Source organism: Streptomyces sp. NPDC006510, from assembly GCF_040611955.1.
GTDB lineage: Bacteria > Actinomycetota > Actinomycetes > Streptomycetales > Streptomycetaceae > Streptomyces.
In genome coordinates this window covers 56,385-113,855 of record NZ_JBEXPH010000004.1, presented here as the reverse complement: position 1 = coordinate 113,855, position 57,471 = coordinate 56,385, and the positions used below count along the sequence as shown (strand labels likewise).

The 57,471-nt window shown below is 70.7% G+C and carries 49 protein-coding genes and 2 pseudogenes (2 of these 51 running past the window's edge); 25 read left to right on the top strand and 26 right to left on the bottom strand.

Annotated elements, in window-relative coordinates; all coding sequences use genetic code 11:
• Positions 1-1,053, bottom strand: partial view of a HAMP domain-containing sensor histidine kinase gene (locus tag ABZY11_RS02975; protein ID WP_356477413.1) — the 5' portion only. Its footprint begins 177 nt before the window's first position; 1,053 of the gene's 1,230 nt are visible here — the first part of the coding sequence; the start codon lies at positions 1,051-1,053; the stop codon falls past the left edge of the window.
• Positions 1,050-1,703, bottom strand: a complete 654-nt coding sequence (locus ABZY11_RS02970) for a response regulator transcription factor (protein WP_356477423.1) — start codon at positions 1,701-1,703, stop codon at positions 1,050-1,052. The genes ABZY11_RS02975 and ABZY11_RS02970 overlap by 4 nt, the downstream gene beginning before the upstream one ends.
• A 148-nt stretch (positions 1,704-1,851) precedes the next feature.
• Between ABZY11_RS02970 and metG the strand changes: the two genes are divergently transcribed.
• Positions 1,852-3,465, top strand: coding sequence for a methionine--tRNA ligase (metG, locus tag ABZY11_RS02965; RefSeq protein ID WP_356477412.1), 1,614 nt, complete (start codon positions 1,852-1,854; stop codon positions 3,463-3,465).
• A 76-nt stretch (positions 3,466-3,541) separates the two neighbouring features.
• Here metG and ABZY11_RS02960 read toward each other — a convergent pair.
• The 5 genes and pseudogenes from ABZY11_RS02960 to ABZY11_RS02940 form a co-directional block, all read right to left on the bottom strand.
• Positions 3,542-4,123, bottom strand: a pseudogene (locus ABZY11_RS02960) (Uma2 family endonuclease).
• A 71-nt stretch (positions 4,124-4,194) separates the two neighbouring features.
• The gene (locus ABZY11_RS02955; protein WP_356477411.1) at positions 4,195-5,022 is read right to left on the bottom strand and encodes a L,D-transpeptidase family protein; all 828 of its coding nucleotides are present in this window, start codon (positions 5,020-5,022) and stop codon (positions 4,195-4,197) included.
• 281 nt (positions 5,023-5,303) lie between these two features.
• On the bottom strand, positions 5,304-5,801 hold the full coding sequence (locus ABZY11_RS02950) for a hypothetical protein (protein ID WP_356477410.1): 498 nt from the start codon (positions 5,799-5,801) through the stop codon (positions 5,304-5,306).
• Positions 5,798-7,285, bottom strand: a complete 1,488-nt coding sequence (locus tag ABZY11_RS02945) for a HAMP domain-containing sensor histidine kinase (RefSeq protein WP_356477409.1) — start codon at positions 7,283-7,285, stop codon at positions 5,798-5,800. The genes ABZY11_RS02950 and ABZY11_RS02945 overlap by 4 nt, the downstream gene beginning before the upstream one ends.
• Entirely contained in the window at positions 7,282-7,977 is a 696-nt protein-coding gene (locus ABZY11_RS02940) for a response regulator transcription factor (protein WP_356477408.1), read from the bottom strand. Before ABZY11_RS02940 ends, ABZY11_RS02945 begins: the two co-directional genes overlap by 4 nt.
• A 135-nt stretch (positions 7,978-8,112) precedes the next feature.
• Between ABZY11_RS02940 and ABZY11_RS02935 the strand changes: the two genes are divergently transcribed.
• The 4 genes from ABZY11_RS02935 to ABZY11_RS02920 are packed head-to-tail and all read left to right on the top strand — an operon-like array spanning position 8,113 to position 11,760.
• On the top strand, positions 8,113-8,778 hold the full coding sequence (locus ABZY11_RS02935; protein ID WP_356477407.1) for a hypothetical protein: 666 nt from the start codon (positions 8,113-8,115) through the stop codon (positions 8,776-8,778).
• Positions 8,775-9,854, top strand: coding sequence for a peptidoglycan-binding domain-containing protein (locus ABZY11_RS02930; protein ID WP_356477406.1), 1,080 nt, complete (start codon positions 8,775-8,777; stop codon positions 9,852-9,854). The genes ABZY11_RS02935 and ABZY11_RS02930 overlap by 4 nt, the downstream gene beginning before the upstream one ends.
• Positions 9,851-10,570, top strand: a complete 720-nt coding sequence (locus ABZY11_RS02925; protein ID WP_356477405.1) for an ABC transporter ATP-binding protein — start codon at positions 9,851-9,853, stop codon at positions 10,568-10,570. Before ABZY11_RS02930 ends, ABZY11_RS02925 begins: the two co-directional genes overlap by 4 nt.
• Entirely contained in the window at positions 10,567-11,760 is a 1,194-nt protein-coding gene (locus ABZY11_RS02920; protein ID WP_356477404.1) for an ABC transporter permease, read from the top strand. Before ABZY11_RS02925 ends, ABZY11_RS02920 begins: the two co-directional genes overlap by 4 nt.
• 82 nt (positions 11,761-11,842) lie before the next feature.
• Here ABZY11_RS02920 and aspS read toward each other — a convergent pair whose 3' ends face one another.
• Positions 11,843-13,660, bottom strand: coding sequence for an aspartate--tRNA ligase (gene aspS, locus ABZY11_RS02915; RefSeq protein WP_356477403.1), 1,818 nt, complete (start codon positions 13,658-13,660; stop codon positions 11,843-11,845).
• Positions 13,661-13,856: 196 nt separating this feature from the next.
• On the opposite strand from aspS, the gene ABZY11_RS02910 reads away from it, so the two are divergent.
• Positions 13,857-15,947, top strand: coding sequence for a SpoIIE family protein phosphatase (locus ABZY11_RS02910; protein WP_356477402.1), 2,091 nt, complete (start codon positions 13,857-13,859; stop codon positions 15,945-15,947).
• A gap of 9 nt (positions 15,948-15,956) precedes the next feature.
• On the opposite strand, the gene ABZY11_RS02905 is transcribed toward ABZY11_RS02910, so the two are convergent.
• From ABZY11_RS02905 to ABZY11_RS02895, 3 genes are all read right to left on the bottom strand, one after another.
• Positions 15,957-17,039, bottom strand: coding sequence for an AI-2E family transporter (locus ABZY11_RS02905; protein ID WP_356477401.1), 1,083 nt, complete (start codon positions 17,037-17,039; stop codon positions 15,957-15,959).
• A gap of 84 nt (positions 17,040-17,123) precedes the next feature.
• Positions 17,124-18,080: a pirin family protein gene (locus tag ABZY11_RS02900; RefSeq protein WP_356477400.1), complete on the bottom strand. Its 957-nt coding sequence runs from the start codon at positions 18,078-18,080 to the stop codon at positions 17,124-17,126.
• 161 nt (positions 18,081-18,241) lie between these two features.
• On the bottom strand, positions 18,242-18,682 hold the full coding sequence (locus tag ABZY11_RS02895) for an SseB family protein (protein WP_072487501.1): 441 nt from the start codon (positions 18,680-18,682) through the stop codon (positions 18,242-18,244).
• A 171-nt stretch (positions 18,683-18,853) separates the two neighbouring features.
• Between ABZY11_RS02895 and ABZY11_RS02890 the strand changes: the two genes are divergently transcribed.
• The 5 genes from ABZY11_RS02890 to ABZY11_RS02870 all read left to right on the top strand — a co-directional run bounded on the left by ABZY11_RS02890 (position 18,854) and on the right by ABZY11_RS02870 (position 26,708).
• Positions 18,854-20,680, top strand: coding sequence for an acyl-CoA dehydrogenase (locus ABZY11_RS02890; protein ID WP_356477399.1), 1,827 nt, complete (start codon positions 18,854-18,856; stop codon positions 20,678-20,680).
• A gap of 109 nt (positions 20,681-20,789) precedes the next feature.
• Positions 20,790-21,419: a Uma2 family endonuclease gene (locus ABZY11_RS02885; protein ID WP_356477398.1), complete on the top strand. Its 630-nt coding sequence runs from the start codon at positions 20,790-20,792 to the stop codon at positions 21,417-21,419.
• A gap of 71 nt (positions 21,420-21,490) precedes the next feature.
• The gene (locus tag ABZY11_RS02880) at positions 21,491-22,168 is read left to right on the top strand and encodes a hypothetical protein (RefSeq protein ID WP_356477397.1); all 678 of its coding nucleotides are present in this window, start codon (positions 21,491-21,493) and stop codon (positions 22,166-22,168) included.
• Positions 22,169-22,229: 61 nt separating this feature from the next.
• On the top strand, positions 22,230-23,528 hold the full coding sequence (locus ABZY11_RS02875; RefSeq protein ID WP_356477396.1) for a M18 family aminopeptidase: 1,299 nt from the start codon (positions 22,230-22,232) through the stop codon (positions 23,526-23,528).
• A gap of 234 nt (positions 23,529-23,762) precedes the next feature.
• A complete protein-coding gene (locus ABZY11_RS02870) occupies positions 23,763-26,708 on the top strand; it encodes a BTAD domain-containing putative transcriptional regulator (RefSeq protein WP_356477395.1) in 2,946 nt (981 codons plus the stop codon).
• A 31-nt stretch (positions 26,709-26,739) separates the two neighbouring features.
• Here the strand turns inward: ABZY11_RS02870 and ABZY11_RS02865 are convergent, their stop codons facing one another.
• Positions 26,740-28,590 carry an NHL domain-containing thioredoxin family protein gene (locus tag ABZY11_RS02865; RefSeq protein WP_356477394.1) on the bottom strand — a complete coding sequence of 617 codons (1,851 nt, stop codon included), beginning with the start codon at positions 28,588-28,590 and terminating at the stop codon, positions 26,740-26,742.
• A gap of 226 nt (positions 28,591-28,816) precedes the next feature.
• Positions 28,817-29,158 carry a hypothetical protein gene (locus ABZY11_RS02860; RefSeq protein ID WP_356477393.1) on the bottom strand — a complete coding sequence of 114 codons (342 nt, stop codon included), beginning with the start codon at positions 29,156-29,158 and terminating at the stop codon, positions 28,817-28,819.
• A 110-nt stretch (positions 29,159-29,268) separates the two neighbouring features.
• Between ABZY11_RS02860 and ABZY11_RS02855 the strand changes: the two are divergent.
• Positions 29,269-29,532, top strand: a pseudogene (locus ABZY11_RS02855) (LURP-one-related family protein); the annotation flags it as partial.
• 93 nt (positions 29,533-29,625) lie between these two features.
• Here ABZY11_RS02855 and ABZY11_RS02850 read toward each other — a convergent pair.
• Positions 29,626-30,420 carry a carbon-nitrogen family hydrolase gene (locus ABZY11_RS02850; protein WP_356477392.1) on the bottom strand — a complete coding sequence of 265 codons (795 nt, stop codon included), beginning with the start codon at positions 30,418-30,420 and terminating at the stop codon, positions 29,626-29,628.
• A gap of 170 nt (positions 30,421-30,590) precedes the next feature.
• Between ABZY11_RS02850 and ABZY11_RS02845 the strand changes: the two genes are divergently transcribed.
• Complete coding sequence (locus ABZY11_RS02845; RefSeq protein WP_356477391.1) at positions 30,591-31,415, top strand: maleylpyruvate isomerase family mycothiol-dependent enzyme; 825 nt, start codon at positions 30,591-30,593, stop codon at positions 31,413-31,415.
• Between the two features lie 143 nt (positions 31,416-31,558).
• Here the strand turns inward: ABZY11_RS02845 and ABZY11_RS02840 are convergent, their stop codons facing one another.
• On the bottom strand, positions 31,559-32,869 hold the full coding sequence (locus ABZY11_RS02840) for an MFS transporter (RefSeq protein WP_356477390.1): 1,311 nt from the start codon (positions 32,867-32,869) through the stop codon (positions 31,559-31,561).
• Complete coding sequence (locus ABZY11_RS02835) at positions 32,866-33,582, bottom strand: GntR family transcriptional regulator (protein WP_356477389.1); 717 nt, start codon at positions 33,580-33,582, stop codon at positions 32,866-32,868. Before ABZY11_RS02835 ends, ABZY11_RS02840 begins: the two co-directional genes overlap by 4 nt.
• Before the next feature lie 251 nt (positions 33,583-33,833).
• On the opposite strand from ABZY11_RS02835, the gene ABZY11_RS02830 reads away from it, so the two are divergent.
• On the top strand, positions 33,834-34,733 hold the full coding sequence (locus ABZY11_RS02830; RefSeq protein WP_356477388.1) for a D-alanyl-D-alanine carboxypeptidase: 900 nt from the start codon (positions 33,834-33,836) through the stop codon (positions 34,731-34,733).
• Positions 34,734-34,838: 105 nt separating this feature from the next.
• Here ABZY11_RS02830 and ABZY11_RS02825 read toward each other — a convergent pair whose 3' ends face one another.
• Positions 34,839-35,228 carry a VOC family protein gene (locus ABZY11_RS02825; protein ID WP_356477387.1) on the bottom strand — a complete coding sequence of 130 codons (390 nt, stop codon included), beginning with the start codon at positions 35,226-35,228 and terminating at the stop codon, positions 34,839-34,841.
• A 364-nt stretch (positions 35,229-35,592) separates the two neighbouring features.
• Between ABZY11_RS02825 and ABZY11_RS02820 the strand changes: the two genes are divergently transcribed.
• Positions 35,593-35,757, top strand: coding sequence for a hypothetical protein (locus tag ABZY11_RS02820; protein WP_356477386.1), 165 nt, complete (start codon positions 35,593-35,595; stop codon positions 35,755-35,757).
• A 14-nt stretch (positions 35,758-35,771) separates the two neighbouring features.
• Here ABZY11_RS02820 and ABZY11_RS02815 read toward each other — a convergent pair whose 3' ends face one another.
• A complete protein-coding gene (locus tag ABZY11_RS02815; protein WP_356477385.1) occupies positions 35,772-35,957 on the bottom strand; it encodes a DUF397 domain-containing protein in 186 nt (61 codons plus the stop codon).
• 2 nt (positions 35,958-35,959) lie between these two features.
• The gene (locus ABZY11_RS02810; RefSeq protein WP_356477384.1) at positions 35,960-36,838 is read right to left on the bottom strand and encodes a helix-turn-helix transcriptional regulator; all 879 of its coding nucleotides are present in this window, start codon (positions 36,836-36,838) and stop codon (positions 35,960-35,962) included.
• A 227-nt stretch (positions 36,839-37,065) separates the two neighbouring features.
• Between ABZY11_RS02810 and ABZY11_RS02805 the strand changes: the two genes are divergently transcribed.
• Positions 37,066-37,557, top strand: coding sequence for an ATP-binding protein (locus ABZY11_RS02805; RefSeq protein ID WP_356477383.1), 492 nt, complete (start codon positions 37,066-37,068; stop codon positions 37,555-37,557).
• On the opposite strand, the gene ABZY11_RS02800 is transcribed toward ABZY11_RS02805, so the two are convergent.
• Genes ABZY11_RS02800 through pdhA form a run of 3 tightly spaced genes read right to left on the bottom strand, consistent with a single transcriptional unit; the run spans position 37,544 to position 41,140 of the window.
• A complete protein-coding gene (locus ABZY11_RS02800; RefSeq protein WP_356477382.1) occupies positions 37,544-38,965 on the bottom strand; it encodes a dihydrolipoamide acetyltransferase family protein in 1,422 nt (473 codons plus the stop codon). The two genes, ABZY11_RS02805 and ABZY11_RS02800, sit on opposite strands and share 14 nt — an antisense overlap.
• 10 nt (positions 38,966-38,975) lie before the next feature.
• Entirely contained in the window at positions 38,976-39,956 is a 981-nt protein-coding gene (locus tag ABZY11_RS02795) for an alpha-ketoacid dehydrogenase subunit beta (protein WP_356477381.1), read from the bottom strand.
• Between the two features lie 2 nt (positions 39,957-39,958).
• On the bottom strand, positions 39,959-41,140 hold the full coding sequence (gene pdhA, locus ABZY11_RS02790; protein ID WP_356477380.1) for a pyruvate dehydrogenase (acetyl-transferring) E1 component subunit alpha: 1,182 nt from the start codon (positions 41,138-41,140) through the stop codon (positions 39,959-39,961).
• Positions 41,141-41,481: 341 nt separating this feature from the next.
• Here pdhA and ABZY11_RS02785 point away from each other — a divergent pair, with 341 nt between their 5' ends.
• The 3 genes from ABZY11_RS02785 to ABZY11_RS02775 all read left to right on the top strand — a co-directional run bounded on the left by ABZY11_RS02785 (position 41,482) and on the right by ABZY11_RS02775 (position 43,822).
• A complete protein-coding gene (locus ABZY11_RS02785) occupies positions 41,482-42,141 on the top strand; it encodes a response regulator transcription factor (protein ID WP_356477422.1) in 660 nt (219 codons plus the stop codon).
• 100 nt (positions 42,142-42,241) lie between these two features.
• Positions 42,242-42,670 (top strand): pyridoxamine 5'-phosphate oxidase family protein, encoded by a 429-nt coding sequence (locus ABZY11_RS02780; protein WP_356477379.1) that lies wholly within the window; start codon positions 42,242-42,244, stop codon positions 42,668-42,670.
• A gap of 159 nt (positions 42,671-42,829) precedes the next feature.
• The gene (locus ABZY11_RS02775) at positions 42,830-43,822 is read left to right on the top strand and encodes a phosphotransferase (RefSeq protein ID WP_356477421.1); all 993 of its coding nucleotides are present in this window, start codon (positions 42,830-42,832) and stop codon (positions 43,820-43,822) included.
• Between the two features lie 21 nt (positions 43,823-43,843).
• Here ABZY11_RS02775 and ABZY11_RS02770 read toward each other — a convergent pair whose 3' ends face one another.
• The gene (locus ABZY11_RS02770) at positions 43,844-45,472 is read right to left on the bottom strand and encodes a protein kinase (protein WP_356477378.1); all 1,629 of its coding nucleotides are present in this window, start codon (positions 45,470-45,472) and stop codon (positions 43,844-43,846) included.
• Between the two features lie 291 nt (positions 45,473-45,763).
• On the opposite strand from ABZY11_RS02770, the gene ABZY11_RS02765 reads away from it, so the two are divergent.
• The 6 genes from ABZY11_RS02765 to ABZY11_RS02740 all read left to right on the top strand — a co-directional run bounded on the left by ABZY11_RS02765 (position 45,764) and on the right by ABZY11_RS02740 (position 53,514).
• The gene (locus ABZY11_RS02765) at positions 45,764-47,401 is read left to right on the top strand and encodes a protein kinase (protein WP_356477377.1); all 1,638 of its coding nucleotides are present in this window, start codon (positions 45,764-45,766) and stop codon (positions 47,399-47,401) included.
• Positions 47,402-47,537: 136 nt separating this feature from the next.
• Positions 47,538-48,296 carry a hypothetical protein gene (locus tag ABZY11_RS02760; protein WP_356477376.1) on the top strand — a complete coding sequence of 253 codons (759 nt, stop codon included), beginning with the start codon at positions 47,538-47,540 and terminating at the stop codon, positions 48,294-48,296.
• Positions 48,297-48,380: 84 nt separating this feature from the next.
• Positions 48,381-48,995, top strand: coding sequence for a PadR family transcriptional regulator (locus ABZY11_RS02755; protein WP_356477375.1), 615 nt, complete (start codon positions 48,381-48,383; stop codon positions 48,993-48,995).
• Positions 48,996-49,177: 182 nt separating this feature from the next.
• On the top strand, positions 49,178-49,927 hold the full coding sequence (locus tag ABZY11_RS02750; protein ID WP_356477374.1) for an ABC transporter ATP-binding protein: 750 nt from the start codon (positions 49,178-49,180) through the stop codon (positions 49,925-49,927).
• Positions 49,924-52,770 carry an ABC transporter permease gene (locus ABZY11_RS02745; RefSeq protein ID WP_356477373.1) on the top strand — a complete coding sequence of 949 codons (2,847 nt, stop codon included), beginning with the start codon at positions 49,924-49,926 and terminating at the stop codon, positions 52,768-52,770. Before ABZY11_RS02750 ends, ABZY11_RS02745 begins: the two co-directional genes overlap by 4 nt.
• A gap of 192 nt (positions 52,771-52,962) precedes the next feature.
• The gene (locus ABZY11_RS02740; RefSeq protein WP_356477372.1) at positions 52,963-53,514 is read left to right on the top strand and encodes a bacterial proteasome activator family protein; all 552 of its coding nucleotides are present in this window, start codon (positions 52,963-52,965) and stop codon (positions 53,512-53,514) included.
• A 188-nt stretch (positions 53,515-53,702) separates the two neighbouring features.
• Here the strand turns inward: ABZY11_RS02740 and ABZY11_RS02735 are convergent, their stop codons facing one another.
• The 3 genes from ABZY11_RS02735 to ABZY11_RS02725 all read right to left on the bottom strand — a co-directional run.
• Entirely contained in the window at positions 53,703-54,689 is a 987-nt protein-coding gene (locus tag ABZY11_RS02735) for an NAD(P)H-quinone oxidoreductase (protein WP_356477371.1), read from the bottom strand.
• A 154-nt stretch (positions 54,690-54,843) separates the two neighbouring features.
• Complete coding sequence (locus tag ABZY11_RS02730) at positions 54,844-55,986, bottom strand: potassium channel family protein (protein ID WP_356477370.1); 1,143 nt, start codon at positions 55,984-55,986, stop codon at positions 54,844-54,846.
• Positions 55,944-57,471, bottom strand: the 3' portion of a protein-coding gene (locus tag ABZY11_RS02725; protein ID WP_356477369.1) for a molybdopterin molybdotransferase MoeA. 113 nt of this gene lie beyond the right edge of the window; the window shows 1,528 of its 1,641 coding nt (coding positions 114-1,641); the start codon falls outside the window, past its right edge; its stop codon occupies positions 55,944-55,946. Before ABZY11_RS02725 ends, ABZY11_RS02730 begins: the two co-directional genes overlap by 43 nt.

Here is a 57,471-nt window from a genome sequence, read left to right as displayed (position 1 = left end):
CGACCCGCGCCCCATCCGGTCCTTGCCCTCACCCCGCCGGAACGGCTCGAACAGCCCGGGAATGTCCGCCGCGTCCACCACCGGACCGGTATTGCGGACCTCCAGCAGCGCCCCGCCGCCGGCCGTCACCAGTGACACGTCCACCGTCCCGTCCGGCACGTTGTACGTGACGGCGTTGGCCAGCAGATTCGCCACCAGCCGCGTGAGCAGCAGCCGGCTCCCCCGCACCGTGCAGGGCCCGGTATCGGTCTTCGCGCCCGGGTGCCGGGCCGTCTCCTCCGCCACCACCTGCGCGAGATCCACCGCCTCCCGCTCGCCCTCGGCGAGCCCCCGCTCACTGCGCGCCAGGACCAGCAGGCCCTCGATGAGCCGCTCGCTGCGCCGGTTGTTGTCCAGGAGCGTCTGCCGGGTCCGTACGAGATCCTCCGGGGACGGGTCGTCCAGACCGATCTGGATCGCGGCCCGCTGGGTGGCGAGCGGGGTCCGCAGCTCGTGGGAGGCGTTGGCGATGAACCGCCGCTGGCTGTCGAACGCCTTCTCCAGCCGGGCCAGCAGCGCGTCGAGCGTGTCGCCGAGCTCCTTCAGCTCGTCGTCGGGGCCGCTGGACGCGATCCGCTCGTGCAGATTGTGCTCGGAGAGCCGACGCGCCTTCGCGGTCATGGCGTGGACGGGACGCAGCACCCGCCCCGCGGTCCACCAGCCCACGCCGACCGCGCAGGCCGTCATGACGAGCAGCGAGGCCGCGGACCACATGAGCAGCTGATGACCGGCCGCGTCGCTGACATGGTCGGTGAGGTCGTAGACGGTGGGCGGCCCGAGACTCCGCCGGGTGACGAGAGGACCGTTCACCGCGTAGCCGGGCTGGACGACCGCGGCCGTGCGGGCGATGTCGCGCGCCTGGGAGTCCGTACCGGCGCGGGAAGCGAGGTTGACGGTGGCGAGCAGCGCCGTACCGAGGATCAGGAACACCCCGCCGTACACGAGCGCGATCCGGGTCCGGATCCTGGAGTGCTGGACGTGCGGAACCCGGCGGAGGCGCGAGGGCCGCCTCACAGGGCATACCCCACGCCCTGCACCGTACGGATCAGCGCCGGTTCGCCGAGCTTCCCGCGCAGCTTGCTCATGCAGACCCGCACCGCGCCGGTGAAGGGATCGGCGTTGGCGTCCCAGGCCCGCTCCAGCAGCTCCTCGGCACTGACGGTCCCGCCGTCGGCCTCCAGCAGCAGCTGGAGCACCGAGAACTCCTTCGGCGAGAGGTCCAGCTCCCGCCCCTCCCGCGAGGCCGTGCGCCGTACGGTGTCGAGCCGGATGCCGTGCCGTTCCAGCTGCGGCGGTACGGGGCGGGCGCTGCGCCGCCGCAGCGCCCGGACCCGCGACACCAGCTCGGGGAACTCGAACGGCTTGCCCAGATAGTCGTCGGCGCCGAGGTCGAGCCCGGCGACCCGGTCCTCCATGGAACCCGCGGCGGTGAGCATCAGGATCCTGGTCCGGGAGCCGGAGGCGACGAGCCCGCGCGCCACGTCGTCGCCGTGCACCCGCGGCAGGTCGCGGTCCAGGACGACGACGTCGTAGTCGTGCAGCCCCAGGTATGCCTGGGCGGCATCACCGCTGTACACCGTGTCGACGGCGAACCCGGCCCGCCGCAGCCCGGTGGCGACCAGCTCCGCCAGGATCTCCTCGTCCTCGGCGACCAGTACCCGCATCGTGATGTCCCCTGCCTCGTGCATGCGTGTCCACTCCCTCCCAGGATGCGTCTTTGTTACGGGAAGGGATGTTTCGCAAAGGTCTCCGCGCCCGTGGCCGGGTTTATCGGTGTGAGTTGATCTCCCACAGGCCGTTAGGATTTCGACCATGGCGGCCACTGGATCCGAGAAGCAAGGGGGCGACGGCGTGAAGAGTTTCTACGTATCGACCCCCATCTACTACGTCAACGACGCTCCTCACCTGGGCCACGCCTACACGACCGTCGCAGGCGACGTGCTCACCCGCTGGCACCGCCAGCGCGGCGAGAAGGTGTGGTACCTCACCGGCACGGACGAGCACGGTCAGAAGATCATGCGCACTGCCGAGGCGAACGACGTCACCCCGCAGGAGTGGTGCGACAAGCTCGTGGAGGAGGCGTGGAAGCCCCTCTGGGAGCACCTGAACATCGCGAACGACGACTTCATCCGTACGACGGAGAAGCGCCACACCGACCGGGTGCAGGAGTTCGTGCAGGACCTGTACGACAAGGGTGAGATCTACAAGGGCGGCTACGAGGGCCCGTACTGCGTGGGCTGCGAGGAGTACAAGCTCCCCGGCGACCTCATCGAGGACGAGGCCGGCGTCAAGCTGTGCCCGATCCACAAGAAGCCGGTGGAGATCCTCAAGGAGGAGAACTACTTCTTCAAGCTGAGCGCCTACGGCCCGAAGCTGATGGAGTTCTACGCGAACAACCCGGGCTTCATCCAGCCCGAGTCCGCCCGCAACGAGGTCGTGAACTTCGTCAAGCAGGGCCTTCAGGACCTCTCCATCTCCCGCTCGACCTTCGACTGGGGCGTCCCGGTGCCGTGGGACGAGAAGCACGTCATCTACGTGTGGGTCGACGCCCTGCTGAACTACGCCACGGCGGTCGGCTACGGCGCCAACCAGGAGAAGTTCGACGGGACGTTCCCCGCCAATGTGCACCTGGTGGGCAAGGACATCCTGCGCTTCCACGCGGTGATCTGGCCCGCGATGCTGATGGCGCAGGGTCTGCCGCTGCCCGGAAAGGTCGCGGCCAACGGCTGGCTGATGGTCGGCGGCGAGAAGATGTCGAAGTCGAACCTGACGGGCATCAAGCCGCAGGACCTGACCTCGCACTTCGGCGTGGACGCGTACCGCTGGTACTTCCTGCGGGCGATCGCGTTCGGCAGCGACGGCTCGTTCTCCTGGGAGGACTTCTCCGCCCGCTACACCTCCGAGCTCGCCAACGACTACGGCAACCTCGCCTCGCGGGTCGCGGCCATGGTCGGCAAGTACTTCGGTGGGGCACTCCCGGAGGCCACCGCATCGGGTGACGCCGAGAAGGCGGTCCAGGAGGGTCTGGCCAAGGCCGTCGCCACGGCCGACGAGAAGATCGGCGAGGAGCTGGACTTCCAGGCCGGCATCCTGGCGATCTTCGACTTCGTGAAGCAGGTCAACGGCTACATCACGGAGCAGGAGCCCTGGAAGGTCGCCAAGGACACGTCCCCCGAGGGCCAGGCCCGCCTCGCGACGATCCTCTACACGGCCGCCGAGTCGCTGCGCGGTGTCGCGGTCCTGCTGAACGCCGTGATGCCGGAGACCTCGCAGAAGCTGTGGGAGTCGCTGGGCGCCGAGGCGTCCCTGGGCGCGCTGTCCGACCAGCGCGTGCGGGACGCGGGCAGCTGGGGCCGGCTCCCGGCGGGCACGACGGTGACGAAGGGCGCGGTGCTGTTCCCGCGTCTGGAGGAGAAGGCCGCGTAAGCGGACCTCACGTACACACGGCGAAGGGCGGTCCCGCACTGTGCGGTCCCGCCCTTCGCCGTGCTGCTGCGTGTGGTCAGCGGACCCAGTTCTTCAGCGGCTCGGTGTCCGGCTCGATGCCCACCGGGTCGGGCAGTTCGACGGTCTTCCCGTACGGCACCGTCACCACCTGCTCGTACCGCACACCGTCGGGCTGCGAATGCATCTTGACCTCACAGGTGTCACGGTCGATGAGCAGATAGACGGGAATGCCGGTCTCGGCGTACGCGCGCGGCTTCTCGACCCGGTCCCGGCGATCGGTGTCCTCGTCGTACGAGGTGACCTCGACGACCATCAGGACGCCGTCGGGTCGGCCCACTCGCCCTGGCCGACGAAGGCGCCACTGTGTGCGAGCGCGCCGTCGGGCCGGGCGTTCCCCTTTCGGTACGTCTCGATGCGCAGCCCCTGTTCGGCGTGGAGCCAGCGGCCGGGATCAGCCTGCATGCACTGCCGAGTGAGCCACTCGATGATCCGCCCGTGATCCCCGTCCGGCACAGCCTTGACCCCCCAGTTTCCCGTTCACGAATTCCAGACGCAGCGCTTCTTCCGCGCGTGTGGCGTGACGGGCAAGGTCCTCGAAGACCTCCTGTGTCAGCACACCCTCGTCAGTCACGGCCATCACTGCCTCCTGGACCGGAAACGGGCTTCCTTCAGCGTACGGGCCCGCATCCCGGCCCGCCCGTACCCGATTCACCGCTCCAGGGCCTCCGCGTCCCCCATGACGACCACCGGCTTCTTCGCCGGGTCGAGGGTGCTCAGGAGTTCCCGCATCCGGTCCAGGGGGAGCGAGACGCAGCCCTGGGTCGGGCCGCCGTGGTCGACGTGGATCCAGATGCCGCCGCCGCGCTCCTGGCCGAGCGGGCGTGCCCCGTCCAAGGGGGTGACGCCGGGGGTCCGGTTGTAGTCGATGGCGACGACGTAGTCGAAGGACCCTTCGAGCGGCTCCCCGTCGAAGCCCTCGCCGCTCACCGAGAACATCGGGTTCCGGTCGTAGGGGAACGCCGTTTCGGGAGGGTCGAACAGGCCGCCCGCGTGCGTCAGCCCGTAGACCCCGACCGGGGAGCGGAGGTCGCCCTCCAAGTGCTCGTCGGTCCAGCCGTTCAGCCCGTTGTGGGCCGGCCAGCGGGTCGTGACGGGCAGCCAGCCGAGGGCCGGGTTGTCGCGGGCGTAGAGGACCGCGGTGGACAGGCTGGAGTCGTAGGCGTCGCCGGTGATGACGAAGACCTGTTTGGCGTCCGCCGGGATCGCGGCCCGGGTCTTCGGTCCCAGCGCGGGGATCTCGCGCGGCCGGACGACCGGCGCGTACGGCCCGGGGGCGGCCCGTCTCCGTGCCCGTTCGGCCGGTGGACCCGCGACACCGGCGGAAGCCGAGGCCGTCGCCCGGACGGCGGCGCTCTTGGTGGCGGCGGTGTCGGAGGTGTTGCCGCAGGCGGTGAGCAGCAGCAGCGCGGCAGCACAGGTGCCGGTGTGGACGGCGTACGGGGGACGCCGGACGGCCGACGGACGGGACGCGTACACGGGAACTCCTCAGCAGTCGTGGGGTGACGGCAGCACTGGCGAGCTCCCCGTCACGCCTCTTACCGACGCCCCCAGTTAACGTCGCGTCGGGCGAGCGCGAATCCGCACGGGGGCCATACGGCTGTACCGCCCCCACGACACGCGCGCAGATGAGGCCCGAAACCCTTTGGTGCGTGTAGGTTCCGGCCCCTTCGCTCCGAGGGGGAACGGAGGTCCGAGTACGGGGCAGGGATCCGTGCCGGCCGCACGGGCGGTGAGGCCGCGGCCCACCCGCCGAGGGCTCACCCGTTGAGGAACTCCGCGCACCGGTAGGGGCCCAGCGCGTCGCCCTCGGACGGGCGCAGGGTGACCTCGACGTCGTCGGTCCTCACCTTCGGTTCGAGCACGGACCGGGCGCGCGCCATCGTGCACACCAGCTGGCCCGTGCCCTGGTCGCGTCCCGACTCCGGATAGCGGCCGTCCAGGCGCACCGTGACACGGTTGCCCGTGGCGGTCGCCGAGTAGCCGCTGAGCCGGGGAACGAGCGAGGTGAGCCCGCCCCGCTCCTCGGCGGGCGGCGGCTTCTGGGCGAGCAGCTTCAGCACCGAGGTGAGATCGTCGATCTCCGTGTCGATCAGGGGCACCGCACGCAGCCCGCCGGCCGAGGCGTAGTACAGCCGCATCCCGCGCGTCGGCCCGGACGCGGGCTCGCCCGCGCCTATCACTCCGGTCGGCTGGACGCCGCAGCCCATCAGGGCGAGGCCCAGTGCGGCGACCGCGATCCCCTGTCGGACCTTCATTCCGTGCCCTCTCCCCTACGTCGCAGGGGCAGCCGCAGTGTGAACACCGCGCCGCGCCCCGGTCCACCGGCCACGTCAGTCACATCGATCGTGCCGCCGTGCAGGCGGGCGTTCTCCAGTGCGATCGCCATGCCCAGGCCGCTGCCCTGTCCGCTGTCGTCGGCCGCGCCGCGCGTGCGGGCCGCGTCCGCCTTGTAGAAGCGGTCGAAGACCCGCTCCCGCGCCTCCGGCGGCAGCCCCGGTCCATGGTCGGCGACGGACAGAACCACCCAGTCGCCGTCCGCCGCTTCGGCCGTCCCGAGGGTCACGGTGACCGGCGGGGCCCCGTGCCGCAGCGCGTTGCCCACCAGGTTCGCGACGATCACGTCGATCCGGCGCCGGTCGACCACCGCCCGTACGCCCTCGTCGAGCTCCGTCCGCACCCGGTCCGTCCAGCCGCGCAGCGCCAGCGACGCCCGTACGGTGTCGGCGAGATCCACCTCGGCCGCGTTCAGCCGTACCGCCTTCGCGTCGAAGCGGGAGATCTCCATCAGGTCCTCGACCAGCCGGGACAGCCGTGCCGTCTCCGCGCCGACGGTACGGGCCGCCCGCGCCGCGTCCGGCGGCAGCTGGTCGGCGTCCTCCTCCAGGACCGTCGCCACCATCGTCATCGCCGCGAGGGGCGTGCGCAGTTCGTGCGACACGTCCGCCACGAAGCGGCGCGCCTTCGCCTCCTGCTCGCGCAGTTCCGTGTCGGAGGCCTGGAGCGCATCGGCGGTCTCGTTGAACGTCCGTGCCAGGTCGGCGAGTTCGTCGCGCCCGGAGACGGCGACCCGGCTGCCGAGGTCTCCGGTCGCGAGCTCGCGGGTGGCCCGGCCCAGCTTCCGTACCGGACGCAGGACCGTCCCCGCGGCCAGCAGCGCCAGGACGGCGGCCAGCAGCACCACCGGCACCATGCCCGTCCGTACGGAGTCCAGCAGGGCGGCGGTGTCGTCGCGCTCGGCCCGCAGATCGGTGATCGCGAAGACCTCCAGGCCGGAGGTGCGGTGGTCCCCGTCGGCGAACGTGACGGGCGTGCCGACGACCAGATAGGGCTCGCCCCGCCACCGCACCCGCTGGAACCGGGCTTCGGAACCGGTCATGACGGCGGTGCGCAGCTCGGTGGTGATCCGGGCCTCCGTGTCGGCCATGGAGTCGGAGACGGCGGACAGGTCCTGGTAGCGGGCGACCACGATGTCCCCGCCGATGCCGTCCGAAACCCGGGCCGCGAACCGGGACAGCGACTGCTGGTCGGGCGGTACGTCGAAGTCGGCGGCGACCGCGGTGACCCGCTCCCGGAGGTCGTTCACGGCGGCGTTCTGGGTGCGCTGGAGGACGGCGGTGCGGGCGTCCCGGTAGGCGAGGGCGGTCGCGGTCACCGCGCTGATGAGGGCGACGACGACGAAGGTGACGACGAGCCGGGTGCGCAGCCCGCCGACGAGGTGCCGGGCGCGCGTACGGCTCACAGCGGCCCGAAGCGGTAGCCGAAGCCCCGCACCGTCTGGACGTAGCGGGGCTTGGCCGGCACGTCCTCCAGCTTGGCCCGCAGCCGGCCGACCGCCGCGTCCACCAGCCGGGAGTCGCCCAGGAAGGTGTGGTCCCAGACGGATTCCAGGAGCTGTTCGCGGCTGAAGACCCGGCAGGGGGAGGCCGAGAGCTCCAGCAGCAGCCGCAGTTCGGTGGGCGGCAGCGGGACCGGGGTGCCGTGCTTGGTGACGGTCAGTCCGGCGCGGTCGATCACCAGCCCGGCGAGGTCGGCGCCGGCCCCCCGCACCTGCCCGGACGGTTCCGCGCGCCGCAGCGCGGCCCGGATGCGGGCCTCCAGGACGGGGGCGGTGACCGGCTTGACGACGTAGTCGTCGGCGCCCGCCTCCAGGCCCGTCACGATGTCCTGGTCGTCGCCGCGCGCGGTCAGCATGATGACCGGCAGGGTCGCCGAGCGGGCTCGGATGCGGCGGCACACCTCGAAGCCGTCCATGCCGGGCAGCATCAGGTCCAGCACGGCCAGTTCGACCCGGGCGCCGCTTTCCCCGGCCAGCAGGGCGAGGGCCTGCTCGCCTGTGGCGGCGGTGTCCACGCCGTACCCGTGCCGGCGCAGCACCAGCTCCATCCCGTCCCGTACGGACGCGTCGTCCTCGATCAGCAACACATGCGGCATGGGGCCGATTATGGGCACGTCCGGACCGTTCCCGTCCGCTGTGCACGGGGTCGGATGTGCAGGCCGGGGGCATTGTTACGTTCCCATCATGTGGCCATGGACGGGCCATCATCCGCGGCGGCGAGCGTGCGGCACATGACCTTCCCGAAGACGGAACACCGCACGAACCACCGCGCCACCGCCCGGCTGCGCCTGGCCGCCCTCGTGGCCCTGCCCGTACTCGCCCTCTCCGTCGGCTGCGGCGGCGGGGACGACGGCGCGGGCGGAGCCAAGAAGGACGACGCGATCGCCGACGTACCGGACGCGCCGAGCGCGAGCACCGCGAAGGACGGGGACAGGCCGAGCGCCCCGCCCGCGGGCAGGAGCGCCTTCTACGACGCCCAGATGAAGTACGTCCAGTGCATGCGCGTCAAGGGCGGCTACAAGGACTACCCCGACCCCAAGCTCAGCGGCTACCTCGACTGGGCGAAGATCGAGAAGATCGCCTCCAGGCCCGGCCAGAACGAGGCGTACAAGGGCGGGAAGGACGGTGTCTGCGTCCCCGAGTTGCAGGCCGTCATGGACGTCGAGCCCGAGCGCGACCAGCAGAAGGCCTACGAGTCGATGCTCGCGCACGCCAAGTGCATGCGGGACAACGGCGTCTCCCGGTTCACCAACCCGACCATGAGCGGCGGCAACGCCCAGCCGGGCGGCGACCCGAACCCGGCGTCCCCGTCCATCGACCTCGACTCGCCGACGTACAAGAAGGCCCGCGAGGCGTGCAAGTCGAAGCTGCTCGACGGTCTGGACGGCATGCAGTGAAGCGCCGTGCCACCTTCCTCGCGCTCGGCGCGGTGACCCTCGCCGCCGCCGTCACCGGGGGCGTCCTGTTCCTCGGCGACGGCGGCGACGCGGGCGCCTCCGACCGGACCGGCGACCTGCCGCCCGCCACCGCGACCGTCGTACGCACCGACCTCGTGCGGTCGAAGACGGTCGACGGCCGGCTCGACTTCGCGCAGCGCCGCGCCGTCAAGTCCGCTGTCGAGGGGACCGTCACGGTCGCCGCCCCCGAAGGGAAGACGCTGGCCATGGGGCAGGCGCTGTACGAGCTGAACGACAAGCCCGTCACCCTCCTCTACGGACCGGTCCCGATGTTCCGCGAGATGAAGACCGGCGACCGGGGCAGCGACGTACTCCAGCTGGAACGCAATCTGCGTGACCTGGGGTACGGGTCGCGGCTGTACGTCGACGTCCGGTACGACGAGGACACCGAGGCCGCCGTCAAGCAGTGGCAGAAGTCCCTGAACCGCGACCCCACCGGCAGGGTCGGCAGGGGCGACGTCGTCTTCCAGCCCGGCCCGGTCAAGGTGGTCTCAGCCGACGCGGCGCTCGCCGACCAGGTCGGCCCGGACGGGCCGGTCCTGACCGTCGCCTCCACCAAGCCCGTCGTACGGGCGCAGCTCGACCAGACCGACGGCGCGCTCACCTCACGGGGCACCAAGGTCGAGGTCACTCTGCCGAGCGGGAAGACCGCGGCCGGCCACGTCGCCGGGACGGTGCGCCCGGAGGCTTCCGAGGCCGGGGGCGACGCGGGCGCCGAGGAGGGCATCACCGTCGAGGTCGTCCTGGACGGCGGGGTGGGCGCCGCGTCCGGCGAGGACACCAGGGCACCGGCGAGCGTGAAGTTCGTCAGCGAGGCGCACAAGGGGGTCCTCGCGGTCCCCGTCGAGGCGGTCGTCGCGCTGCGCGGCGAGGACGGCGGCTACGGCCTCCAGGTCGTCGAGGGCGCCACGTCGAGGATGGTGCGGGTGGAGACGGGCATGGCCGCCGACGGGCAGATCGAGGTCTCCGGACCGGATGTGCGCGAGGGCCTGAAGGTCGGAGTAGCGAAGTCATGACCCCGGCCCCGGTGATCGAACTGCGGGACGCCGGTAAGTCGTACCCCGGCGGCGTCCACGCCCTGCGCGGAGTGAGCCTCACCGTCGAGGAGGGCGAACTCGTCGCCGTCGTCGGCCCGTCCGGCTCCGGCAAGTCCACGATGCTCAACATCATGGGCACCCTCGACAAGCCCACCACGGGCACCGTCCGGATCGCCGGGTACGACGTGTCCGGGCTCTCCGACTCCCGGCTCTCCGCACTGCGCGCCCGCCACATCGGCTTCGTCTTCCAGCACTTCCACCTGGCTGCGGGGCGTGACGCGGTGGACAACGTCGCCGACGGGCTGCTGTACGCGGGCGTCCCGCCGAAGGAGCGGCGTGCCCGTGCGCGGGAGACGCTCGCCAAGGTGCGGCTGGACCATCGCCGCTCGCACACGCCGAACGAGCTGTCCGGCGGCGAGAAGCAGCGCGTGGCCATCGCCCGCGCCCTGGCGGGGGACCCCCGGCTGCTGCTCGCCGATGAGCCGACCGGTGCGCTGGACACCGCGTCCGGCGAGATCGTCATGGAGCTGCTGCACGAGCTGAACGCGTCCGGCACCACCGTCTGCGTGATCACCCACGACAACGAGATCGCGGACTCACTGCCGCGCCGGATCCGCTTCCGGGACGGCGAGATCGTCTCGGACACGCGCTCCGGCGCACCCTTCGACCCGCGTACGGAAGAGGCCGGTTCATGAAGGACGACCTCAGGCCCGCCCGCCTCTCCCCCCGCGACGTCCTGCGCGTCGGCGCGGTCGGCCTCCGGGCACGTCGCGCGCGGGTAATGCTCTCGGCGCTCGGCATCGCCATCGGTATCGCGACCATGGTCGCGGTCGTCGGGCTGTCCGAGTCGAGCCGCGCGGACCTGATGGCCCGGCTCGACCGGCTCGGCACCAACCTCCTCTCCGCCGAGGCGGGCCAGGACGCCATGGTGCAGGAGATCAAGCTGCCCAGGAACGCGGTCGCGATGGTCGAGCGCATCGGTCCGGTGCGGCACGCCACGGCCACCGCCGACATCGACGCCCGCATCCGCCGCAGCGACGTGGTCCCCGAGGAGCGCACCGCGGGCGTAACCGCCCAGGCGGTCCGAACCGACCTGCTCCCCACGCTCGGTGGCGAGGTCGACAAGGGCACCTGGCTGACCCCGGCCGGAGAACGCCTGCCGACGACGGTGCTCGGAGCGGTGGCCGCGGAGCGCCTCGGCATCACCCGCACCGGCGAGACGATCATGATGAACGACACCCGTGTGGCCGTCGTCGGCATCCTCGCACCACTCGAACTGGTCCCCAACCTGGACCGGGTGGCCATGGTCGGATTCCCCGCCGCCGAGCGTTACTTCGGCTTCGACGGCCACCCCACCACCGTCTTCGAGCGCTCCACGGACGCCTCGGTGGCGGACGTACGGGCGGTCCTGGCCCGCACCATCAGCCCCGGCAGCGAGGCGGGCATCAGGGTCTCCCGGCCCTCGGACGCGCTGGCCGCCAAGGCCGCCACGGACGAGGGGCTGACGAATCTGATGCTCGGCCTGGGCGCGGTGGCCCTCCTGGTCGGCGGGGTGGGCGTCGCCAACACCATGGTCATCTCCGTGCTGGAGCGCCGCCAGGAGATCGGCCTGCGCCGCTCGCTGGGCGCGACCCGGGGCGCGATCCGGCTCCAGTTCCTGACCGAGTCGCTGCTGCTGTCGGCGCTGGGCGGGGCGACGGGCGCGCTGCTGGGCGCGGCGGCGACGTACGGCTTCGCGCGGGTCCAGGGGTGGACGGTGGTGGTCCCGCCCTGGTCCCTGGCGGGCGGACTGGCCGCCACCCTGCTGATCGGCGTGGTCGCGGGCCTCTATCCGGCGATCCGTGCCTCCCGTCTCCACCCGACGGTGGCTCTGAACGCGACGTGATACGGCGCCGGACGTGAAACATCCCCCGGCCGGGGTCGGCCGGGGGATGTTTCACGTGGAACCGAAGCGGAACCGGTGACGCTTACTTCGCGCCGGTGTCCCTCGCCACGGAATCCCTGGCGTCCGCCTTTTCCTTGACCGTCGCCGTCGGCTTGCGGAGCTGGATGTTCAGCTCGCGCAGACGGGTCTCGTCCAGCTCCGTCGGGGCGCCCATCATCAGGTCCTGGGCGTTGCCGTTGAGCGGGAAGGCGATCGTCTCGCGGATGTTGGGCTCGTCGGCCAGCAGCATCACGATGCGGTCGACGCCCGGGGCGATGCCGCCGTGCGGCGGGGCGCCGAGACGGAAGGCGCGGAGCATGCCCGCGAACTCGTGCTCGACGGTCTCGCGGTCGTAACCGGCGATCTCGAAGGCCTTGAGCATCAGCTCGGGCTCGTGGTTACGGATGGCGCCGGAGGACAGCTCGATGCCGTTGCAGACGATGTCGTACTGCCAGGCGAGGATGTCCAGCGGGTCCTTCTCCTCCAGGTCCTTCAGGCCGCCCTGGGGCATCGAGAAGGGGTTGTGCGAGAAGTCGATCCGGCCGGTGTCCTCGTCCTTCTCGTACATCGGGAAGTCGACGACCCAGCAGAACCGGAAGACGCCCTCCTCGAAGTGGCCGGCGCGCTTGGCGGCCTCGACGCGGACGGCGGACATGATCTTGGAGACCTCGTCGAACTCGCCCGCGCCGAAGAAGACCGCGTGGCCGGGGACGAGGGAGAGACGCTCGGTGAGGGTCTTGACGTCGGTCTCGGTGAGGAACTTGGCGATCGGTCCCGCCAGGGCGCCGTCCTCGCCGACCCGGACCCAGGCCAGGCCCTTGGCGCCGTGCTGGACGGCGTAGTCTCCGAGGCCGTCGAAGAACTTCCGGGACTGACCGGCGGTGTCCGGGACCGGGAGGGCACGGACGTGCTTGCCGGCGAACGCCTTGAACTCGGAGTCGGCGAAGACGTCGGAGATGTCGACCAGTTCCAGCTTGGCGCGCAGGTCGGGCTTGTCGTTGCCGTACTTCAGCATCGCCTCGCGGAACGGGATGCGCGGGAACGGCGAGGTGACGTGGCGGCCGTTGCCGAACTCCTCGAAGAGCTCGGTCATCAGCTTCTCGATCGGCCGGAAGACGTCCTCCTGCTCGACGAACGACATCTCGACGTCGAGCTGGTAGAACTCGCCGGGCGACCGGTCCGCGCGGGCGTCCTCGTCGCGGAAGCACGGCGCGATCTGGAAGTAGCGGTCGAAACCGGAGATCATCAGCAGCTGCTTGAACTGCTGCGGGGCCTGCGGCAGGGCGTAGAACTTGCCCGGGTTCAGACGCGACGGGACGACGAAGTCACGGGCGCCCTCGGGGGAGGTCGCGGTGAGGATCGGGGTCGCCATCTCGTTGAAGCCGAGGGCCACCATCTTGGCGCGGATGGAGGCGATGACCGCCGAGCGCAGCATGATGTTGCGGTGCATGCGCTCGCGGCGCAGGTCGAGGAAGCGGTACTCCAGGCGCCGCTCCTCGTTGACCCCGTCCTCGGCGTTGATCGTGAAGGGCAGCGGGGCGGCCTCGCCCAGCACCTCGACCTCGGTGACCTCGATCTCGATCTCGCCGGTCGGGAGCTCCGGGTTGACGTTGTCGGCGCCGCGCGCGGAGACCTTGCCGTCGATCCGTACGACGGTCTCCTTGGTGAGCTTCGCCAGCGCCTCGTTGCCGGGGGTGCCGGGGCGGGCGACGAGCTGCACCAGACCGTAGTGGTCGCGCAGATCGATGAAGAGGATGCCACCCAGGTCTCGGCGATTGTGCAGCCAGCCGCTCAGTCGGACGTCGGTGCCGACGTCAGAGGCGCGGAGCTCGCCGCAGGTGTGGGACCTGTACCGATGCATCGTCGTTCATCCAGTCTTCGCGGTTCGGGGTGGATTCAGCCACCCCAGGCTACCGCCCGCACCCGCGCCGATTCATTGACATTGACATTTCAAGATCATCCGAAGGCCGGTGGGCGCACCTACGGACCCCGCCCGGACCTCCCCGGGCGACCACCCTCGGTGGCGTTCGCGGAGCAGATCTTCTTAAAGTGGGGCAATGCGCACCGAGGACGTCCTGGCCGCGACCGCGACCGGTCTGTGGCACTGGGACAACGGAGCCGGGACCGTCACGCTCGATGCGGAGGCCGCCCGGCTGCTGGAGCTGCCCGCCGCGGCCGGTGTCTTCCGCGAGTCCGCGGTGCGTTCCCGCTTCCACCCCGTCGACTGGAACGAGATCTACGGGGTGGTGAATCTCGCGCTCGCCGAGGGCACCCTCGCCGAGGCCCGGCTGCGGATCATGGACGGCAGCGGCCGGGTGCTGCGCACGGTGCGCAGCCGCTCCAAGCCGCTCCCGTCCGGGAAGCCGGCCGGGGCGGGCTACATACTGGTCGGCACCCTTCAGGAGGTCGCCGAGCCACAGCCCGGCACCACCGGGGCGCACACCCCCATCACCGGGGACTGGCGCCGCTCCCGCGAGGCGTTCCTGCTGGACGCGGGCCGGGCGCTGGCCGAGGCCAGGTCGACCGAGGAGGTGCTTCGGGTCGCGGCCTCGCTCTCCATGCCGGGGTTCTCGCCGGACGGCCTGGCGGTCTTCGGCGTCGCGGGCGAGCGGCTGACGATCATCGGGCACCACGGGCACAGCGTGGGCGACGAGGACCCGTTCACCGACATGCCGCTGGAGACCGACTACCCGGCCGCCGAGGTCGTACGGACCGGGCGGGCGATCTATCTGCCGTCGCCCGAGGACTACGGCCGCCGCTACCCGGCCGCCTGGCCGCTCGCCAGCCGTTTCGGGCGCCGCTCCTGGGCCTTCCTGCCGCTGATCGTCGCGGGGCGCACCATGGGCGCCTGGATGGCGGGGTTCAAGCATCCGGTGTCGTTCTCGCCGGACGAGCGGTCCGTGCTGACGACGGTGGCGCGGATGCTCGCGCAGGCGCTGACCCGTGCCGGGGTCGCCGAGACCGAACGGGCGCTGTCGCTGGGGCTGCAGCGCTCGATGATGCCGACGCTCGGCCCCGACATCCCGGGGATGACCGTCGCCGCCCGCTACATCCCGACCGGCGGCGGGCTCCAGGTCGGCGGCGACTGGTACGACATGATCCCGCTCCCCAACGGCCGTGTCGCCCTCGTCATCGGTGACGTCCAGGGCCATGACGTGCGTGCCGCGGGGCTGATGGGGCAGTTGCGGATCGCCCTGCGCGCGTACGCCGCCGAGGGACACCGCCCGGACGCGGTGCTCTCGCGGGCCTCGCGCTTCCTCTCCGGGCTCACGGACGCGTACGAGGGCGGGGAGGCGACCGGGCCGCGCTTCGCCACCTGCCTGTACGCGGAGGTCGACCCGGAGACCGGCACGCTCGACATCGCACGGGCCGGCCATCCCGACCCCGTGGTGACCACCGCCGACGGGACCGCGATGATCCGTCAGACCGAGGGCGGGCTGCCGCTCGGCATCGAGGAGGACGCCGACTATCCGACGAGCCGGCTCACCCTGGAGCCCGGCGAAACGATCATGCTCTGCACGGACGGGCTGATCGAGACCGGCGGCCATGACATGTTCTCCGGCTGGGACCGGCTGCGGCCGGTCCTGGAGGGGCACACGACCGACCTGGAGAAGCTCGCCGACGCCCTCGTGCAGGCGGTGCACGGGCCGACGTCGCACTACACGACGGGCCCGCTGGCCGACCGCCGGGAGGACGACATCGCGCTGCTGCTGCTCCGGCGCGACGGGGAACCGCGGAAACAGCCGGCGCCGCGGCGCACCGCGCTGACCATCGCGCAGGCCGAGCCGGAGCGGATCGCGGCGGCCCGGCAGCAGCTGCGGGACCTGCTGCACGACTGGGCGGATCCGGAGCAGGTGGACGCGGCGGTCCTGATGATCTCCGAGATGGCCACCAATGTCCTCGTCCACACGGACGGGGACGCGCTGATGCTCGCGCAGGCGACGGGGGAGCACGGCGAGCGCCGGCTGCGCGTGGAGGTGTCCGACGGCAGCGACGAACTGCCGCACAAGCGGCGCCCCGGGGAGATGGCCTCCAGCGGCCGGGGGCTGGTGCTGATGGAGATGCTGGCCGATGCGTGGGGGGTGGATCCGCAGGGGGCGGGGAAGTCGATCTGGTTCGAGCTGTACGAGTCGGGCGCGGAGGGCTGAGCCGGGCGCTCAGGACCCGGCCGCACCCGCCGGATCGCCCCCGGACGGCGGCCCCGAGCGGTCTCCGCGCAGTTCGCCGAGGATGCCGAAGGCCGCCGCGCAGACCGGGACCGCGAGCAGCATGCCCAGCAGACCGGCCACACTGGCGCCCGCGGTGATCGCGATCATGATCATGGCGGGGTGCATCTGCACCGTACGGCTCTGGATCATCGGCTGCAGGACGTGGCCCTCCAGCACCTGCACGGCGAGCACCACCCCCAGCGCCCAGAGCGCGATCACGAGCCCCCGGTCGGCGAGTGCGACCAGCACCGCGACGGCGCCCGAGATGAAGGCCCCGAGGTAGGGGATGTAGGCACCGACGAAGACCAGCGCACCGAGCCCCACCGCACCGGGAACGCGCAGGATCAGCAGGCCGATGGTGATGCAGAGGGCGTCGATCAGCGCGATGAACGTGGTGCCGCGCATGAAGCCCTCGACGGCCTCGAAGGCCCGCCGCCCCATCGCCTCGACCAGGTCCCCGGTACCGCGCGGGGCGACCGTGTGGGCGAGGCTCACGGCCTTGTCGGAGTCACGCAGGAAGAAGAAGGTCAGCAGCAGGGCGAGGACGCTGGTCGCGATCAGCGAGCCGATCAGGCTGATCCCGGAGAGCAGCCCGCCCGCGGCGCTCGCCCCGAACTTCTCGACGAGCTTCCGGGCATTGGCGACGAGGTCGTCCACATTGGTGTTCTTGCCGATCCCGAAGTGGTCGACGACCCACTGGGTGGTGTCCTTCAGTGATCGGACGATCTGGTCACCGGTGTCGACGAGTGCGGTGACGACGATGTACCCGGCGCCGCTGACCACCGCGACGAGCAGTACGCAGGTGAGCCCCGCGGCGAGCGAGCGCTTCAGTCCGCGGGCGATCAGCCAGCGGTGCACCGGCCCGAGCAGCGCCGTGCCGAGCAGCGCGAGCAGCACGGGCGTGACCGCGGTCTTGAAGACGACGCACAGCCAGATGGCGACGGCGGCGACCCCGGTGACGAGGAGGACAACACCGCACCACGCTGCTGTGCGCCGCGCGGCATCGGGCAGGAGGGGCTTCTGATTCTGCACCCTCCCACCCAATCATGGCGCGGATGCGATGTCCCGCTTGTGCGGCCTTGTGAATGACGGACTGTCACACTCCGGCTGCGGGTGTCACATTCCGTGAACCGCGGGCACGGTGCCGAGGCGGCCGGCCTGGAAGTCCTCGAAGGCCTGCTTCAGTTCGGCCTGGCTGTTCATCACGAACGGCCCGTAGTGCGCCATCGGCTCACGGATCGGACGGCCGCCGAGCAGCACGACCTCCAGGTCCGGGGTGTTGCCGTCCTGCTTCTCGTCCGCGCGGACGGTCAGCGAGGAACCGGCACCGAAGACCGCGGTCTGCCCCATGTGGACGGGACGGCGCTCCGCACCGACGGTGCCGCGGCCGGCCAGCACGTACGCGAGTCCGTTGAAGTCCTCGCGCCACGGCAGGGTCACCTCGGCGCCGGGGCGCACGGTGGCGTGGATCATCGTGATCGGGGTGTGCGTGATGCCGGGGCCCTCGTGCCCGTCGAGCTCACCGGCGATGACGCGGAGCAGCGCGCCGCCGTCCGGGGAGGCGAGGAGCTGGACCTGGCCGCCGCGGATGTCCTGGTAGCGGGGGGCCATCATCTTGTCGGCCTTGGGCAGGTTCACCCAGAGCTGGAGGCCGTGGAAGAGGCCGCCCGACATCACCAGGGACTCCGGCGGGGCCTCGATGTGCAGCAGTCCCGAACCGGCGGTCATCCACTGGGTGTCGCCGTTCCGGATGGTGCCGCCGCCGCCGTTGGAGTCCTGGTGGACGAAGGTTCCGTCGATCAGGTACGTAACGGTCTCGAAGCCGCGGTGCGGGTGCCAGGGGGTGCCCTTCGGCTCGCCGGCCGCGTACTCCACCTCGCCCATCTGGTCCATCATGATGAACGGGTCGAGGTACTTGTAGTTGATCCCGGCGAACGCGCGGCGAACCGGGAAGCCCTCGCCCTCGAATCCGCTCGGCGCCGTGGTGACGGCGAGCACGGGACGGGCCGCCGCGTCGCCCGAGGCGGCGACCTTGGGCAGGGTCAGCGGGTTTTCGACAGTCACTGCGGGCATGGGAGCCACCTCCGAGATCGTTCTGCCATCAATTTAGTTGAATGGTGAACATCCCGCAAGGGGGCATCCATTCCCCCACCCGTCCGGAGCAACGGAACCGGGGCAACAGCAAGGGGCCCGCACCGAGCGAGCGGTGCGGGCCCCTTGCAGGGAATCGGATCTCAGCCGTACATGCGGCGCATCGCGAAGTCGACCATCTGCTCCACGGCCTTCGCGTCGAAGACCATCCGGTGCTCGCCCTCCATGTCGAGGACGAAGCCGTAGCCGGTCGGCAGCAGGTCGATCACCTCGGCCCCGGTGATCACGAAGTACTTGGACTCCTTGCCCGCGTACAGCCGCAGCTCCTTGAGCGTGGTGAACATCGGGATCACCGGCTGCTGGGTGTTGTGCAGCGCCAGGAATCCGGGGTTGTCGCCGCGCGGGCAGTAGACCTTCGACGTCGCGAAGATCTGCTGGAAGTCCTCGGCGGACAGCGAGCCGGTGGTGAAGGCCCGTACCGCGTCACCCAGGGACGGCGGCGAGGGTTCGGGATACAGCGGCTGCTCGCCGTAGCCGCCACCCATCTGCTGCTGTGCACCCGGGTTCTGGTCGTAGCCGTACATACCGCAAAGAGTAATCGGACACATCGGGGCCTTGAGGGGTTGCGTCTTATTACTGACGGGTAGCATCATCGTAGAGGTCAGCTGATATACGCACCGCCAGCTCGTCGCCCGCCCGGCCCACGCCCCTTCCCGGGGCGCCGCGCGCCACTGCTATTGATTACGGAGCCTTCCATGGGGCACTACAAGTCGAATCTCCGCGACATCGAGTTCAACCTCTTCGAGGTCCTCGGGCGCGACAAGACGTACGGCACCGGCCCGTTCGCCGAGATGGACGTCGAGACGGCGAAGAGCATCCTCGACGAGGTCAACCGCCTCGCGGAGAACGAGCTGGCCGACTCCTTCACCGACGCCGACCGCAACCCCCCGGTCTTCGACCCTGAGACCAACACCGCGCCGGTCCCGGAGAGCTTCAAGAAGTCGTACCAGGCGTTCATGGACTCCGAGTACTGGCGTCTGGGCCTGCCCGAGGAGATCGGCGGCACCACCTCGCCGCGCTCCCTGATCTGGGGCTACGCGGAGCTGCTGCTCGGCGCGAACCCGGCCATCTGGATGTACTGCTCGGGCCCGGCGTTCGCCGGCATCCTCTTCGAGGAGGGCAACGAGGCGCAGAAGAAGATCGCCGAGATCGCCGTCGAGAAGCAGTGGGGCTCGACGATGGTGCTGACCGAGCCGGACGCCGGCTCCGACGTCGGCGCCGGCCGCACGAAGGCCGTCGAGCAGGAGGACGGCTCCTGGCACATCGAGGGTGTGAAGCGCTTCATCACCTCGGGCGAGCACGACATGTCCGAGAACATCATCCACTACGTGCTGGCCCGCCCCGAGGGCGCCGGCCCCGGCACGAAGGGCCTCTCGCTCTTCATGGTCCCGAAGTTCCACTTCGACTGGACCACCGGCGAGTTGGGCGAGCGCAACGGCGTGTACGCGACGAACGTCGAGCACAAGATGGGCCTCAAGGCGTCCAACACCTGCGAGATGACCTTCGGCGACCAGCACCCCGCCAAGGGCTGGCTGATCGGCGACAAGCACGACGGCATCCGCCAGATGTTCCGCATCATCGAGTTCGCCCGCATGATGGTCGGCACGAAGGCCATCGCGACCCTGTCGACCGGCTACCTGAACGCGCTGGAGTACGCCAAGGAGCGCGTCCAGGGCACGGACCTGTCGCAGTTCATGGACAAGACCGCCCCCAAGGTCACCATCACGCACCACCCCGACGTGCGCCGCTCCCTCATGACGCAGAAGGCGTACGCGGAGGGCATGCGCTCCCTGGTGCTGTACACCGCCACCGTCCAGGACGCGATCCAGGAGAAGGAGGCCGCGGGCGAGGACGCGAAGGCGCTGCACGGCCTCAACGACCTGCTGCTCCCGATCGTGAAGGGCTACGGCTCCGAGAAGTCCTACGAGCAGCTGGCGCAGTCGCTCCAGACCTTCGGCGGCTCCGGGTACCTCCAGGAGTACCCGATCGAGCAGTACATCCGTGACGCCAAGATCGACACGCTGTACGAGGGCACGACGGCGATCCAGGGCCAGGACTTCTTCTTCCGGAAGATCGTCCGCGACCAGGGTGCCTCGCTGAACGCCCTCTCCGAGGAGATCAAGAAATTCCTCGCCGGCGCCCAGGGCAACGAGGAGCTGTCCGGTGCGCTGGACTCGCTCGCCAAGGCGGCCGTGGACCTGGAGGCGATCGTCGGCACGATGATCACCGACCTCACCGCGACCGGCGAGGACGTCAAGAACATCTACAAGGTGGGCCTCAACACCACCCGCCTGCTGATGGCCTCCGGCGATGTCGTCGTCGGCTACCTGCTCCTCAAGGGCGCGGCCGTCGCGGCCGAGAAGCTGCCGACCGCCGCCGCGAAGGACGTCGCCTTCTACCAGGGCAAGATCGCCGCCGCGAAGTTCTTCGCCGCGAACATCCTGCCGGGCGTCTCGGCCGAGCGCGCGCTGGCCGAGTCCGTCGACAACTCGCTGATGGAGCTGGACGAGGCCGCGTTCTAGCCCCATCCGCTCAAGATCGCCAACACGCACCGTCACCCGGACACGCTTTCGGGTGGCGGTGCTGTCGTATCAGCTGGGTACGCTGAGTGCACGGCCAAGAATCCCGTCCATGGGAGGAACCATGACCGCCGAGGCACTGCCCGACTCGCCGCACCGCCAGCCGGACGGCTCCAGGTGGCCGGTCCCGCCGCCGGACGGCTACACCGTGGACGACCTGTTCACGCTTCACGACCTCCCGCCGCACACAGAGCTGATCGACGGGAGTCTGGTTTTCGTGAGTCCGCAGCGGAAGTTCCACACGCTGGCGATGTATTTGCTGGAGCAGGGGCTGCGCAGCCACGTTCCCGACGATCTGCGCGTCCGCCGCGAAATGGCCGTCGTACTCGGCAGGCGCAACGCCCCGGAACCCGATCTCGTCGTCGTGACGGCAGAAGCGGACGGAGATCAGCGCCAGACCCGCTACCAGGCCGCCGATGTCCTGCTCGCCGTGGAGGTCGTCTCACCCGACTCCGAGGACCGCGACCGCGACCGCGACACCAAGCCGCACAAGTACGCCGGGGCCGGCATCCAGAACTTCTGGCTCGTCGAGATGTCCGAGAACGGTCGGCCCGTGGTCTGGACGTACGCGCTGGACCCGGTCACCACGAAGTACGTCTCCACCGGTGTCCACCACGACCGGCTGAAGCTCTCCGTCCCGTACGACATCGACATCGACCTGACCGCCATCGACCGGCTGTAGACCTGCTCCCACCCGGCGGCCCGGACCTCTCTAGGATCGGACGTCCGACAGCGGAGGGGGCGGGTTCACTCATGGGTGGCAAGGGTTTCGTGGGTACGCGAGGGGGCCAGGGGCTCCTGGCTGCCGGGGCGGCGGCGGTGCTGCTCGCGGGGTGCGGGGGCGGGGGCGGTGACGCCAAGGCGGCGGCGCTCGACAAGGGGAAGGTCGCCTCGGTGCTGCCGGACGCGAAGGCCGTGCCGGGCTGGCGGATGTACATGAAGCCGGAGGCCCAGAAGCCCGTCCCCGAGTACCCGCCGTCGGTCTGCGTGGCCAGGACGAAGGAGCAGCGGGAGACGGCCTGCAACAAGGTCACGTCCTGGGGCGCCTCGGCCTTCGTACGCAAGGCGGACGCGACCACGCTGAACTTCTGGACCCTCGCCTACAAGGACGAGAAGGCCGCGGACGCCGCGTACGACGTCCTGATCAAGTGGTACGGCGGGGACCGGGTCGGTGTGAACGCCGAAAAGGTGGACCTCGGCAGTCCGGGCGCCGAGCGCGAGGCCAACCGCGCAGCGGTCGGCACCATGGGCGGACCGGCCACGATCGCGCAGGTCCGGGTCGGGACGACCGTCCTGGGCATCAGCACCGGCACCGAGGGCAAATCGACTGTTCCCGACAAGGAGGTCAAGGCGTTCGCCGCCATGTTCGCCGAGCGTGCGCAGCAGGCCCAGAACGGCGAGAAGCCCTCGGCGGCGCTCCCGGGGAGCTGAGCGGGTACCCCGGCGCGACGGCGGTGAAGCCGCCCGGTCCGGTCTCGTTACAGTGAGGAACATGAGTTCCTCCCTCCGCTTCGACCGCGGGCACACCGACGATCTGATGGCCTTCCTGATGGCCTCGCCCTCCCCGTACCACGCCGTGGCCACCGCGGCCGCACGGCTGGAGAAGGCCGGGTTCCGGCAGGTCGAGGAGACCGCGGCCTGGGACGGGACCACCGGGGGGAAGTACGTCCTGCGCGGCGGTGCGATCGTGGCCTGGTACGTGCCGGAGGGCGCCGCGGCGCACACCCCGTTCCGGATCGTCGGGGCGCACACCGACTCGCCGAATCTACGGGTCAAGCCGCTGCCCGACACCGGGGCGTACGGCTGGCGGCAGGTCGCCGTGGAGATCTACGGCGGGACGCTCCTCAACACCTGGCTCGACCGGGACCTCGGCCTCGCCGGCCGGATCTCGCTGCGCGACGGCACCCACCGGCTGGTGAACATCGACCGGCCGCTGCTGCGCGTACCGCAGCTGGCCGTGCATCTGGACCGGTCGGCCAACCCGGACGGCCTCAAGCTCGACCGGCAGAAGCACATGCAGCCGATCTGGGGGCTCGGGGACGTCGAGGAGGGCGACCTGATCCGGTTCGTCGCCGCGGAAGCGGGCGTGGCCGCCGAGGACGTGACCGGCTGGGACCTGATGCCGCACGCCGTCGAGCCGCCCGCCTACCTGGGCCGGGACCGCGAACTGCTGGCCGGGCCCAGGATGGACAACCTGCTCTCCGTGCACGCGGCGACCGCCGCACTCGGCGCCGTCGCCGGGCAGCCGGACGAGGAACTCCCGTACATCCCGGTCATGGCCGCCTTCGACCACGAGGAGAACGGCTCGCAGTCCGACACCGGCGCCGACGGGCCGCTGCTCGGCACGGTCCTGGAGCGTTCCGTCTTCGCACGCGGCGGGACGTACGAGGACCGCGCGCGGGCCTTCGCCGGGACCGTCTGTCTCTCCTCGGACACCGGCCACGCGGTCCACCCCAACTACGCCGAGCGCCACGACCCGACCCACCACCCGGTGGCCAACGGCGGACCGATCCTCAAGGTCAACGTCAATATGCGGTACGCGACCGACGGCAGCGGCCGGGCCGTGTTCGCGGAGGCGTGCCGGAAGGCGGACGTGCCGTGGCAGACGTTCGTCTCCAACAACTCGATGCCGTGCGGCACCACGATCGGCCCGATCACCGCTGCCCGGCACGGGATCCAGACCGTGGACATCGGCGTCGCGATCCTGTCGATGCACAGCGCCCGTGAGTTGTGCGGAGCGGACGACCCGTATCTGCTGGCCAACGCGCTGCGGGCGTTCCTGGCGGGCTGAGGACGTCTTCGGCCGGCCGAGGGCGTTTTTGCGGCGCCTGCCGCGAGGCCGTCGACGGGCCGGTGCACGAGGCGCACCGGCCCGTCGGTCGCCGCGAGCCCCGGCCGACGGCCTCGTCCGGATCGCACCCCGCCGAACGGGCATGACCCCTCGTCGGTACCCCGGCACCCCCGATACCCTGGGGCTTTCCCGTGCCCGGCCCCGGGCGCATCCCGCCCGGAAGGGAAGCCGCTCGTGGAGTTCCGGCTGCTCGGCACCGTCTCCGTCGACACGTTCACCGGGCCGCTGCCGCTCGGACCCGCCAAGCGCCGCAGCCTGCTCGCCGCGCTGCTGCTGTCCGCCAACACCCCCGTCTCCATCGCCAGGCTGACGGACTCCCTGTGGGACGACGCACCGCCGCTGCACGCCCGCAGCGTCATCCAGGGCCATGTGTCCCGGCTGCGCGCCCTGCTGGTCGGTGCGGACGCGGAGGCGTACGGGGTGGAGCTGGTCACGCTCGGTGACGCGTATGTGCTGCGGCTGCCGGAGACCCTGCTGGACTCGCAGCGGTTCGAGGAGCTGCTGACGCTGGCGCGGGGACAGCGCAGCCCCGCCGACGCGGTACTGATGCTCAAGGAGGCCCTGTCCCTGTGGCAGGGCCCGGCGCTCAGCGGCGCGTTCACCGGAAGGCCGCTCCAGGCGGCCGCGCACTCCCTGGAGGAGTCACGGCTGGCGACGGTCGAGCAACTGGCGCGCGCCTACGCGGCACTGGGGGAGCACAACCGGGCGGCGGCGGTGCTGCGGGCGGAGGCCGTGGCGCATCCGATGCGGGAGTCGCTGGCGGCGGCCCTGATGACGGCGCTGTACCGGGCGGGGCGTCAGTCGGAGGCGCTGGACTGGTTCCATCGCACGAGGCGGCTGCTCGCCGACGAGCTGGGGATCGACCCGGGACACGAACTCGCCGACGCGTACGCGCTGATCCTGCGCGGCGACCCCGGGCCGGACGCCGGACGGGAGGGCGGCCGGAACGCGCCCGACGGGCAGGGGACGGCGGCACGCCGTCCGGTCCGGGCGGGCGGCGGCAACGACAACGGCGGCCGCGGCGGCTCCGGGAACGGGACCGTGCCCACGGCCCGTCCGGGAGCGGACCGGGGGGCCGGACCGGACGGCGCCGCCGCCGCGGAACCGGCCGACCGCCCGGACGACCTCCCCGGCGGTAAGGGCAGCGCCCCCAGCCCCACGCCGCCCCGCCCCCTCCCCGTGCCGTCCCTCGCCGGCGAGCCGCACCCCACCGATCTGCTGCCCCGCGCACCCCGCGGCTTCCAGGGGCGGACCGCCGAACTGGCCGCGCTCACCCGGGCCGCGGCGGGCGAGGCGCCGGTCTGCCTGGTCACCGGACCGGCCGGGGTGGGCAAGACCGCGCTGGCCCTGCAGTGGGCGCACCGCAACCCGGCCGCCTTCCCGGACGGACGGCTCTTCGCCGATCTGCGCGGCTTCAGCGACACCGGCGAGCCCGCACTCATCGAGGTGCTGCGCGAGTTCCTGCTGGCACTCGGCGTCGCGCCCCGCCGCGTCCCGGAGTCCGTAACGGCCGCGGCCGCGCTCTTCCGGTCGCTGACCGACCGGCGCCGACTGCTCGTCGTCCTCGACAACGCCCGCCACTCCGCCACCGTCCGGCCGCTGCTGCCCGGCGGCACCGACTGCGTCACGCTGGTCACCAGCCGCCACCGGCTGGAGGGCCTGATCGCCTCGGACGCGGCCCGTCCCGTACCGCTCGACATACTCGAACCGCCGGACGGCACGGCCCTGCTGGCCGGTGTGCTCGGTGAGGACCGGGTGCTGGCCGAACCGGTCGCGGCCCGCCGGCTCGCCGAACTCTGCGGCGGGCTGCCGCTCGCGCTGCGGGTCACCGCGGCCCGGCTGGCCGGGCGCCCGACGTGGACGCTGGCCGGTCTCGCCGACGAACTGGCCGACGAGCGCAGCCGGCTGACGTTTCTCGACGTGGACGACACCGGAGTCTCGGCCGCGCTGCGGCTGACCGTGCAGCAGCTGCCGCAGGACGCCGTCCACCAGCTCGCCCGGCTCGGCCACCACCCGGGCAGCCACTTCGACCCGTACACGGCCGCCGCGCTGGCCGGCACCGATCCGGTCGTCGCCGCGGCGGCGCTGGAACGGCTCGCCGCCGCCCATCTCGTCACCGAGACGGCCCCCGGACGCTGGGTGCTGCACGATCTGGTGCGCCTCTACGCCCGCGGCATGGACCCCGCGGGCGGGTCCGCGGCGCTCACCGGCGTCCTCGACCACTACATCGCCACCGCGCTCGCCGCCGCCGACACGGCCGAGCCCGGCGGTGAGCCCTGCTTCGTCCTGCCGGCGGACTACCACCGCCCCGCCGCCGTACGGGACTTCGTCGACCGGGCGGCGGCGATGCACTGGCTGGCGGCCGAGCGCGACGATCTGGCGCTGGCCGCCATCGCGGCCCGGACCGCCGGGATCCATGACCGGGCGTGGCGGATCATCCTGCTCCAGTGGCCCCAGGTGGTGTGGCGGGTGCGGGACAACTGGTCCCCACTGCTCGAACTGGCGCTGGACTCCGCCCGAGCCGACGACGACGCGTACGCCGAGTCGAGGGTGCTCAACCTGCTGGGCTGGGTGCTGACCGAGGAGGGCAGGACCGCCGAGGCCGTCACCCTGCTGGAGCGCTCGCCCGTTCTGGCCCGGCAGGCCGGCGACCGGCTCGGCGAGGCGACCGCGCTGATCAACCTCGCCGTCGTCCAGACCGAGCAGGGGGAGCTCGACACGGCCCTGGAGGGCTGCGGACGGGCCGTCGAACTGGCCCGCGAGGAGCAGGACGCGCACACCGAGATGCTGGCGCTGCAACACCTCGCCCGGATGCAGCTCACCGCGAACCGGCCGCACGAAGCCCTCGAATCCGTCCGGACGGCACTGGACCTGGGGCCCGAGCACGAGGAGGTCGCCCGCAGGGTACTGCTGCTGACCACCAGCGGCGAGGCCCGCCTGGCGCTCGGCGAGGAGGACGACGGGATCCGGCTGCTGGACGGGGCGGCCGGGGAGGCGGAGCGCGCCGGTTTCGACGAGGGCGCGGTGCGGGCCCTCCAGGCGCTGCTGCGGGTGACGGCGGAGCCGGAGTACCGCAAGCGGTACGAGGAGGCGGTCCGAAGGCTCACCGACAACGGGTGAGCCTTCCCGGCCATGATCCGCCGGACAGGCCCTATGCCTGCTCGTCCATTCCCGCCAGCACCAGCGGCAGCCGGGCCGTTCCCTCCGCGCTCACGCGGACGGGGACGCCCCAGTCCTGTTGGTGGACATGGCAGGCCGGGTACTCGTTCGCCGGGTCGTCGTCGCAGGACGCCGCCATCGCCGACACATGCAGGACGCCTTCGGTGACGCCCTCGGAGAGGACCAGGTCACGGACGAGGTCGGTACCGGGACCCGCACCGTCGGCCAGCAGCTCCGGCGGGGTCGCCGAGACCAGCAGCCGGGTCGAGGGCCCGTACCGGGTGTCCAGCTTCTGCCCGGCGGGCGCCTGGAAGACCACGTCCAGCCGGAGCGTGCCGGGCGCGATCTCGGTGGCCGCGCGCTGCGTGCGGTGGGCCCGGTCGGCGACGCGTACGGCCTCCTCGGGCAGCCGCAGCCGGGTCAGCCGGTGCCTGGCGGACTCGACGACGACGAGATCGCCGTCGACCAGCACGGCGTCGCTGGGCTCGCGCAGGTCCGTGGCCAGGGTGGTGACCTCACCGCTCGCGGGGTCGTAGCGCCGCAGCGCGTGGTTGTACGTGTCGCAGACGGCCACGGACCCGTCGGGCAGCGCGGTCACCCCCAGCGGATGCTGGAACAGGGCCTGCCCGGCGGGGCCGTCGCGGTGTCCGAAGTCGAAGAGTCCGGTGCCGACGGCCGTACGGACGGCGAAGCCGGTTCCGTCGCGCTCGATGTACCGCAGGGCGGACGTCTCCGAGTCGGCCACCCAGAGCCGCTCCCCGTCGGCGGACGTGGCGAGCCCGGACGGCTGGGCGAACCAGGCCTCGTCGGCCGGCCCGTCGACCAGGCCCTCGTTGGTGGTACCCGCGGCGACCCGCACGGTCTGCGTCGCGGGGTCGTACGACCACAGCTGATGCACGCCCGCCATGGCGATCCACAGCCGGTCCGCGAACCAGGCGACGTCCCAGGGGGAGGAGAGGTCGACCCCGCGGGCCGGTCCGGAGGTCGGCGAGCCCTGCCACCACTGGCGGCCGGTACCGGCGAGCGTCGTCGTCACCCCGGTACCGAGGTCGAGGGCGCGGATGGCGTGGTTGACCGTGTCGGCGACCGCGATCCGGCCGTCGGGCAGCACGGCGAGCCCCTGCGGCTCGGAGAACCGGGCCTCGTCGGGCCCGCCGTCGGCGAACCCCCGCTCGCCCGCACCGATGTGACGGCGCACCGTCTCGCCGTCGGGTCCGAGTTCGACCAGGCGGTGGCGGGTGGTGTCGGAGACGAGGAAACCGCCGTCGGGCAGCAACAGCGCCTTGCCGGGAAAGCGCAGATGCGTGGCGACCGGCTCGGGCGCGACATAGGGGCCGTCGCCGCGGCGCAGCGTGCCCTTCGCCTCGTGCTCGGCCTCCAACTCCTCGACCAGCTTCGCGATGGCGTGCGCATGGCCCTCGCCGGCGTGCTGGGCGACGACATAGCCCTCGGGGTCGATGACGACGAGCGTGGGCCAGGCCCGTACGGCGTACTGCTTCCAGGTCGCCAGTTCCGGATCGTCGAGGACCGGGTGGTGGACCTCGTACCGCTCGACGGCGTCGACGACGGCCTGGTGCTCTGCCTCGTGGACGAACTTCGGTGAGTGCACCCCGATGATCACCAGGGTGTCGCGGTGCTTCTCCTCCAGCTCGCGCAGCTCATCGAGGACATGCAGACAGTTCACACAGCAGAAGGTCCAGAAATCTACAACGGCACACTTGCCTCGTAGATCCGCGAGCGTCAGCTCCTTCCCACCAGTGTTGAGCCAACCGCCCTTCCCGACCAGCTCGGGGGCACGGACGCGGGCTCGGCGCGGAGCGGGGGTGGGAGTCGCATCGTTCATGGTTCAAGAGTGCCACCACAGAGGAAACGCACGTTCATGGGTGACACCAGCAAGGCGGAAGCATCAGCGGCATCGCGGGCATCGTTTCTGAGGACACCCGCCCGTGCGCTGGAGGGGCCGACGGGTGGTCGGGAAGGCGTGCAGGAGCTGCACACGCTCTCAAGGCAGGCGAACGGCCCGTCACCAAGATTCTCAGCGACGGGCCGTGAAAGTCTCCAAGCCGGGGCTACAGGACTTCCGCCTCCGTCAGGCCGGCCCAGCGGATCCGGATACGCTGCTCCGGAATGAGCCGAGCCCCACGCTTGCCCTTGCTGACTTCCACGCGATCGATGGCGAGCGACAGACAATCGCGGCGGTCATCGACTGTGGAGTCACCCCACGCCTCACGGAGCTGGACAGCATCAAGCATCGGCCTTACGTCCATCGACGGCATCGGCAGCTTGCCGAGATCATCACGCAAGCCGTCGATGCGGCCACGCAGCCGCTCGGTCAGCCGGTTGTAGCGGTCAATCGCCGCAGGGCCGGTGAACTCGCCGCGCACGTAGCGTGCGTCTTCGAGGTCCGCCAACCGGGCCTCTTCGTCCTGGACTTCGACTGCGATGGCGTCACGCTTCGCGAACGTCTCCGGATCGACACGATGAACCCAGCGATCCGCAATCGCGATCAGGAGAGGGTCGTCGGCGCAAGCGGCTGTCGCTGCTGCGCAACCACTACCGGGTCACGCTGACCGACGGCACCGAACTCGATGTCAGCGGCAAGATCCTGGACCGCGAGTTCGCCATCGACTACGACGGGGAACTGCTGGCCCAGATCTCCCGGCGCCGGCTGACCGTCCGGGACACCTACGGCATCGACGTCGTACGGGAGGACGCCGACGCAGCGCTGCTCATCGCCGTATCGGTCTGCGTCATCGTGCTCGCGGACAAGGAGCACAACAACTGAACCGAGCCGGTTTCACGTGAAACGGCGCTGCCGCACCACGGTCTTTCGTTTGGATCAGGCCGGATCCATCAGGCCGGATCCAAACGAGAGTCCCTAGGCCGTGGGCGGGGCCAGTCCCAGGCGGCGGTCCTTGAGGGCCGGGAACTGCTCACGGGTTGTCGCCACCTTCGCCGGGTCGAACTCCACGTCGAGCACCTCCTCGCCCGCGCCCGCCTCCGCGAGCACCTCGCCCCACGGGTCGACGACGATGCTGTGCCCGGACTGCTCGACCCCGGCGTGGGTGCCCGCGGTGGCGACGGCCAGGACGTACGACTGGTTCTCGACCGCACGGGCCCGGGTCAGCAGCGTCCAGTGGGCGCGGCGCCGCTCGGGCCAGCCCGCCGCGACGATCAGCGTCTCGGCGCCCGCGTCGACCAGGCCGCGGAACATCTCCGGGAAGCGCAGGTCGTAACAGGTGGCGAGGCCGAGCGTGGTCTGCGGCAGGGCGACCGTGACCAGCTCCTCGCCGGCGCCCATCATGACCGCCTCGCCCTTGTCGAAGCCGAAGCGGTGGATCTTGCGGTACGCGGCGGCCCGCTCGCCCTCGGGCGTGAAGACGAGCGAGGTGTTGTAGAGGGTGCCGTCGGCGGCGCGCTCGACGAAGGAGCCCGCGTGCAGCCAGACCCCGGCGTCGGCCGCGGCCTTCGCCATGATGTCGTGGGTGGGCCCCTGGAGCGGTTCGGCCTCGTCCTCGAAGACGGTGTACGCGAAGGCGCCGACCGGCCAGAGCTCGGGAAGAACCACCAGATCCGCACCGCGCCGGGCCGCGATCAGCGAAGCCGCGCGCTGCCTGCGGGAATTGACGGATTCGTCCGGGTCTACTGCGATCTGGATGAGGGAGGCGCGCACACTACCACCGTCCTGGCATTCGAGCCGTCAACACGGGCCTACGATCGTCACACGAAAGCACTGCCGGGGTGCCTGCTCGCAGCGTAACTTAGCGAACGAACCTCCCACGCAGCCCGCCACCCGCGCCCAGATCTTCAGCCCATGCACCGCAGAACCGCACGAGGGGTCCCGTGACCGTCCATCCCAGCCTCCAGACCTACGCCGATGCCTGGACCCACTCCATCGAGTCGATAGCCGAGCTGGTGAAGCCGCTCGCCGAGGGAGAGTGGAACCGCCGTACGCCGTGCCCCGCCTGGTCGGTGCGTGACATCGTCTCGCACGTCATCGGCATGGAGTGCGAGCAGCTCGGCGACCCGCGCCCGATCCACTCCCTGCCCCGCGACCTCTACCACGTACAGAGCGACTTCGCCCGCTACATGGAGATGCAGGTCGATGTGCGGCGGCACCACACCGCACCGGAGATGACCTCCGAACTGGAGTACACGATCATCCGCCGGGCGCGTCAGCTGCGCAATGAGACACGTGACCCCGAGACCATGGTCCGCGCCCCGCTCGGCGCCGAGCAGACCCTCGAACTGGCGCTGCGGATGCGCGTCTTCGACGTCTGGGTCCATGAGCAGGACCTGCGCGCGACGCTGGGCCGGCCCGGCAATCTGGACTCCCCCGGCGCGACCGTCGTCCGGGACACCCTGCTGGAGGCGCTGCCGAAGGTGGTCGCCAAGGACGCGGGAGCGCCGGCCAATTCGGCGGTCGTGCTCGATGTGCACGGTCCGCTGGAGTTCCTGCGCACCGTCAGGGTCGACGCGGAGGGCCGTGGTTCGGTGGACGGTTCGCCGTCGCTCGGGCCCGTGGTGACGCTGGCGATGGACTGGGAGACGTACTTCCTGCTCGCCTGCGGGCGGGTGCGCGCGGGTGCGGTCGCGGACCGGGTCAAGGTCGAGGGCGACCAGGAGCTGGCGACGGCGATCCTGCAGAACTTCGCCGTGACGCCGTGAACCGTGACGCCGTGAACTGTGACGCCCTGAGCCGTGACGGTATGAAGCCGTGACGGCGTAGCACCGCAGCGCCGTGACGCCATGATCGGCGGCGCCCGTCGTACCGAAGGACGGGCGCGCCGCCGGTCCGGCGCGAGCAGCGGTCACACGGGGACGTGCACGGCCTCCACCCGGCTGACCACGTGGTGGTCCCGCTCGCGGTGCGTGGCCCTGGGGTGCAACCGCAGAATCTGCACGACGCCGAGCGCCTCCAGCACGAAGACCGAGGCGAACGCGATCCGGTAGTTGTCGCCGGTCGCGTCCAGCAGCACACCGACGGCGAACAGCGTGGTCATCGAGGCGATGAAGCCGCCCATGTTGACGATGCCCGACGCGGTGCCCTGCCGTTCTGGCGGGTTGGCTGGGCGCGCGAAGTCGAAGCCGATCATCGAGGCCGGGCCGCACGCGCCGAGCACCACGCACAGCACGATCAGCAGCCACATCGGCGCATGGTCGCCCGGGTAGAAGATGGCCGACGCCCAGAGCAGCGCCGTCACCGTGACCGTGCCGAGGGCCAGCGGGGCGCGGGCCGCGTGGTGGCGGGCGATGATCTGCCCGTAGACCAGCCCGAAGGCCATGTTGGAGAGCACCACCAGGGTGAGCAGCTCACCGGCGGTGGACCGGCTGAGCCCCTGCGCCTCCACCAGGAACGGCAGCCCCCACAGCAGCAGGAACACCATGGCCGGGAACTGCGTGGTGAAGTGCACCCACATACCGAGCCGGGTGCCGGGCTCCCGCCAGGAAGCGGCGATCTGCTTGCGCACATAGGCGGCGCCCGCGTGCTCCGCGGGCGGCGGCTCATGGCCCTCGGGGTGGTCCTTCAGGAACAGCAGCAGCGGGACGAGGACGACAACCCCGGCGACGGAGCTGCCGACGAACGTGGTGGTCCAGCCGAATCCGTGCAGGGCCCGTGCGATGAAGAGCGTCGAGACGAGGTTGCCCGCCATCCCGAAGAGCGCCGCGACCTGCCCGATCAGCGGGCCGCGCCGGGCCGGGAACCAGCGGGCACCGAGCCGCAGCACGCTGATGAACGTCATCGCGTCGCCGCAGCCGAGCAGCGCCCTGGACGCCAGCGCCATGCCGTACGAGGGGGAGAGCGCGAAGCCGAGCTGCCCCAGGGTGAACAGGACGGCCCCGAGGGTGAGGACCTTCTTGGTGCCGAGCCGGTCGACCATCAGGCCGACGGGTATCTGCATGCCCGCGTAGACGAGCAGCTGAAGGATGGAGAACGTGGAGAGCGCGGAGGCGTTGACGTGGAACCGGTCGGCGGCGTCGAGTCCGGCGACGCCCAGGCTGGTACGGAAAATGATGGCGACGAAGTAGACGGCGACGCCGATGCCCCAGACCCACGCGGCACGCCGGCCGCCGGGTGGATCGCCGGGCAGGGACAGGGTGGGAGCGGCGGCGGAACTCACCGGTCCTCACCCCTGACCAGCACCTTGACGCGGCTGACATGGCGCCGCACGACCTGCGCGGCACCGTCCGCGTCACCGGCCCTGATCGCCTCCAGCAGCTCACCGTGCTCGGTGATGTTGGCGGCGATCCTCCCCGGGTGCGCCTCCATCACGGCGACGCCCATCCGCAACTGACGGTCGCGCAGCTGGTCGTAGAGGCGCGAGAGGATGTCGTTGCCCGCGTTGCGCACGATCTCGGCATGGAAGCAGCGGTCCTTCACGGACACCGCCGCCAGGTCCCCGGCCTCGGCCAGCTGCCGCTGCTCCGCCAGGAGTTCTTCGAGCCGGCCGATGAGCTGCGCGGAGGCGGGCACGGCCTTGCGGGCCGCGAACTCCTCGACCAGCAGCCGGGTCTCCACGACATCCGCGATCTCCTGCGCGGAGACGGCGAGTACGAGGGCGCCCTTCTTCGGGTACAGCTTGATCAGCCCCTCCACCTCCAGCCGCAGCAGCGCCTCGCGCACGGGCGTGCGGGACACCCCGACGGCCTCCGCGAGATCGCCTTCGGTGAGCAGCGTGCCGCCCTCGTAACGGCGGTCCAGGACCGCCTCCTTGATGTGGGCGTACACGCGCTCGGCGGCGGGAGGCTGCTTCACACCGGACTTCACGGACGGCTTCGGGGACGATTTCACGGCGGACTTCGCGGGCTTCACGGCAGGGGGTGCGGCAGGCATGTACACAGAATAGATACAAGATGCGTGCATGGCGGAACAGTCCGCGATACGGACGGACACCCACCGCCCCCGGACGGACTCCGGCCACCCCCGGGCGGACCCGCACCGCTTCACCGCCGATCATGGCCGGAATCACCCGTAGCCCCGAAATTGCCCCAGGAATCAGCACATCCATCCCCCGCCTTCATGAGTCTCATCAGCGAGCGTCACCCACATGTGGCCGCATTCCAGGGGCATTTGGAGCATTCAAGTTGAAAATCGGCATTAAGGGCATAAGCCGCGCCACCGCCACTGCCACCGTGGCGCTGACAGCAGGCGCCGTCATCGCAGGCAGCGCGTTCGCCTCCACCGCGCAGGCCGCCACGCTGCCCAACCCCAAGATCACCGCCGCGGGCGGTTACACGATGAACAACGGCACGGCGAAGTCCCTGTTCGCCAAGGCCGCGGACACCCGCCGTTCCACCGGTTCCACCACCAAGATCATGACGGCGAAGGTGGTGCTGTCGCAGAAGAACCTGAACCTGGATTCCAAGGTCACGATCCAGAAGGCGTACAGCGACTACATCGTCTCCAAGGGCGCCTCCTCGGCCCGCCTCATCGTGGGCGACAAGGTCACCGTCCGCCAGCTGCTGTACGGCCTGATGCTGCCGTCCGGCTGCGACGCCGCCTACGCGCTGGCCGACAAGTTCGGCTCCGGCACCACCCGCGCGGCCCGCGTGAAGTCGTTCATCGGCAAGATGAACGCCCAGGCCAAGTCCCTCGGCCTGAAGAACACCCACTTCGACTCGTTCGACGGCATAGGGAACGGCTCGAACTACTCGACACCGCGCGACCTGACGAAGATCGCCAGCAGCGCGATGAAGCACTCCACCTTCCGCACGGTCGTCAAGACCAAGTCGACCAAGCAGAAGGTCACCACGAAATCCGGCGGTTACCGCTACATGTCGTGGTCCAACACCAACACCATGCTCAGCAGCTACAGCGGTGCCATCGGCATCAAGACCGGCTCCGGCCCGACGGCCAAGTACTGCCTGGTCTTCGCCGCGACCCGCGGCAGCAAGACGATCGTCGGCACGGTGCTCGCCTCCACGAGCGCGGCCAACCGCACCGCGGACATGAAGAAGATCATGGACTACTCCTTCAAGAAGTAGTCCCGCCGGCCACGGCAGCACACACAGCAGAGGGGCCCCGCACCACGCGGGGCCCCTCTCGCGTCACGCGGCCTCTCCGGCCTGCTGAAAGTCCGTCCTGGATGCTCAGTCGAGACAGAACTCGTTGCCCTCGACGTCCTGCATGTTGATGCACGACTCGTTCTCCTCGTCGGCATACAGCACCTTCGTGCACACCGCGCCGAGCGCCACCAGCCGATCGCGTTCGGCCTCCAGCACGGCCAGCCGCTCCGCACCCACGAGCCCGGTACCGGCCCGCACGTCGAGATGCACCCGGTTCTTGGCGACCTTGCCCTCGGGAACCTGCTGGAAATACATGCGCGGGCCCTCACCCGTGGGATCGGAGCACACAGCCCATGACCCCTGTCCCTCAGAAGGCAGCGTTACGACGTACCCCAACACCTCGCACCAAAAACGAGCGACGCGCTCGGTATCCGCGCAGTCGAAGGTGACCTGGAACTTCTTGACCGATGACATCCGGTCACCCTAACAGCGGGCCTTCATCAGACAATTCCCGGTGAGAATCCGCCCGTTCGGGCCTGCGGCCGGACAGCCCTTCGCCGCGTTCTTCAGCAGCTCCACGGGTGACGAACAGTGCGCGTGGTCACGTGGACCTACTCGCCGGATCGGTGTCCACCCCGAACGGCAGTTGGCCAGGGACTGCGAGACCTGCGGCTTCAAGCAGTGTGCAGCGTCGCATCGGCTCCTCCTCGGCGTGACGTGAACCATCGGCCGCAAGAAGGGAGTTGACGGCGTCCGTACGATGGAGGGGAAACGCATCAACGCCCGTCCCTGGCAGTGAGCCGGGCGGGCCGAGCGGGGGAAGAAAGGTGCGTGCCCGATGCCGATCGGGCTCCTCTCCACGATTGCCGCCGTGTTCTACGGGGGCACGGTCTCCGTTCTCGCCCTCACCGCGACCTTCGCCCGGCGTCGCGCGCTGCGGCGTGAGGCGCGCAGCACCCTCGCCCTGCTGGTACCGGGGAGGGCGGTGGAGTCAGAGCGCTAGCCGGCCCGGCCGGGTCAGTCCGACGACCGGACCAGCCCGGCCCGGAAGGCCTCCCACGCGGCGGGGCCGAGGACGATGACAGGACCGTCGGTCCGCTTGGAGTCACGGACGGCGACGGTGCGGGGGATGTTGCGGGCCACTTCGACGCACTCGCCGTTGCCGCTGCTGTAGCTGGACTTGACGAACTCGAAGTGTGGCACGACTACAACTCCTTGCGAATACGCCCTATCAGAGCGATGGAATCGCGGGGAGCGAGTCCGCTTCTGGCGATTCGACCGAACGTGACGTTGTGACGCGCGGCATCCGACTCGCTCTCAAGCCACAGAGTAGACGACGTGGTGTCCATGTAAACCACGTCCATCGCACCGGGTTCCGCAAACGACACGATGCTAAAAGCGCTGGTCATGCCCGGGTGCGAGCCCGCGAGGAAGGGGACAACCTGCACTGTGACATTTGGCTCGGCGGCAGCCTCCGCCAGACGTTCCAGTTGAGCACGCATCACGTCGCGGCCACCGACCAATTGCCGCAGCGCACCTTCCGCGACGATCGCCCACAGCGCGAGAGGGCTGCCGTCCGCGAGGCGCGCTTGGCGTGCGATCTTCGCTTCGACAAACCGCTCGATCTCGTCGGGGTCGTCCCAGTCCGCGTTGCCGACGGCGAGCGCCCTCGCATAGTCCGGCGTCTGGAGCAGGCCCGGTACGAACGCCCCTTGCCAGGTCCTGACTCCCTTGGCGATGTCTTCGAGCGCAACGTACTCGACCAGCGAACGCAGCTCCGGATACTGGTTCCACCAGCCCTTCGCCTTGCGGCGCTCCCGATCCATCCGGGCCACCTCCAGCAGCCGGCCGACGAGCTGCGCGTCGTCGAGACCGTAGAACTCGCAGAGGGCCCGGATGTCCGGATCTCTCATCGGAACCCATCCCTGCTCCATCTTCACGATCTTCGAGTTGGTCGCGCTGATGACCTGAGCTGCCTGCTGCTGCGTCTTCCCCGACGCGTCTCGCAGGCGCAGCAACTCGCTGCCGAGCCTGCGCCCCAGGACAGTTGACGACCGATTGCCTTGCCGAGTCGCTCGATTCACCGCACCAGTGTGGCCCCCCACAGCGCAGACGGTCGACCACCGTCGCCCGTTGGAGACAATTGGCTCCGTTTCACTTGCCTCTAACTTGTCGGGGTCGCTACGTTCAGCTCGCAGCCGCTCGCACAGCGGAATCAGTCGGCGGAAGTGCACCGCCCTGCCCCGCGCCCAAAATCGGCGCCCCGCAGGTACGGCATCGCCACCGCCCACACTCACGGAGGCACGCGTCCATGACCGCAGCCGAACAGATCTCCGTCCCCGACCCCGTCCTCCGCGAGGACCGGCTCGACTACACCCCCACCGCGCGCAGCATCTCCCTGTGCCGTCATCGCGCCGCCCGGCTCGTCCTCCAGTGGGGCCACCCGGAGCTGGCCGGCGACGCGGCCTTGCTGGTCAGCGAGTTGGCGACCAACGCGTTACTTCACGGCGTCATCCGGGGTCGTCTCTTCCGCGTCCACCTCACCCTCACCGCGACCACGCTCCGCATCGCGGTCAGCGATCCGCGCGGCGAACGGCTTCCGGACCCGCGCGAGGCGACGGCCGACGAGTGCTACGGGCGGGGGCTCCTGATCGTCGCGCGGATCGCGGACCACTGGGGCGTCGAGCCGCGTACCGTCGGCAAGACCGTGTTCGCCGAACTCGCCCTGGGGCAAAGGCCGGACATGCCGATGGGCCCGCGCGAACTTCGCGCGGGCCCATCTCGTACAGCTACGCCCAGGTGATCAGCCGCTTCGGCTGCTCCAGGATCGCGGCGACGTCCGCCAGGACCTTGGAGCCGAGCTCGCCGTCGACCAGGCGGTGGTCGAACGACAGGGCCAGCGTGGTTACCTGACGGGGCTTCACCTTGCCCTTGTGGACCCACGGCTGGAGCTTGATCGCACCGACCGCGAGGATCGCGGACTCGCCCGGGTTCAGGATCGGCGTGCCCGTGTCGACGCCGAAGACGCCGACGTTGGTGATGGTCACCGTGCCGCCCGCCATCGCGGCCGGGGACGTCTTGCCCTCGCGGGCCGTGGAGACCAGTTCGCCCAGGGACGCGGCCAGTTGCGGGAGCGTCTGCTCGTGCGCGTCCTTGATGTTCGGGACGATCAGTCCGCGCGGGGTCGCGGCGGCGATACCGAGGTTCACGTAGTGCTTCTGCACGATCTCCTGGTTCGCCTCGTCCCAGGCGGCGTTGACGTCCGGGTTCCGCTTGATCGCGACCAGGAGGGCCTTGGCGATGATCAGGAGCGGGTTGACCCGCACCCCCGCCATCTCCTTGTCCTCCTTGAGCTCCGCCACCAGCTTCATCGTGCGCGTCACGTCGACGGTCACGAACTCGGTGACGTGCGGGGCCGTGAAGGCACTGCCGACCATCGCCTGGGCGATGGCCTTCCGTACGCCCTTGACCGGGATACGGGTCTCCCGCGCGCCCGCCGGAGCGACGACGGCCGGAGCCGGGGCCTCGACCTCGGCCGCCACCGCGGCGGCGACGGGCGCCGGGGCCTGTGCCGGTACGGGCGTGGCCGCCGCGTGCACGTCCTCGCGGGTGATGATCCCGCCCTCGCCGGTCGGGACGACCGTCGCCAGGTCGATGCCCAGGTCCTTGGCCAGCTTGCGGACCGGCGGCTTGGCCAGCGGCCGGCTCTCCGGGACCACCGCGCCGTGGCCGTTCATCTCGCTCTGGATCGCCGCCGCGGCGGCCGGTACGGAGGCGGTCGTACCCTTGCGGGCCCGTCGCTTGGTCGAGCTCTCGGAGACGCCGTACCCCACCAGGACGGGCTGACGGCCCTTGGGAGCCTCGGGCTCCGGTTCGGCCGCGGCAACCGGCTCCGCGACCGGCGCGGGAGCGGCGGCCGGGGCCGCGTCACCACTGCCCGGTGCCACGTCCACCGCGATGATCACCTGGCCGACGTCGACGGTCGTGCCCTCGGGGAAGCGCAGCTCGTGCACCACCCCGTCGAACGGGATCGGCAGTTCCACGGCCGCCTTCGCCGTCTCGACCTCGCACACGACCTGGCCGTCGGTGACGGCGTCGCCGGGCTGGACGTACCACTTGAGGATCTCGGCCTCGGTCAGTCCCTCGCCCACGTCGGGCATCTTGAACTCACGGAAGCGAGCAGCGTTGGAAGTGTCGGTCATCGTTGTCACGTCCCAGTCCTCAGTACGCCAGCGAGCGGTCGACGGCGTCGAGCACACGGTCGAGACCCGGCAGGTACTCGTCCTCCAGACGCGCCGGCGGGTACGGGGCGTGATAGCCGCCGACCCTCAGCACCGGTGCTTCCAGGTGGTAGAAGCAGCGCTCGGTGATCCGGGCGGCGATCTCCGCACCCGAGCCGTAGAACACCGGCGCCTCGTGGACCACGACGAGCCGGCCGGTCTTCTCGACCGAGTTCTGGATGGCGTCGAAGTCGATCGGGGACATCGAGCGCAGGTCCAGGACCTCGATCGACTTGCCCTCCTCCTGGGCGGCCGCGGCCGCTTCCAGGCAGACCTTCACCATCGGGCCGTACGCGACGAGCGTGAGGTCAGTGCCGGTGCGGGCCACCGAGGCCTTGTGCAGCGGGCCGGGGATGGAGTCGGTCTCGACCTCGCCCTTGTCCCAGTAGCGGCGCTTCGGCTCGAAGAAGATGACCGGGTCGTCGCTCTGGACCGCCTGCTGCATCATCCAGTAGGCGTCGCTCGCGTTCGACGGCGAGACCACCTTGAGGCCCGCTACGTGCGCGAACAGGGCCTCGGGCGACTCGCTGTGGTGCTCGACGGCACCGATGCCGCCACCGTACGGAATCCGCACGACGACCGGCAGCTTGATCTTGCCGAGCGCGCGGGCGTGCATCTTGGCGAGCTGCGTGACGATCTGGTCGTAGGCCGGGAAGACGAAGCCGTCGAACTGGATCTCCACGACGGGCCGGTAGCCGCGCAGGGCCAGGCCGATCGCCGTACCGACGATGCCGGACTCGGCGAGCGGGGTGTCGATCACCCGGTCCTCGCCGAAGTCCTTCTGGAGCCCGTCGGTGATCCGGAAGACCCCGCCCAGCTTGCCGACGTCCTCACCCATGATGAGGACCTTGGGGTCGGTGTCGAGGGCCTTGCGCAGCGACTCGTTGAGAGCCTTCGCAATGGACATCTTTTCCATGGCCATGGCTACTTGCCCTCCTCGGCAGAGTCTGCGAACGATGCCTGGTAGGCGGCGAACTGGGCGCGCTCCTCGTCGACGAGCGGGTTGCCGTCGGCGTAGACGTGGTCGAAGATCGCCATCGGGTCCGGGTCGGGCATCGCCCGTACCGTCTCGCGCACCCGCTTGCCGAGGGCTTCGCTCTCCGCGTCCAGCTCGGTGAAGAACGCCTCGTCGGCGGCGCCCTCCTTCTCCAGGTACGTGCGCAGCCGCAGGATCGGGTCCTTGGCCTCCCAGGAGGCCCGCTCCTCGTCCGCCCGGTACTTCGTCGGGTCGTCGGAGGTGGTGTGCGCGCCCATCCGGTAGGTGAACGCCTCGACGAGGGTGGGCCCCTCACCCCGGCGGGCCCGCTCCAGTGCCGACCTGGTGACGGCCAGGCAGGCGAGTACGTCGTTCCCGTCGACCCGGACACCGGGGAAGCCGAAGCCCTGCGCGCGCTGGTAGAGCGGCACGCGGGTCTGCTTCTCGGTCGGCTCGGAGATCGCCCACTGGTTGTTCTGGCAGAAGAAGACGACCGGGGCGTTGTAGACCGCGGAGAAGGTGAAGGACTCGGCGACGTCTCCCTGGCTGGAGGCGCCGTCGCCGAAGTACGCGATCACGGCCGAGTCCGCGCCGTCCTTGGCGACGCCCATGGCGTAGCCGGTGGCGTGCAGGGTCTGCGAGCCGATGACGATCGTGTACAGGTGGAAGTTGTTGCTGTTCGGGTCCCAGCCGCCGTGGTTCACGCCACGGAACATCCCGAGCAGATTGGTCGGATCGACCCCCCGGCACCAGGCGACGCCGTGCTCGCGGTACGTCGGGAAGACGTAGTCGTCGTCGCGCAGGGCCCGGCCGGAGCCGATCTGGGCGGCCTCCTGGCCGAGCAGCGACGCCCACAGGCCCAGCTCGCCCTGGCGCTGGAGCGCGGTGGCCTCGGCGTCGAAGCGGCGGGTCAGGACCATGTCCCGGTACAGACCGCGCAGCTCTTCGGCGGTCAGGTCGATCGAGTAGTCCGGATGCTCCAGGCGCTCGCCCTCGGGCGTCAGCAGCTGTACGAGCTCGGGCTCGGAACTCTGTGGCGTCTTCGCGGACGTCTTCGCGGTCGTTTTCACGGCGCTGGTCCGCTTGCTGCTGCGTCGCGGTTTGCGCGCGGCAGTGCTCTCCACGGTCACGTGCGTGCTCCTCCGTCGGTCCGGCCCCCGGGGTCTGCCGGGAAAGCCAGTGCGGCTCGCCTGTGTCCGTACCCGTGCACGGGGTGGGTGCCGCTCGGTCCGGGAACAGGCGTGACAGGTGCCCCGGCGAGCGCCCTGCCGAAAGCACGTTACCCAGTACGCCGCATAACTGCGAAACCCTATCTGACCTGCGATTTTGCTTGGATTTCCAAGTAAATCGAAAAAGTCGGGAACTCTCGCTGGTCACAGCACTGGTAACAGCCTCGCAGGCCGCCGGAACAACGGCACGTTATCCCGCCGTTCGGCGGCAGGGAAGGGGTGAGTGTGTGAGACTGCGTTTTGTGCGCGAACAAGGAAAAATCACCGTTTTTCTGTTGGACGACCATGAAGTCGTCCGACGCGGAGTCCATGAATTGCTCTCGTCCGAGGCCGACATCGAGGTCGTCGGCGAGGCCGGCACCGCGGCGGACGCGCTGGTCCGTATCCCCGCGACCCGGCCCGATGTGGCGGTGCTCGACGTACGGCTGCCGGACGGCAGCGGGGTGGAGGTCTGCCGGGAGGTCCGCTCCCAGGACGAGAACATCAACTGCCTGATGCTCACCTCGTACGCCGACGACGAGGCGCTTTTCGACGCGATCATGGCGGGTGCGTCGGGGTACGTCCTGAAGGCGATCCGGGGCGACGAACTGCTGAACGCGGTACGTGACGTGGCGGCCGGGAAGTCGCTGCTGGACCCGGTGGCGACCGCCCGGGTGCTGGAGCGGCTGCGCGACGGCGAGAAGGGCCGGGGCGAGGACAAGCTCGCCGGTCTCACCGACCAGGAGCGCAAGATCCTCGACCTGATCGGCGAGGGCCTGACGAACCGGGTGATCGGCGAGCGGCTGCACCTCGCCGAGAAGACGATCAAGAATTACGTCTCCAGCCTGCTCTCCAAGCTGGGCATGGAACGGCGCTCGCAGGCCGCCGCGTACGTGGCGAGGCTTCAGGCGGAGAAGCGCTGAGCGCCGCGCCGCCCCCTGGTGATCTTCGGGACTTTGGTCCCGGAGCAACCGGGGCCGCGGCCTCTGTCCGCGGCCTTGCGGGTGGCGGAGAGTGGAGGTCATGTCCTCCGAGGAACTCCAGGCGATCGAACTGCTCGGCCGCGTCCGGTACGGCCGGCTGGCGACGAGCATGCGGGCCCTTCCCTTCCTGTCGGTGGCCCGCCACGTCGTGATCGACGGTCGCGTGATCCTGCGGATGCACAGCGGCTTCGGCTACCACAACGCGTGCGACGGCACGGTCGTGGCGTACGGCGCGGACAACTTCGGCACCGCGGTCCCGGGAGCCGGCGGCGACCTGTGGGCCGTGCAGTTCACCGGCACCGCCGAGGTCGTGCATCCGGCGACCGGCCAGTGCGAGCTCTTCGGCGACGTTCCCGCCCGGGTGAATGGGGAGCCCTTCGACCCGGCGTACCTCAGAATCGAGCCGCACTTCGTCTCCGTGCACACTCTGGACTTCCACGCAAGTCAGCCGATCGGCCACACAGCGTGATCTAACATCTGGGGAGTGCCGCGCTCATTTGTCACCCTTCCGTCCGCTCCGCCGGCCGGCGAGGTGCTGGTTCCGTCCGCGCCCCCTCCGCCCGTTTCCCCGGTGGACCAGGTGCGTTTCCCGTCCGTGCCACGGCCGCCCGTGCCTCCGGTGAACGAGGTGCTGCGCCGCTATCCGGACGCCGGTGAACCCCTGACCTGCAAGCCCGTCACCCAGGGCCTGCTCAACCACGGCTACCGCGTCTCCACCACCCGTGGCTCCTACTTCCTCAAGCACCATCTCGACGACTCCACGGGTGACCGCGCCACGATCGTCCGCCAGCACCGTGCCACCCAGCGGCTGCAGTCGCTGGGCGTGCCGGTCGCCCCGCCCGTACAGGACACCGAGGGCGACACGGTCACGGAGATCGGCGGCCGGTGCTATGCCCTGCACCCCTGGGTGGACGGGCTGCACCGGGCGGGCGCCCAGCTCAGCACCGCCCAGTCGGAGCGGCTCGGGGCGCTGCTCGGGGCCGTGCACACCGGGCTCGAACAGGTCATAGGGGCGGGCACGGGGCTCGCGCACCGGTCCGGCGGGTACCGGAGCCCCGACCCCGCCGACACCTTCGCGCTCATCGACGACCTGCTGACGGCCGCGCGCGGGCGCCGCCCCCGGGACGCCTTCGACGAGCTGGCCGAGCACCGCCTGCTGGAGCGGCGCACCCTGCTGGAACAGCACGCCGACCGCAGGCCCCCCACGCCCGGCGTCCCGGCCACCGGCTGGGTGCACGGCGACTTCCACCCGCTGAACGTCCTGTACCGGGGTTCGGACCCGGTCGCGATCCTCGACTGGGACCGGCTGGGGGTCCAGCCGCGGGCGGAGGAGGCGGTGCGGGCCGCGGCGATCTTCTTCGTCCTGCCGGCCGGGAAGCTGGAGCTGGAGAAGGTACGGGCGTACGCGCGGGCCTACCGGGGGGCAGCCGGGGCGGGGGCGGCGGAACTGGCCGCCGCGGTGCACCGGGTGTGGTGGGAGCGGCTCAACGACTTCTGGATACTGCGCTGGCGGTACTGCCTGCACGACCGGAGGGCCGACCCGCAGTTCCCTGCGGTGTCGGCCCTGGCGGTCTGGTGGACGCGCGAGTACGAGAGAGTGCGCGAGGCGTTCACGGGCTGAATCCGCCCGTGAACGGCCGGGTCACGGGGTGGAGCCCGCCACGGTTCCGGCCGCCGCGGACGTACCGGTGTTGGTCCCGGCGGTCTCGCCGCCGGCGCCACCGTTGTCCGTGCCCGTACCGCCGTCGTCCGTGCCCGTACCGCCGTTGTCCGTACCGGTACCGCCGTTGTCCGTGCCCGTACCGCCGTTGTCCGTACCGGTGCCACCGTTGTCCGTACCGGTACCGCCGTCGGCCGGGCCTCCGGTGGACGGGGTGGACGGCTGGGTCGACGGCGGCTCGGACGGCTGGGTCGGGGTGGTCGACGGGGAGTAGGTCCGCGTCGGCGGCGTGTCCTGCTGGTTGCCGGTGGAGTTCTCCGGCACCTGGGTCTGATCGCTCTCCTCGTCGCTCGGCCCGGACGGACTCTTCGACGGGGACGGCGAACTGGAGGTCTTGTCGGGCTTCTTCTCGTGCGTCGAGCCGGTGTCCTTCGCGGCGTTGACCGCGATGGCGACACCCGCCCCGATCGCGATCAGCGCGAGCACGACGAACAGCCACAGCTTGCCGCGGCCGCCACCGCCGTGGTGTCCACCCTCGTAACCGCCGTCGTCGGGGTTCATCGGCGGCAGGATCGGCCCCTGCGAGGTGTCCCCGTGCTGCGGGTGCCCCATCGCCATCGTGCCCCCGGGGACGCCCATGGCCGGGGTGTGCCCGCCTTCGTGCATCGCGACCGGGCCGGTGTTCCACGTACCCGTGTGGCCGCCCTGCACCTGAAGCATCTGAAGGCCGTACTGGATCAGGCCGCGCATCTCCTCGGCGCTCTGGAACCGGTCGTCCGGGTCCTTCGCGAGGGAGCGCATGACCAGCCCGTCCAACTCCGGCGGCACCGCGTCCAGGACCTCGGACGGCGGGACCGGAATGTCCTGGACGTGCTGGTACACCACGGACAGCGGCGTCTCGCCGGTGAACGGGGGCCGCAGCGCCAGGAGTTCGTACAGCAGGCAGCCGGTGGCGTAGAGGTCGGAGCGGTGATCGACGGCCTTGCCCAGCGCCTGCTCGGGAGAGAGGTACTGCGGCGTGCCCATGACCATGCCGGTCTGGGTCATCGTCGACTGCGCACCGTGCAGCGCACGGGCGATGCCGAAGTCCATCACCTTGACCGCACCGGAATTGGTGATGATCACGTTGGCCGGCTTGATGTCGCGGTGCACGATGCCGTGCTGGTGCGAGTACGCGAGTGCTTCCAGCACGCCCGAGACGATGATCAGCGCCTGCTCGGGCGGCGGGGCCTCGGCGTTGAGCAGCAGATCGCGGATGGTGCGGCCCTCGACCAGCTCCATCACGATGTAGGGGACGGTCTGCCCGCCCACGACGTCCTCGCCGGAGTCGTACACGGCGACGATCGCGTGGTGGTTGAGCCCGGCGACCGACTGCGCCTCGCGCGTGAACCGGGCCTTGGAGACCGGGTCCTCGGCGAGATCGGAGCGCAGCAGCTTCACCGCGACCGTGCGGCCGAGCCTGACGTCCTCGGCCGCGAAGACCTCCGCCATACCGCCCCGGCCGAGGCGGTGGGTCATCCGGTAACGTCCGTCACCGACAACACCGCCGATGCCCCAGGAGTCGGTGCCATCCGAAACTCCGCCGCCGTTTGCTTCGGAATCGGGTGCCATCAGTCCTCGCCGTCGTATCTGTCCGCGCGTCCGCGGGTTCTCACGGTGTCTAGCTGCATTGCCACGTCACGCTACAGCCTCTTCCGGACACACCGTTTCCGAGAGGGACCGGTTATCCAACCGCCCGGCGTGCCGTCCACGCAAATTTCATGCGGTTCCTGTAACGCTTCCGAGACGCTTCTTGTGCGTAGGGTCACGGAACGGGCACCCGGCTTGACGTGTCGTACCCCTCGGGCAGACTTGGCGCGTAATGGATGATCGCGTCAGTCGCGCGCCGAGGGGGAGCAAGTCATGAGCCAGGACGGCGCACACGGCGCTCAGGGTCGCTACGCGGGCGGTTCCGTCGCCGGCGGGCGCTACCAGCTTCGCGACCTGCTCGGCGAGGGCGGGATGGCGTCCGTATACCTGGCATACGACACCGCCCTGGACCGTCAGGTCGCAATCAAGACACTCCACACGGAGCTGGGCCGCGAGCAGTCCTTCCGTGAGCGCTTCCGGCGCGAGGCGCAGGCCGTCGCCAAACTGCAGCACACCAACATCGTCTCGGTCTTCGACACCGGCGAGGACGAGCTCGGCGGCGCGCTGATGCCGTACATCGTCATGGAGTACGTGGAGGGGCAGCCGCTCGGCTCCGTGCTCCAGGCGGACATCCAGAACCACGGCGCGATGCCGGCCGACCGGGCACTGAAGGTGACGTCCGACGTGCTGGCCGCGCTGGACACCAGCCACGAGATGGGCCTGGTCCACCGCGACATCAAGCCCGGCAACGTGATGATGACCAAACGCGGTGTCGTGAAGGTCATGGACTTCGGCATCGCCCGCGCCATGCAGTCGGGCGTCACATCGATGACGCAGACCGGCATGGTCGTCGGCACCCCGCAGTACCTCTCCCCCGAGCAGGCCCTGGGCCGCGGGGTGGACGCCCGCTCCGACCTGTACTCGGTCGGCATCATGCTGTTCCAGCTGCTGACCGGACGGATCCCCTTCGACGCGGACTCCCCGCTGGCCATCGCGTACGCGCACGTCCAGGAGGAGCCGGTCGTGCCCTCCACCATCAACCGGTCGATCACCCCGGCGATGGACGCGCTGGTCGCCCGCGCGCTGAAGAAGAACCCGAACGAGCGCTTCCCGAGCGCGGCGGCGATGCAGGACGAGATCGCCCGCGTGCTGGCCGCGAGCGGCTCCACGGGCGCGCCGGTGATCATCGCGGGCGGCGGCGCCCCGGCCAACAGCGGCTCGGGCGTCGGCTCGGCGGTCTTCCCGCCGGTCGACCAGTCCGGCGCGACGCCCCAGAACGTCCAGACCCCGTACCAGCCGGGCCCCTATCAGTCGGGCCCGTACGGCCCGGCGACCCCGGCCCCCACCCCGGCACCGTCGTACGGCTACCCGCAGTCGGCCCAGCCGTACCAGAGCCAGGCCCCGGTCCAGCAGACCCCGCCGCCCTACACGATCTCGCCGCAGCCCCCGACGCAGTCGCACTCCGGCTCGGGCGGCAGCGGCTCCAAGCGGAACATGCCGGTCGTCATCGGCTCGATCGTGGTCGCGCTGATCGCGATCGGCGGGCTGATCACGGCGCTCTCGCTGAGGAACGGGGACAACGAGGGCGGCACGACCGCGAACGAATCACCGGCCGCGAGCGAGCACAAGCCTCCGGAGCGGAACCGGACGATGGACACCGAGGACTGCACGGACGCGCTGGAGAACAGCGACGATCCGGAGAAGGTGGACGCGCCGAAGTTCCTCTACAAGGACTTCCTCTCGGCGAAGGCGTGCGCGGATGCGGCCGGCTGGGTCGTCAAGAAGGTCGAGGTACCCGGGAACGCCTACGCGGAGGACCAGGTCATCGACCAGTTCCCGTCGTCCGGCACCGCCGTGGACAAGCCCGGCGCCCACTTCGAACTGCGCGTCGCGACGGGCGACCCGGCCTGATCCACACGAGAGGCCCCAGGGTCTCCCGGCGCGTCAGTCCTGTGGCAGAGCTCGGCACGGATCCCATGTGCCGGGCTCTGAGCCATTCGAAGTCATTCGAAATGCCGGACAAACCGCCACATGTGACGCTGACCTCATGGCTTCAGGACTTCTCCCCTCACGACCCACGAGGTGCGTGGCCTGCCTGGTGCTGACGGCGGGCGCGGCGCTGGGGGCTGCGGCGGGCGAGGCCCAGGCCGGCCAGCGCGTGCCCGGTCGGCCGACAGGGCCGTTCAGCGCCCCGATGACCACGCTCGCGCACACCTCGGCCGGACCCTCCGCCCGGCCTTCCGGCATCCCCGGCGCCGTTCCGGCCGCCGGGATGTCGGCCACCCCTCCGGCCGCCCCCTCGACCGTACCGACGACCGCTCCCCCGGACGGCGGACCGGCCGCGCCCGCGCCTCCGGGATCCCCGTCGCCCTCCCTCCCGGCCTCCGGCTCGGCGTCGGCCTCTTCTTCGGCCTCGCCCTCCGGCTCCTCGTCCGCCTCCCCCACTGCTTCCGCCTCCGCCGCCGGCTCCGACGAGGAGCCTCCGCGTTCCGATGCGCAGTCCCCGCTGGCCGGGCGTGAGGCCGGGGAGGGGCGGTTGCGGCCCGGGCGGCAGCTCTCGCCGTGGGAGCTCGTGCACGCGGACAGCCTCCAGAGGCCCGACGTGCCCCTCGCGGCGACCGACCCGGCGCCGATGGCTGCCCCGACACCCGTGGCGAGCCCGTCCCCCGGGGCCGACCGGCTCCCGCAGCAGGCCCTGGACGCGTCGGCCGTGCGACAGATGAAGGAGGTGTCGCTGGGTGCGGGAATCGTGCTGATCGGACTGGGGCTGGGCTTCCTGGCGTTCCGTATCCGCCGCATGAACTGATCCGCCCCGGATCCCCCTCCCACCGGCACCCGCACCCCCGGCAGAGACTTGCGTCGCACAGCATACTCGGTATACATACTGAGTATGTCGATCCGTCATGGGCTGCTGGCCCTTCTGGAACGGGGGCCCCGATACGGCTCCCAGCTCCGTACCGAATTCGAATCGCGCACCGGCTCCACCTGGCCGCTCAACGTCGGCCAGGTGTACACGACGCTCAGCCGGCTGGAGCGCGACGGCCTGGTCGTCCAGGACGACGAGGACGACCAGGGACATGCCCTCTACGCGATCACCGACGACGGACGCACCGAGCTGCGGAACTGGTTCGAGACACCCGTCGACCGCAACAACCCGCCCCGCGACGAGCTGGCCATCAAGCTCGCCATGGCGGTCGGCGCACCCGGTGTCGACATCCGTGCCGTCATCCAGTCCCAGCGCCACCACACCCTGAAGGCGATGCAGGACTACACCCGCCTCAAGGCGCAGTCGCTCAGCGACGTCCCGTCCAACCGCGACGAGGTCGCCTGGCTGCTCGTACTGGAACAGCTGATCTTCCAGGCGGAGGCCGAGGCGCGCTGGCTGGATCACTGCGAGACCCGGCTGGTCCGCCTCGCCGAGGCCGCGGCCACGGAGCCGGTGCCCGAGGCCCGTACGACCGGGCGCGCCGCGTCCCGTACCGCCCGCCCGCGCAGCCGGCACTGACCGCGGACCACGGGCCACAGAGCTCGGGCCACTGACCACAGAGCTCGGGCCACTGACCACAGGCCGTCCGCGTACGCGCCGGGCACCGGCACCGTCCGTCGCGTGCCGCCCCGGCGCCCGGCCTCGGACCGCTTCGATGTCCGGCGCCGCCCCAGACCCGTTCCGAGGGGGAACCACTCACCATGTCCTCGCACGTCCCGCCCCGATCCGGGGCACCGGTGCTCGAACTCCGGGCACTCACCCGCACCCACGGCTCCGGAATCGCCGAGGTGCACGCCCTGCGCGGCATCGACCTCGCCGTGTACGCCGGTGAACTCGTCGCCGTGATGGGCCCGTCCGGCTCCGGCAAGTCCACCCTGCTGACCATCGCGGGCGGTCTCGACACCGCGACCAGCGGCCAGGTCGTCATCGAGGGCCAGGACATCGCCGGACTCGGCCGCAAGGGCGTCGCCGCCCTGCGCCGCCGCAGCGTCGGCTACGTCTTCCAGGACTACAACCTGATCCCCGCCCTCACCGCCGCCGAGAACATCGCCCTGCCGCGCGAGCTCGACGGTGTCTCCGTCCGCAAGGCCCGCAAGGAGGCCCGGACGGCGCTGGAGGAGATGAAGCTGCTGGAGATCGCCGACCGGTTCCCGGACGAGATGTCCGGCGGCCAGCAGCAGCGTGTCGCGATCGCCCGTGCGCTGGTGGGGGACCGGCGCCTGGTGCTCGCCGACGAGCCGACCGGCGCGCTCGACTCCGAGACCGGCGAGCAGGTGCTCGCGATGCTGCGCAACCGCTGCGACCAGGGCGCGGCCGGAGTGATGGTGACGCACGAGCCGCGGTATGCGGCCTGGGCGGACCGGGTCGTGTTCCTCCGGGACGGTTCGATCGTCGACCAGACGCTCACCGCCGACGCCGACTCGCTCCTTGCCTCCGAGGCCGCGGAGTGAGCGTCCTCACCGGCTGGCGCGCCGCCCTGCGCATAGCCCGGCGCGACGCGATGCGGTCCAAGGGCCGCAGCGCACTGGTGGTCGCGATGATCGCCGTCCCGGTGCTCGGTGTCACCGCCCTCGACGTGACGTACCGCAGCGTGACACCGACCACGGCCGAGAAGCTGACGGTTGACATGGGCTCCGCCGACGCGCTCTTCAGCGACCAGCGGATCGGCCCCATCGAGCAGATGCCCGAGGCGGAGTCGTACGACCAGGTCGACGAGAACGCGCCGGTGGACGACACCGGCCCGCCGATCGACATCAGCACCACGTTCCCCAAGGGCTCGCGGGCGATCAGCATCCAGTCCGTCCCGGCGAGCATCACCACCGGGTACGGCATCGCCAACACCGACATCTACGAGTTCCGGACCTCGGACAAGCTGGCCCGCGGCAAGATCGACCTGGTGCGCGGTGAGTTCCCGCACGGCATGAACGAGGTGGCCGCCACCGAACCGTTCCTGAAGTCGACCGGCCTGCACGTCGGGTCGGTCACCACCGTGCGCAACTCCGGCAAGAAGTACACGATCACCGGTGTGGTCGAGCAGCCGGACACCCTGAGTGCCGAGGCGCTGTACGCCGACCCGGGCGCGGTCATCGCCCCGTGGCAGGCCAGGTCCGACCAGGACAAGACGGTGCTGCCGCCGAACGCCCGCGACAAGGACTGGCTGGTCAAGGGCCCCGAAGGGGTGGGGATCACCTGGCCGCACGTCATGGCCGCCAATAAGTCGGGCATCCTCGTCAAGTCCCGTCAGGTCGTCCTCGACCCGCCGCCGGACTCCGAGGTCCCGCTGACCAGGAAAAACCGCGACCATTACGCGGAAAGCCCCGAGGAGCTGAGCGCGCCCCTCATCACCGTGGTCGCCATGGCGGTCCTGGAGATCGTGCTGCTCGCCGGACCGGCGTTCGCGGTCGGTGCGCGCCGCTCCCGACGTCAGCTCGGACTTCTCGGCACCTGCGGCGGGGACAGACGCCATGTCCGGGCCGTGGTGCTCGGCGGCGGTCTGGTACTCGGCGGCATCGGAGCCGTGACCGGTGTGGTGGTCGGGCTCGGAGCCACCGCGCTGTTCCGCCCGATGATCGAGGAATGGGCCGGGCACCGCTTCGGCTCCCTCGCCCTGAACCCGACGGAGCTGCTGATCATCGCGGCGATCGGCCTGGTCACCGGCCTTCTGGCCGCGTTCGCCCCGGCGATCGTGGCGAGCCGGCAGTCCGTGCTGGAGTCGCTCACCGGCCGCCGCGGCGTCCGCCGCTCCTCCCGGGTGCTGCCCGTCCTGGGCACCTGCGTACTGGCCATCGGCTGCGGCGTCGCCATCTACGGCGGCACCGCCGGGGACTCGTCGCTGGTCGCCGGCGGCTCGGTGGCCGCCGAGCTCGGGCTTCTCGCCTGCATCCCGGTGATCGTCGGCTTCCTCGGGCGGCTCGGCCGCAGGCTGCCGCTCTCGCCCCGGCTGGCGCTGCGCGACGCGGCCCGCAACCGTGGCCGTACCGCCCCCGCGGTCGCGGCTGTGATGGCAGCTGTCGCCGGTTCGGTCGCCATCGCCACGTACATGGCCAGCTCCACGGCCGAGTACGAATTCGACTACATCCCCTCCCTGAACGAGGGAACCGTCGTCCTCTCCTCCGCCGACACCGAGGCCGCCGCCCGACTCCCGCAGGCACGGGCCGCCGTCGAACGGAACATGGCCGTCACCGGCGGGCACGCCGACTTCCGACGGGTCTGGGCGGGCAGCAACTGCGACCTCTACAGCGGCGAGGAGAACAGCTGCGGCTCACTGGAACTGGTCAGGCCCACCGGCAAGGCCCATGTCTGCCCGCTCACCGGCAAGGGCGCCAAGGAGCTCGCCGCGCGGCTCTCCGCCGACGAGCACAAGAAGCTGATGCGTTCCCCGGCCTGCCTCACCGACCTCATGTCGTCGGGCCTCTTCAACACCGGAGCGAGCAGCATCGTCGTGGCGGACGAGGCCATGCTCAGCACCTATGTGAAGCTCGACGACCCCGCGGCCGCCGAGGCACTGGCGGCAGGCACGCCGGTACTGCTCAACGAGGTGTACGCGAAGAACGGCGAGGTCACCCTCAAGGCGGTCCACCGCTACAGCAAGGAGGACAAGCAGAACTGGAGGCAGCACCCGGGCAAGCCACGGACCACCACGGAGACGCTGAAGGCGTACGTGGCCCCCGAGAAGTACGCCGCCACCCCCGGGATCAACATGATCCTGCCGCAGCGGACCGCTGAACGGCTCGGCCTGCACACCGAGGTGGGCGGAAGCGTGTATGCCGTCGCCCACTCACCGACGGAAGCCGAGATGCAGCGGACGGACGGCGCGATCGAGCAGGCCGGCGGCGGCCTCTGGGTGCAGTCCGAGTCCGGTCCCGGCGGGGACGACGACTCCATGCTGCTGATCCTGACCCTGTTCGCCGGAATGGTGACGCTGGGCGCCGCCGCGATCACGACGGGCCTCGCCAAGGCGGACGCGGAGGCCGACCTCAACACGCTCAGCGCGGTGGGTGCGCCCCCGGGCGTGCGGCGGAAGCTGTCCGGCTTCCAGTGCGTGGTGGTGGCGCTCACGGGTGTGGTCCTCGGCACGCTGGCGGGACTGGTGCCCGCGGTGGCGCTGCGGCTCGTCGATCTGCGCCAGGCGCTGCACACGATGCGGCTGGAGCCCACGGAGTCCGCGTACACACCGATCGTGCTGCCCTGGCCCACCCTCGGCCTGCTCGTCGTGGGCGTTCCGCTGCTGGCCGGTCTGCTCGCGACGGCGCTCACCCGCTCACGCCTCGCGCTGGCACGGAGAGCCGGGTGATGCAGGAGATGCCAGGTGACGGCAGGGAGTCTGAATTCGGTGCGGTCGGTGCGGCCGGTTCAGCCGGTTCGGTCGCTTCGGACGGTGCGGCCGGTGGGCTGACCGGCTGACTCGGTGCCCCCGTGAACGGTGGATCAAGCGTTTGCGGGGGCACCACAGTGTCGTACGGCAGGTGTGCGAGACAATGGCGCCATGGAGATGCCGAGGAATGAACGGTCGCAGGAGCACCCCCAAGTCCTCGTGGTGGGGCAGGACGGCATGGCGATCGGCGGCGGCGGTGGCACTGACGACGAATCGCGTGAGGTCCCGGTGACGGAGATGGTCGAACAGCCCGCGAAGGTCATGCGCATCGGCAGCATGATCAAGCAGCTCCTGGAGGAGGTCAGGGCGGCTCCTCTCGACGAGGCGAGCCGGGTCAGGCTCAAGGAGATCCACGCCAGCTCCGTGAAGGAGCTGGAGGACGGCCTCGCGCCGGAGCTGGTGGAGGAGCTGGAGCGGCTCTCCCTGCCGTTCACCGAGGAGTCGGTGCCCTCCGAGGCGGAACTCCGGATTGCCCAGGCCCAGTTGGTGGGCTGGCTGGAAGGCCTGTTCCATGGCATCCAGACGGCACTGTTCGCCCAGCAGATGGCTGCTCGGGCCCAGTTGGAACAGATGCGCCGCGCCCTTCCGCCGGGCAGCGCCCACGAGGACGAGGACGGCAGCGGGGACCCGCACGGGGCCATCCGGTCGGGCCCGTACCTCTAGGTCGTCAGCCCCTGCGCCTGCGCTGTCCCTGGCCCGTACCACCCTGACGGAGAACAACACCGAGGCCCGGCACACATGGTCGACGACCTGTGCGCCGGGCCTTTCCGCGTGGCGGGGGACCAGGGAGTGGGCCGGGGCGCAGCCCCGGGGTGTCGGCCCGCGCCGCGGGACGGCGGTCGACGTCGGCGTCAGCCCATCGGAACCCGCAGCAGCACCTTCCCGATGTGCGCGCTGGACTCCACCACCCGGTGGGCCTCGGCGGCGTCCGGCATCGGCACCGTGCGGTCCACGACCGGCCGCACGACCCCGTCCGCGATCAGCGGCCAGACGTGCTCGCGGACGGCGGCGACGATGGCGGCCTTCTCGGCGAGCGGGCGGCCGCGCAGCGAGGTCGCGGTGATGGCGGCCCGCTTGTTGAGCAGGGCGCCCAGATTCAGCTCGCCCTTGACGCCGCCCTGAAGGCCGATGACGGCCAGCCTGCCGTTGACGGCGAGCGCCTTCACATTCCGGTCCAGGTACTTCGCGCCGACGATGTCAAGGATGACATCCGCACCGGCCCCGTCGGTCGCCTTGCGCAGTTCCTCGACGAAGTCCTGCTCCCGGTAGTCGATCAGGATGTCGGCCCCGAGTTCCGCGCAGCGCGCCAGCTTCTCCGGTCCCCCGGCGGTCACCGCGACCCGCGCGCCCACGGCCTTGGCGAGCTGGATCGCCATCGTGCCGATTCCGCTGGATCCGCCGTGCACCAGCAGCGTCTCGCCGGGGCGCAGATGGGCCACCATGAAGACGTTGGACCAGACCGTGGCCGTCACCTCGGGCAGTGCCGCGGCCAGAGCCGGATCGACGCCGTCCGGCACGGGCAGCAGCTGACCGGCAGGAACGGCGACCTTCTCCGCGTATCCGCCGCCCGCGAGCAACGCACACACCTCATCGCCGACCGACCAGCCGGTGACACCGGGCCCGATCGCCGAGATACGGCCCGAGCACTCAAGGCCGGGGTACGGGGACGCGCCGGGCGGCGGGTTGTAGAACCCCTGCCGCTGCAACACATCGGCGCGGTTGACCGCGCTGGCCACGACATCGACGAGGACCTCACCCTCACCGGCCACCGGATCGGGCACCTCGGCCCAGACGAGTGCCTCGGGGCCGCCGGGTTCAGGGATCGTGATCGCATACATGGCGGCGAGGCTACTCCGTGGCAGGTGAAGCACCCCGAAGAGCGCCGCGCGGGGCGGGGCGGGGCCGGTCGTACATGGACGGGGCCGCACGCGGGACTCGGGGCGGGACGGGCTGCACGCGAGACGCGCGGCGGGCGGCGGGCGGCGGGCGGGATCAGTCGCGGGGGCGCGGTGTGCCCATGGGCGGGCCGTCCAGCGGCGATTCGTTCGAGGCGCGCACGATGGTGATCAACCGGTCCGTCAACTGCAGCGGGCTGGCCGCCGGATCGTCGTAACCCATCAGCCGATGCCCCCGCAACACGCTGACCACGAGATCATCGGTCTCCCGGACGCTCTTGCCCACCTCGGCCTTTATCACCGGCCGTTCGACGAGATCGAGTCCGCTGCCCTGCTGGATCAGGTCCTCCATCACCGTGCCCGCGCTCGGGCTGAGGACGGAGAGACCCAGCAGCCGGCCCGCCGCACTGGCGCTGGTGATCACCGCGTCGGCGCCGGACTGCCGGAGCAACGGGGCGTTCTCCTCCTCGCGCACCGCCGCGACGATCTTCGCGCCACGGTTGAGCTGCCGCGCCGTCAGCGCCACCAGCACCGCCGTGTCATCGCGCTGGGTGGCGATGATGATCTGACGCGCCTTCTGGAGCTCGGCCCGCAGCAGTACCTCGCTGCGCGTCGCATCGCCGACCACCCCGACGAACCCTTCGGCATTGGCGATCTCGATCACCTTGGTCGCCGGGTCGACGATGACGATCTGTTCCTTCTTCAGGCCGGTGGCACACAGGGTCTGAATGGCCGAACGGCCCTTCGTCCCGAAGCCGACGACAACGGTGTGATCACGCAAGTTGGTTCTCCAACGCTTCAGCCGAAAGTCCTCCCGGGTCCGTTCCGTAAGAACCTCAAGAGTGGTACCGACCAGGATGATCAGAAAGAGCACCCGCAGTGGTGTCACGAGCAACACATTGGTGAGCCGGGCGCTGTCCCCGTACGGGGTGATGTCGCCGTAGCCGGTGGTGGAGAGGGTGACCGTCGCGTAGTACACCGCGTCCAGCAGATCGACCTGGTCATCGGCGGCGTCGTGATATCCGCCGCGGTCCATCCAGACGATCAACACCGTTATGGCAAGCACCAGAAGCGCCATCATCAGCCGCTTGGCGACCTGCCGCGCCGGTCTGTCGACAACCCTGCGCGGGAGCAGCACCCGTGTGGGTATGACATGCTCGTCGGCGCGCCTGGCCATCGCATCGTGGCCGGGAAGTTTCACGTGAAACACCCTTCCGTCCACGGCATCGCCGAGGCCCACGGTAGATCGAGGATCTCCACTTCGGTGCCGGACCGTACCCCGCCGGGCGGTACGACGGCCAGCCCGTCAGCGGCAGCGATCCCACGGAGCATCGCCGGACCGTTGTAGTGCAGCGGTACGACGTGCTCGGCACCGCTCCCGGTTCCCGCGCCACCGTCGTACCCGCTGCCCGGCCCGTCGGCGGTGCTGCCCGCCCGGTGGACGACCGGCACCAGGCGGGTGTCATACGGGTGCCCGTGCACCTCGTCGCGTACGACGACCTGGTACGGCGCCTCCGGCTCCCGGCCCGCCAGCCCGCGGAGCAGGGGCTCGGCAAGTGTGAGGAGCCCGGAGACCGCGGCCAGGGGATTGCCCGGCAACCCTACGAGATACGGGCCCGCCGTCTTCTTGAGCCGGGCCAGCAGCATCGGGTGACCGGGGCGGACAGCGACTCCGTCGACCAGCAGCTCGGCCCCGATCCCGGCAAGGACCGGGTGGACGTGATCGACGGGGCCCGCGGCCGTGCCACCGGTGGTGATGACCAGATCGGCGTCGGATGTGGTGAGGGCACGCCGCAGGGCCGCCGCGTCGTCACCGAGCCGCTGCGGGGCCGAAACCTCGGCGCCCAGCGCACGCAGCCAGGGGCCGATCATCGGGCCGAGTGCGTCGCGGATCAGCCCGTCGTGCGGCAGCCCAGTGGTCAGCAGTTCGTCACCGAGAACGAGGACGTCGACGCGAGGCCGAGGCACCACGACGAGTGTGTCGTACCCGGCCGCGGCGGCCAGACCGAGAACGGCGGGCGTCGCCAGCGCCCCGGCGGGCATGAGCTGATCACCGGCACGGCATTCCTGGCCACGGGGCCTGATGTCCTGTCCGGGCGACACCTGACGCTTCGCGTGGAGCAGCCCCTTGGCCTCGTCCACGTGAGCGTGTTCGCTGCGGATCACGGCGTTGGCATCCGCCGGAATACGGGCGCCGGTGGCGATCCGTACGGCGTCTCCGTCGGAAAGCGTGGCGGGGGTGCTCTGCCCGGCGAGGATGCCCAGGTCCCGGCCCGCGCCGGTATCGGCTCTCTCCGCGCCCCGGGCCCCGGCGATCTCGCGGATGTTCCACGGCCCCGGCCCGGAGACGACCCAGCCGTCCATGGCAGAGGTGTCGAAGGACGGCAGATCGGTGAGCGCGACGAGCGGCTCGGCGAGTACGTGTCCGAGCGCCTGGTCGAGGGGAAGCCGACTGGCCCGGACCGTCGCGGCACGCCCGGACCGAGCCGCTAGCGCCCGCGCCTCCCGCCAGGAGGCCGTGTGTCCGTGCCTGTGCCGGTCCCGGTCCCGGTCCGGTGGCAGCGGACTGGGGGCTGCCGCAGGTTCGTCCGCGGGGCGGGACGGACCCGCGGAGTGCGACTGCTCCGGGGAACAGGACGCAGGGCAGCCGGATTCCGTGGACTGCGGCCGATCCGCAGCGTGAGGCCGATCCGCAGCGTGACCCGTGATGTGATGCCGCCCCGTG

Coding starts and splice junctions, on each gene's coding strand:
- metG (WP_356477412.1), top strand. CDS start 1,852: ATGGCGGCCACTGGATCCGAGAAGCAAGGGGGCGACGGCGTGAAGAGT.
- ABZY11_RS02900 (WP_356477400.1), bottom strand. CDS start 18,080: ATGCCCGCAGTGACTGTCGAAAACCCGCTGACCCTGCCCAAGGTCGCC.
- ABZY11_RS02970 (WP_356477423.1), bottom strand. CDS start 1,703: ATGCGGGTACTGGTCGCCGAGGACGAGGAGATCCTGGCGGAGCTGGTC.
- ABZY11_RS02895 (WP_072487501.1), bottom strand. CDS start 18,682: ATGTACGGCTACGACCAGAACCCGGGTGCACAGCAGCAGATGGGTGGC.
- ABZY11_RS02910 (WP_356477402.1), top strand. CDS start 13,857: ATGCGCACCGAGGACGTCCTGGCCGCGACCGCGACCGGTCTGTGGCAC.
- ABZY11_RS02765 (WP_356477377.1), top strand. CDS start 45,764: ATGAGCCAGGACGGCGCACACGGCGCTCAGGGTCGCTACGCGGGCGGT.
- ABZY11_RS02835 (WP_356477389.1), bottom strand. CDS start 33,582: ATGCCTGCCGCACCCCCTGCCGTGAAGCCCGCGAAGTCCGCCGTGAAA.
- ABZY11_RS02885 (WP_356477398.1), top strand. CDS start 20,790: ATGGGAGGAACCATGACCGCCGAGGCACTGCCCGACTCGCCGCACCGC.
- ABZY11_RS02820 (WP_356477386.1), top strand. CDS start 35,593: ATGCCGATCGGGCTCCTCTCCACGATTGCCGCCGTGTTCTACGGGGGC.
- ABZY11_RS02935 (WP_356477407.1), top strand. CDS start 8,113: ATGACCTTCCCGAAGACGGAACACCGCACGAACCACCGCGCCACCGCC.
- ABZY11_RS02925 (WP_356477405.1), top strand. CDS start 9,851: ATGACCCCGGCCCCGGTGATCGAACTGCGGGACGCCGGTAAGTCGTAC.
- ABZY11_RS02920 (WP_356477404.1), top strand. CDS start 10,567: ATGAAGGACGACCTCAGGCCCGCCCGCCTCTCCCCCCGCGACGTCCTG.
- ABZY11_RS02825 (WP_356477387.1), bottom strand. CDS start 35,228: ATGTCATCGGTCAAGAAGTTCCAGGTCACCTTCGACTGCGCGGATACC.
- aspS (WP_356477403.1), bottom strand. CDS start 13,660: ATGCATCGGTACAGGTCCCACACCTGCGGCGAGCTCCGCGCCTCTGAC.
- ABZY11_RS02795 (WP_356477381.1), bottom strand. CDS start 39,956: ATGGCCATGGAAAAGATGTCCATTGCGAAGGCTCTCAACGAGTCGCTG.
- ABZY11_RS02805 (WP_356477383.1), top strand. CDS start 37,066: ATGACCGCAGCCGAACAGATCTCCGTCCCCGACCCCGTCCTCCGCGAG.
- ABZY11_RS02780 (WP_356477379.1), top strand. CDS start 42,242: ATGTCCTCCGAGGAACTCCAGGCGATCGAACTGCTCGGCCGCGTCCGG.
- ABZY11_RS02770 (WP_356477378.1), bottom strand. CDS start 45,472: ATGGCACCCGATTCCGAAGCAAACGGCGGCGGAGTTTCGGATGGCACC.
- ABZY11_RS02880 (WP_356477397.1), top strand. CDS start 21,491: ATGGGTGGCAAGGGTTTCGTGGGTACGCGAGGGGGCCAGGGGCTCCTG.
- ABZY11_RS02890 (WP_356477399.1), top strand. CDS start 18,854: ATGGGGCACTACAAGTCGAATCTCCGCGACATCGAGTTCAACCTCTTC.
- ABZY11_RS02750 (WP_356477374.1), top strand. CDS start 49,178: ATGTCCTCGCACGTCCCGCCCCGATCCGGGGCACCGGTGCTCGAACTC.
- ABZY11_RS02760 (WP_356477376.1), top strand. CDS start 47,538: ATGGCTTCAGGACTTCTCCCCTCACGACCCACGAGGTGCGTGGCCTGC.
- ABZY11_RS02865 (WP_356477394.1), bottom strand. CDS start 28,590: ATGAACGATGCGACTCCCACCCCCGCTCCGCGCCGAGCCCGCGTCCGT.
- ABZY11_RS02875 (WP_356477396.1), top strand. CDS start 22,230: ATGAGTTCCTCCCTCCGCTTCGACCGCGGGCACACCGACGATCTGATG.
- ABZY11_RS02940 (WP_356477408.1), bottom strand. CDS start 7,977: ATGCCGCATGTGTTGCTGATCGAGGACGACGCGTCCGTACGGGACGGG.
- ABZY11_RS02735 (WP_356477371.1), bottom strand. CDS start 54,689: ATGTATGCGATCACGATCCCTGAACCCGGCGGCCCCGAGGCACTCGTC.
- ABZY11_RS02755 (WP_356477375.1), top strand. CDS start 48,381: ATGTCGATCCGTCATGGGCTGCTGGCCCTTCTGGAACGGGGGCCCCGA.
- ABZY11_RS02740 (WP_356477372.1), top strand. CDS start 52,963: ATGGAGATGCCGAGGAATGAACGGTCGCAGGAGCACCCCCAAGTCCTC.
- ABZY11_RS02950 (WP_356477410.1), bottom strand. CDS start 5,801: ATGAAGGTCCGACAGGGGATCGCGGTCGCCGCACTGGGCCTCGCCCTG.